Source organism: Paraglaciecola arctica (assembly GCF_018861065.1).
GTDB classification, from domain to species: domain Bacteria; phylum Pseudomonadota; class Gammaproteobacteria; order Enterobacterales; family Alteromonadaceae; genus Paraglaciecola; species Paraglaciecola arctica_B.
In genome coordinates this window covers 216,609-274,279 of the sequence record NZ_JAHKQO010000007.1, presented here as the reverse complement: position 1 = coordinate 274,279, position 57,671 = coordinate 216,609, and the positions used below count along the sequence as shown (strand labels likewise).

General features: G+C 40.6%; 54 protein-coding genes (1 of these 54 only partly in view). 28 read left to right on the top strand and 26 right to left on the bottom strand.

Features of this window, described 5'->3' with window-relative positions:
• Positions 1 to 1,537, bottom strand: partial view of a TonB-dependent receptor gene (locus KO534_RS03415; RefSeq protein ID WP_215927262.1) — the 5' end (the start) only. The gene continues 1,655 nt to the left of window position 1, outside the view; only the first 1,537 of its 3,192 coding nucleotides appear in the window; the start codon lies at positions 1,535 to 1,537; the stop codon falls past the left edge of the window.
• Between the two features lie 588 nt (positions 1,538 to 2,125).
• On the opposite strand from KO534_RS03415, the gene KO534_RS03410 reads away from it, so the two are divergent.
• Together KO534_RS03410 and KO534_RS03405 are read left to right on the top strand one after the other, a co-directional pair.
• Positions 2,126 to 2,902 (top strand): hypothetical protein, encoded by a 777-nt coding sequence (locus KO534_RS03410; RefSeq protein ID WP_215927260.1) that lies wholly within the window; start codon positions 2,126 to 2,128, stop codon positions 2,900 to 2,902.
• A gap of 246 nt (positions 2,903 to 3,148) precedes the next feature.
• Positions 3,149 to 7,435, top strand: a complete 4,287-nt coding sequence (locus tag KO534_RS03405; protein ID WP_215927258.1) for a hypothetical protein — start codon at positions 3,149 to 3,151, stop codon at positions 7,433 to 7,435.
• A gap of 143 nt (positions 7,436 to 7,578) precedes the next feature.
• Here KO534_RS03405 and KO534_RS03400 read toward each other — a convergent pair whose 3' ends face one another.
• Both KO534_RS03400 and KO534_RS03395 read right to left on the bottom strand, forming a co-directional pair.
• Positions 7,579 to 9,285 (bottom strand): ATP-binding protein, encoded by a 1,707-nt coding sequence (locus KO534_RS03400; protein ID WP_215927256.1) that lies wholly within the window; start codon positions 9,283 to 9,285, stop codon positions 7,579 to 7,581.
• A 465-nt stretch (positions 9,286 to 9,750) separates the two neighbouring features.
• Positions 9,751 to 9,918, bottom strand: coding sequence for a hypothetical protein (locus KO534_RS03395; protein ID WP_215927254.1), 168 nt, complete (start codon positions 9,916 to 9,918; stop codon positions 9,751 to 9,753).
• A gap of 82 nt (positions 9,919 to 10,000) precedes the next feature.
• Between KO534_RS03395 and KO534_RS03390 the strand changes: the two genes are divergently transcribed.
• The 5 genes from KO534_RS03390 to KO534_RS03370 all read left to right on the top strand — a co-directional run bounded on the left by KO534_RS03390 (position 10,001) and on the right by KO534_RS03370 (position 14,160).
• Positions 10,001 to 10,552, top strand: coding sequence for a GbsR/MarR family transcriptional regulator (locus KO534_RS03390; protein WP_215927252.1), 552 nt, complete (start codon positions 10,001 to 10,003; stop codon positions 10,550 to 10,552).
• Between the two features lie 58 nt (positions 10,553 to 10,610).
• Positions 10,611 to 11,990, top strand: a complete 1,380-nt coding sequence (locus KO534_RS03385; protein WP_215927250.1) for a cytochrome ubiquinol oxidase subunit I — start codon at positions 10,611 to 10,613, stop codon at positions 11,988 to 11,990.
• Positions 11,987 to 12,985 (top strand): cytochrome d ubiquinol oxidase subunit II, encoded by a 999-nt coding sequence (gene cydB, locus KO534_RS03380; RefSeq protein WP_215927248.1) that lies wholly within the window; start codon positions 11,987 to 11,989, stop codon positions 12,983 to 12,985. The genes KO534_RS03385 and cydB overlap by 4 nt, the downstream gene beginning before the upstream one ends.
• 143 nt (positions 12,986 to 13,128) lie before the next feature.
• The gene (locus KO534_RS03375; RefSeq protein WP_215927246.1) at positions 13,129 to 13,671 is read left to right on the top strand and encodes a hypothetical protein; all 543 of its coding nucleotides are present in this window, start codon (positions 13,129 to 13,131) and stop codon (positions 13,669 to 13,671) included.
• Between the two features lie 18 nt (positions 13,672 to 13,689).
• Positions 13,690 to 14,160, top strand: coding sequence for a RidA family protein (locus KO534_RS03370; RefSeq protein WP_215927244.1), 471 nt, complete (start codon positions 13,690 to 13,692; stop codon positions 14,158 to 14,160).
• 15 nt (positions 14,161 to 14,175) lie between these two features.
• Here the strand turns inward: KO534_RS03370 and KO534_RS03365 are convergent, their stop codons facing one another.
• Positions 14,176 to 14,622, bottom strand: a complete 447-nt coding sequence (locus tag KO534_RS03365; protein WP_215927243.1) for a hypothetical protein — start codon at positions 14,620 to 14,622, stop codon at positions 14,176 to 14,178.
• A 171-nt stretch (positions 14,623 to 14,793) separates the two neighbouring features.
• Between KO534_RS03365 and KO534_RS03360 the strand changes: the two genes are divergently transcribed.
• The 3 genes from KO534_RS03360 (at position 14,794) to KO534_RS03350 (ending at position 18,032) form a co-directional block, all read left to right on the top strand.
• A complete protein-coding gene (locus KO534_RS03360) occupies positions 14,794 to 15,339 on the top strand; it encodes a helix-turn-helix domain-containing protein (protein ID WP_215927241.1) in 546 nt (181 codons plus the stop codon).
• Positions 15,336 to 16,079 (top strand): phytanoyl-CoA dioxygenase family protein, encoded by a 744-nt coding sequence (locus KO534_RS03355; protein ID WP_215927239.1) that lies wholly within the window; start codon positions 15,336 to 15,338, stop codon positions 16,077 to 16,079. The genes KO534_RS03360 and KO534_RS03355 overlap by 4 nt, the downstream gene beginning before the upstream one ends.
• A 102-nt stretch (positions 16,080 to 16,181) precedes the next feature.
• Positions 16,182 to 18,032 carry a choice-of-anchor I family protein gene (locus KO534_RS03350; RefSeq protein ID WP_215927237.1) on the top strand — a complete coding sequence of 617 codons (1,851 nt, stop codon included), beginning with the start codon at positions 16,182 to 16,184 and terminating at the stop codon, positions 18,030 to 18,032.
• Between the two features lie 105 nt (positions 18,033 to 18,137).
• On the opposite strand, the gene KO534_RS03345 is transcribed toward KO534_RS03350, so the two are convergent.
• Positions 18,138 to 18,575 carry a DUF3010 family protein gene (locus KO534_RS03345; protein ID WP_215927235.1) on the bottom strand — a complete coding sequence of 146 codons (438 nt, stop codon included), beginning with the start codon at positions 18,573 to 18,575 and terminating at the stop codon, positions 18,138 to 18,140.
• 148 nt (positions 18,576 to 18,723) lie between these two features.
• On the opposite strand from KO534_RS03345, the gene KO534_RS03340 reads away from it, so the two are divergent.
• From KO534_RS03340 to KO534_RS03330, 3 genes are all read left to right on the top strand, one after another.
• Positions 18,724 to 19,383, top strand: coding sequence for a glutathione S-transferase family protein (locus tag KO534_RS03340; RefSeq protein WP_215927233.1), 660 nt, complete (start codon positions 18,724 to 18,726; stop codon positions 19,381 to 19,383).
• 79 nt (positions 19,384 to 19,462) lie between these two features.
• Positions 19,463 to 19,657 (top strand): CPXCG motif-containing cysteine-rich protein, encoded by a 195-nt coding sequence (locus KO534_RS03335; RefSeq protein ID WP_215927231.1) that lies wholly within the window; start codon positions 19,463 to 19,465, stop codon positions 19,655 to 19,657.
• A 175-nt stretch (positions 19,658 to 19,832) separates the two neighbouring features.
• Entirely contained in the window at positions 19,833 to 20,741 is a 909-nt protein-coding gene (locus KO534_RS03330; RefSeq protein WP_252731929.1) for a hypothetical protein, read from the top strand.
• 39 nt (positions 20,742 to 20,780) lie between these two features.
• Here the strand turns inward: KO534_RS03330 and KO534_RS03325 are convergent, their stop codons facing one another.
• From KO534_RS03325 to KO534_RS03290, 8 genes are all read right to left on the bottom strand, one after another.
• Positions 20,781 to 21,473, bottom strand: coding sequence for a FadR/GntR family transcriptional regulator (locus KO534_RS03325; RefSeq protein ID WP_354667901.1), 693 nt, complete (start codon positions 21,471 to 21,473; stop codon positions 20,781 to 20,783).
• An 84-nt stretch (positions 21,474 to 21,557) separates the two neighbouring features.
• Positions 21,558 to 22,229 (bottom strand): nickel pincer cofactor biosynthesis protein LarB, encoded by a 672-nt coding sequence (gene larB, locus KO534_RS03320; RefSeq protein ID WP_215927225.1) that lies wholly within the window; start codon positions 22,227 to 22,229, stop codon positions 21,558 to 21,560.
• Positions 22,222 to 23,022: a hypothetical protein gene (locus KO534_RS03315; protein WP_215927223.1), complete on the bottom strand. Its 801-nt coding sequence runs from the start codon at positions 23,020 to 23,022 to the stop codon at positions 22,222 to 22,224. Before KO534_RS03315 ends, larB begins: the two co-directional genes overlap by 8 nt.
• A gap of 27 nt (positions 23,023 to 23,049) precedes the next feature.
• Entirely contained in the window at positions 23,050 to 24,273 is a 1,224-nt protein-coding gene (locus KO534_RS03310) for a LarC family nickel insertion protein (protein WP_215927221.1), read from the bottom strand.
• A gap of 38 nt (positions 24,274 to 24,311) precedes the next feature.
• Positions 24,312 to 25,601 (bottom strand): lactate racemase domain-containing protein, encoded by a 1,290-nt coding sequence (locus KO534_RS03305; protein ID WP_215927218.1) that lies wholly within the window; start codon positions 25,599 to 25,601, stop codon positions 24,312 to 24,314.
• A complete protein-coding gene (locus KO534_RS03300) occupies positions 25,598 to 26,086 on the bottom strand; it encodes a gluconokinase (protein WP_215927216.1) in 489 nt (162 codons plus the stop codon). Before KO534_RS03300 ends, KO534_RS03305 begins: the two co-directional genes overlap by 4 nt.
• A gap of 43 nt (positions 26,087 to 26,129) precedes the next feature.
• A complete protein-coding gene (locus KO534_RS03295) occupies positions 26,130 to 27,596 on the bottom strand; it encodes a mannitol dehydrogenase family protein (protein WP_215927214.1) in 1,467 nt (488 codons plus the stop codon).
• A 264-nt stretch (positions 27,597 to 27,860) separates the two neighbouring features.
• A complete protein-coding gene (locus tag KO534_RS03290) occupies positions 27,861 to 29,258 on the bottom strand; it encodes a PhoH family protein (RefSeq protein ID WP_215927212.1) in 1,398 nt (465 codons plus the stop codon).
• A 234-nt stretch (positions 29,259 to 29,492) separates the two neighbouring features.
• Here KO534_RS03290 and rapA point away from each other — a divergent pair, with 234 nt between their 5' ends.
• Both rapA and KO534_RS03280 read left to right on the top strand, forming a co-directional pair.
• Positions 29,493 to 32,327, top strand: coding sequence for an RNA polymerase-associated protein RapA (gene rapA / locus KO534_RS03285; protein ID WP_215927210.1), 2,835 nt, complete (start codon positions 29,493 to 29,495; stop codon positions 32,325 to 32,327).
• 10 nt (positions 32,328 to 32,337) lie between these two features.
• On the top strand, positions 32,338 to 32,994 hold the full coding sequence (locus tag KO534_RS03280; RefSeq protein WP_215927208.1) for an RluA family pseudouridine synthase: 657 nt from the start codon (positions 32,338 to 32,340) through the stop codon (positions 32,992 to 32,994).
• Between the two features lie 8 nt (positions 32,995 to 33,002).
• Here KO534_RS03280 and KO534_RS03275 read toward each other — a convergent pair whose 3' ends face one another.
• Positions 33,003 to 33,572 (bottom strand): GNAT family N-acetyltransferase, encoded by a 570-nt coding sequence (locus KO534_RS03275; RefSeq protein WP_215927206.1) that lies wholly within the window; start codon positions 33,570 to 33,572, stop codon positions 33,003 to 33,005.
• A gap of 207 nt (positions 33,573 to 33,779) precedes the next feature.
• Here KO534_RS03275 and KO534_RS03270 point away from each other — a divergent pair, with 207 nt between their 5' ends.
• Positions 33,780 to 34,613 (top strand): DUF3530 family protein, encoded by an 834-nt coding sequence (locus KO534_RS03270; protein ID WP_252731928.1) that lies wholly within the window; start codon positions 33,780 to 33,782, stop codon positions 34,611 to 34,613.
• A 147-nt stretch (positions 34,614 to 34,760) separates the two neighbouring features.
• Positions 34,761 to 35,084: a hypothetical protein gene (locus tag KO534_RS03265; protein WP_354667900.1), complete on the top strand. Its 324-nt coding sequence runs from the start codon at positions 34,761 to 34,763 to the stop codon at positions 35,082 to 35,084.
• Here the strand turns inward: KO534_RS03265 and KO534_RS03260 are convergent.
• The 6 genes from KO534_RS03260 to rppH all read right to left on the bottom strand — a co-directional run bounded on the left by KO534_RS03260 (position 35,081) and on the right by rppH (position 42,334).
• Positions 35,081 to 36,346, bottom strand: coding sequence for an AmpG family muropeptide MFS transporter (locus KO534_RS03260; RefSeq protein WP_215927202.1), 1,266 nt, complete (start codon positions 36,344 to 36,346; stop codon positions 35,081 to 35,083). The genes KO534_RS03265 and KO534_RS03260 overlap by 4 nt on opposite strands.
• Positions 36,347 to 36,409: 63 nt before the next feature.
• Positions 36,410 to 37,363, bottom strand: a complete 954-nt coding sequence (locus KO534_RS03255; protein WP_215927200.1) for a GGDEF domain-containing protein — start codon at positions 37,361 to 37,363, stop codon at positions 36,410 to 36,412.
• A gap of 11 nt (positions 37,364 to 37,374) precedes the next feature.
• A complete protein-coding gene (locus tag KO534_RS03250) occupies positions 37,375 to 38,391 on the bottom strand; it encodes a response regulator (protein ID WP_215927198.1) in 1,017 nt (338 codons plus the stop codon).
• 41 nt (positions 38,392 to 38,432) lie between these two features.
• Positions 38,433 to 39,266, bottom strand: coding sequence for a thymidylate synthase (locus tag KO534_RS03245; RefSeq protein WP_215927196.1), 834 nt, complete (start codon positions 39,264 to 39,266; stop codon positions 38,433 to 38,435).
• A gap of 35 nt (positions 39,267 to 39,301) precedes the next feature.
• Positions 39,302 to 41,590, bottom strand: coding sequence for a phosphoenolpyruvate--protein phosphotransferase (ptsP, locus tag KO534_RS03240; RefSeq protein ID WP_215927194.1), 2,289 nt, complete (start codon positions 41,588 to 41,590; stop codon positions 39,302 to 39,304).
• A 213-nt stretch (positions 41,591 to 41,803) separates the two neighbouring features.
• Positions 41,804 to 42,334, bottom strand: a complete 531-nt coding sequence (gene rppH / locus KO534_RS03235) for an RNA pyrophosphohydrolase (RefSeq protein WP_215927192.1) — start codon at positions 42,332 to 42,334, stop codon at positions 41,804 to 41,806.
• Positions 42,335 to 42,437: 103 nt separating this feature from the next.
• On the opposite strand from rppH, the gene mutH reads away from it, so the two are divergent.
• Positions 42,438 to 43,133, top strand: coding sequence for a DNA mismatch repair endonuclease MutH (gene mutH, locus KO534_RS03230; RefSeq protein ID WP_215927190.1), 696 nt, complete (start codon positions 42,438 to 42,440; stop codon positions 43,131 to 43,133).
• An 82-nt stretch (positions 43,134 to 43,215) separates the two neighbouring features.
• Here the strand turns inward: mutH and KO534_RS03225 are convergent, their stop codons facing one another.
• From KO534_RS03225 to KO534_RS03215, 3 genes are all read right to left on the bottom strand, one after another.
• Positions 43,216 to 44,646: an aldehyde dehydrogenase family protein gene (locus KO534_RS03225; protein WP_215927187.1), complete on the bottom strand. Its 1,431-nt coding sequence runs from the start codon at positions 44,644 to 44,646 to the stop codon at positions 43,216 to 43,218.
• A 9-nt stretch (positions 44,647 to 44,655) separates the two neighbouring features.
• Positions 44,656 to 46,296, bottom strand: coding sequence for an acetolactate synthase large subunit (locus KO534_RS03220; RefSeq protein ID WP_215927185.1), 1,641 nt, complete (start codon positions 46,294 to 46,296; stop codon positions 44,656 to 44,658).
• A gap of 205 nt (positions 46,297 to 46,501) precedes the next feature.
• Entirely contained in the window at positions 46,502 to 47,536 is a 1,035-nt protein-coding gene (locus KO534_RS03215) for a CYTH domain-containing protein (protein ID WP_215927183.1), read from the bottom strand.
• A 196-nt stretch (positions 47,537 to 47,732) separates the two neighbouring features.
• On the opposite strand from KO534_RS03215, the gene KO534_RS03210 reads away from it, so the two are divergent.
• From KO534_RS03210 to rpoS, 9 genes are all read left to right on the top strand, one after another.
• On the top strand, positions 47,733 to 48,347 hold the full coding sequence (locus KO534_RS03210) for a TIGR04211 family SH3 domain-containing protein (protein WP_215927181.1): 615 nt from the start codon (positions 47,733 to 47,735) through the stop codon (positions 48,345 to 48,347).
• Positions 48,348 to 48,481: 134 nt separating this feature from the next.
• Positions 48,482 to 48,760 carry a cell division protein FtsB gene (ftsB, locus tag KO534_RS03205; protein ID WP_215927179.1) on the top strand — a complete coding sequence of 93 codons (279 nt, stop codon included), beginning with the start codon at positions 48,482 to 48,484 and terminating at the stop codon, positions 48,758 to 48,760.
• 5 nt (positions 48,761 to 48,765) lie between these two features.
• Positions 48,766 to 49,479, top strand: a complete 714-nt coding sequence (gene ispD, locus KO534_RS03200) for a 2-C-methyl-D-erythritol 4-phosphate cytidylyltransferase (protein WP_215927177.1) — start codon at positions 48,766 to 48,768, stop codon at positions 49,477 to 49,479.
• Between the two features lie 21 nt (positions 49,480 to 49,500).
• Positions 49,501 to 49,992, top strand: a complete 492-nt coding sequence (ispF, locus tag KO534_RS03195) for a 2-C-methyl-D-erythritol 2,4-cyclodiphosphate synthase (RefSeq protein ID WP_215927175.1) — start codon at positions 49,501 to 49,503, stop codon at positions 49,990 to 49,992.
• Positions 49,992 to 51,035, top strand: a complete 1,044-nt coding sequence (gene truD / locus KO534_RS03190; RefSeq protein ID WP_215927173.1) for a tRNA pseudouridine(13) synthase TruD — start codon at positions 49,992 to 49,994, stop codon at positions 51,033 to 51,035. Before ispF ends, truD begins: the two co-directional genes overlap by 1 nt.
• A gap of 56 nt (positions 51,036 to 51,091) precedes the next feature.
• Positions 51,092 to 51,730, top strand: coding sequence for a protein-L-isoaspartate(D-aspartate) O-methyltransferase (locus tag KO534_RS03185; RefSeq protein ID WP_215927171.1), 639 nt, complete (start codon positions 51,092 to 51,094; stop codon positions 51,728 to 51,730).
• Positions 51,727 to 52,671, top strand: a complete 945-nt coding sequence (locus KO534_RS03180; RefSeq protein WP_354667899.1) for a DUF368 domain-containing protein — start codon at positions 51,727 to 51,729, stop codon at positions 52,669 to 52,671. The genes KO534_RS03185 and KO534_RS03180 overlap by 4 nt, the downstream gene beginning before the upstream one ends.
• A complete protein-coding gene (locus tag KO534_RS03175) occupies positions 52,671 to 53,522 on the top strand; it encodes a peptidoglycan DD-metalloendopeptidase family protein (protein ID WP_215927169.1) in 852 nt (283 codons plus the stop codon). Before KO534_RS03180 ends, KO534_RS03175 begins: the two co-directional genes overlap by 1 nt.
• A 77-nt stretch (positions 53,523 to 53,599) precedes the next feature.
• Positions 53,600 to 54,583: an RNA polymerase sigma factor RpoS gene (gene rpoS, locus KO534_RS03170; RefSeq protein ID WP_215927167.1), complete on the top strand. Its 984-nt coding sequence runs from the start codon at positions 53,600 to 53,602 to the stop codon at positions 54,581 to 54,583.
• A 95-nt stretch (positions 54,584 to 54,678) separates the two neighbouring features.
• Here rpoS and tpx read toward each other — a convergent pair whose 3' ends face one another.
• Positions 54,679 to 55,173 carry a thiol peroxidase gene (tpx, locus tag KO534_RS03165; RefSeq protein WP_215927165.1) on the bottom strand — a complete coding sequence of 165 codons (495 nt, stop codon included), beginning with the start codon at positions 55,171 to 55,173 and terminating at the stop codon, positions 54,679 to 54,681.
• 214 nt (positions 55,174 to 55,387) lie between these two features.
• Between tpx and KO534_RS03160 the strand changes: the two genes are divergently transcribed.
• A complete protein-coding gene (locus tag KO534_RS03160; RefSeq protein WP_252731927.1) occupies positions 55,388 to 55,834 on the top strand; it encodes a hypothetical protein in 447 nt (148 codons plus the stop codon).
• On the opposite strand, the gene folA is transcribed toward KO534_RS03160, so the two are convergent.
• Together folA and cgtA are read right to left on the bottom strand one after the other, a co-directional pair.
• Complete coding sequence (folA, locus tag KO534_RS03155; protein WP_252731926.1) at positions 55,809 to 56,330, bottom strand: type 3 dihydrofolate reductase; 522 nt, start codon at positions 56,328 to 56,330, stop codon at positions 55,809 to 55,811. The genes KO534_RS03160 and folA overlap by 26 nt on opposite strands.
• 104 nt (positions 56,331 to 56,434) lie before the next feature.
• Entirely contained in the window at positions 56,435 to 57,592 is a 1,158-nt protein-coding gene (gene cgtA / locus KO534_RS03150; RefSeq protein WP_215927161.1) for an Obg family GTPase CgtA, read from the bottom strand.
• Positions 57,593 to 57,671 lie beyond the last annotated feature (79 nt).

Genomic DNA, 57,671 nt, shown 5'->3' with positions numbered 1-57,671 from the left:
AGGTTAAATAGCCGTCATCGAAGGTATATTTGGTATCCCAACGCAGTGCACTTTCGTCGCCATCGCTGTCTTCAATATGATCCATAGCAGAACGCCAGTAGTACGACGATTTATCTTGGAAAAAGTTTTCGTTACCTTCACGTCCATTACCCGCAGCCTGGCCATTCCAAGGTTCAAGAAAAGCAATACTTGGCGCATCACCAGAAAAATCTAGATACTGATTAGCATGGGTACCTAAGAATATAGTAAAGTCTGTGTCATCTGTTTTTGCATTAATATGCTGCACGTCAAATTCGTGGGACCAGGTATCATTTGGTCGCCATTTAAGATTCAAAGAGTAATCATCAACTACTGTTTGTTGATCTTTAATTCGACTAGAATTTTGCCATGTGTTCCCGAACTGTGGAACTGGATTCCCAGACCAGTCTGCCGCCTGCGGAACGCGGTCGTTATCGGCTCCATTTGAACGCCATCCACCTAATGAAGTATGCGTAAGGGTGCCAGACTGAAACGCCCCATTGTCATCGAATTCAAAAGCAGGAAAACCATCCAAAGGGAACGACTCATCTCGAATACTCACGCCATCATCTTCATACATATTGGTTTGAAAACTCATGGTTCGTTCTGCCCAAGCTAAGCTCGCATCAGAGCGTAAAAACTGCCCTGTAACCAACATAGTTCTATCTTGGCTTTCCCATTGGCCGACCAAAGTAAAACCTTGGCGCTCACGTTCTTGAATTTGCGTGTTCATATTGCCACCATTAGGCATATAAACAGTTGAGCCTTCTACAATATTGTCTCTCGGTAGAAATATTTCTGATTGCAGACCGTCAGAACGACTGGTCAACTTTGAGTAGGCAACATTAGTTAACAAACCAAATTTACCCTGTTCGGTGTTCCATGAATCACTGAATAAAAAAGATCCCGTTGGTGAGGTTTCATCCGCAAAATCTGTGTAAGTCGCGTCCACAGTAAAAGCGATTACGCGGCCATCTTGATCAAAAGGCTTACGGGTATTGAGGTTGACTGTCCCGCCGATCCCCCCTTCAATCATATCGGCAGATTGGTTCTTGTAAATCAACACAGAGCCCATCAACTCAGGTGGCACATCCTGAAAACTCAGCCCACGACTAGAGTTAGCACTAAAGGTATCGCGGCCATTAAACTCGCTGCGAGTTTGCGTCATCCCCCTAATAACCGCACCACTGCCTTCTATGCCAAAGTGGTCAGGATCGTTAGCGGCAGCAAAACGCTCTATCGATACGCCAGGAATACGCTGCATTGCTTCCAAAACACTTCTATCTGGCAAAGCGCCGATATCTTCTGCTGAAATACCGTCTAAAAAGGTATTCCCTTCGCGCTTAAGATCTTGGGCTTTAATCAAACTACCTCTTAGCCCTTTTACTTCAATTACTTCGACGCCTTCATCCTCAGACTGGGCATCATTTTGCTGTGCCATGGCGATTGTTGAACTGGCGCTTAACGCCAGCGCTAATGCGGTTGCAATACGATTTTTGTAAATTGTTTTAGTTTTCATGGTTACCCTCTAAGTGCATGGCCAGCTAAGTATTAATTTTGTGTTTGATGGACAAGCTAGCCGCAGGGAAAATAAAACAATGTTATCGTTAACACAACATACTGTTAACAAGGGTTTTTCATTTTAATGAATTGATGACTTTAATCTTTTTGCATAAAGAGCACTTTTTTTAGCATGTTTTTTATTGGAAATAAAAAATCACAAACACTTGTTTTAAAAGAATTAATTTACTCCAAAAGGGTAGAAAAAACACTCCACCCCAACAACTAATTATTGTCTAAATCACGGTTTTTACATAATGAATAATCGCTATTTGCAAATAACTAAACACTAAAAAAAGCAATTTGAATACTAAATATAGTTAATACACTTATTACATCATAAAAACTAAAGTTAAAAATGATACCGGTAACATCAATAAAAATTTGGATTATTGCCTGTAGAGCTTAACTAGTGCAGCCATACTCAAAACTGAAAGCTACCGATAAATTAACCTGATGTTGCATCCAATATCAAAACTAAGCTAGATATCCTTTTTATTTTATTTGTTACAATCAAGGTATCGATTTAAGAACTAGCGAGAATTTGATGAAAAAAGGTCTAGGAATTTTTACTTTAGTTATACTGCTAATTGTTGGCGCTGTTTGGTACTTTTTAAATGGAGCAGGCGACTTTATTCGTGCCCAAATAGAACAACAAGGAAGCCAATACCTTGGTACAGAGGTTTCAGTGGGCAAAGTAGATTTGGCTTTGACAGAAGGCAAGATGACCCTCAGCGCTTTAGCAATTGATAATCCAAAAGACTTCAGTAATCAAAATGCCTTCAGTGTCGATTCAATCACATTAGATTTAGGTGAAAGTATCAAAGAGCCCTATGTGGTGCAGAACATCAGCATCAATGCTCCACAAGTGTTGTACGAAGTAGATTCAGAGGGACAGGGCAATTTAGTGGTCATAAAGAATAACTTAGTCGCCAATTTACCTAAGACAAATAACCCAACTACAGAATCACAAGGGGTAAATCCGCTATTAATAGTGGAAAACGTCACCGTTAGTAATGTGCAACTCAAACTAAATTTTGAAGCTTTTTCTACTGGTGATTTAGACATTAAAACCAAAGCTTATGAGGTGACCTTACCTACCTTCAATGCGGGAGCCATAGGCCAACCCAATGGTATGCCAGCTGATCAAGTAGGGGCTGCAGTGGTCAATGCCATGCTAGATAATGTGATCGCAGCTGCTAAAGCGCAAGCTAAAAAACGTTTAGCAGAAGAAGCCAAGAAAAAAGTCAATGAAGAACTGGATAAACAAAAGGATAAGTTATTGGAAAAAGCCAATGATAAACTCAAAGACCTGTTAAATTAACGTAAGTTTGTTATGGCTTAACTTGAGATCTAATTCTAATACTGCTGTTTTGCATTAATGTTAGTGCAAAACAGCCTCTCCCAGTTACGTTTCTACAACTTAAAGTTCACTAGTTACTGCCTTTCTTCAGCCTCAATTACCTAATATTAACTTCCCCTCTTTTTTTACTGGCGCATTTTTTCTGGCAGTGACTATAGTTTTGTAAAGCCCAAAAACGCAAAGCAGATACCACACAGGGAGGTGAAGATGTCATCATTTAAAAAGCGCTATTCCAGTCTAATTATTTTTTCGGTTACTGTGTTGTTGGCCGTTAGTATTTCAAGTGCCATGTACTTTTTTAAAATCCAAAAAAATGAAGACTACCAAAATCGCTTACACTTTCGCGGACTCAATGAGGTGAGTAGAAGTTTTATTCAATCTGCTGAGCAACTCACCGAAATAGCAAAAGTATGTGAAGAGATAGACGCCTCGTCTTCTTCGTGTGAAGACTTACTCAAAAACCGAGTGGCGTTAGCTAATCGTTCCGCAAATTTAAAAACCTTAAAAATATCGAGCTCGACACAAATAGGCCAATCAGATTTTCAGGACCACAGAATCTTTTTCCATACAGACGGGAAAACATATATCAGAGTAAGAACAACCTCACCTCTTGCTACCCCTTCATCCTCTAAGATTGTCAATAGGCCCCCCAAAAACCACGCTAAAAACCCAGTAAAGATCGCTAAAAAAGGGGCCATAAATATTCTCGAAGTAGAGACAAAAAACTTTGTCCCAGCAAATATTGAGCGCTTTCCCTTAGTACTCATAACGAACGCAGCAGGCATAGTGATTGGCGCGAGCCAAATCAATAAAAAGGGGGTAGAAACCGCGGATTTACAATTTCAGGACATCAATAGCTTCTTTAAACAAATAGCCGCAAAACATACCCAGCGCGCAGAAAATAAAGACTACATTAACGATTTCAAACCCACTACTAGTGAAATATTGGATACCACAATTGGCGGAGTAGACTATCGAATATTTTTACAACCATCCAGTTTAACTGCGTTTAATACCAGCACCGATCAATTATATATATTAGGTTTGGTTCCAGCTGATGAGTTACGCCTAGCTAAGCTAAATGTTTCACCTAACACAGCGCTGTGGTTTGTTCTTATTTTAATCATATCTATCTCGCTGTTGCCGCTATTAAAATTACGTTTTGTTTCAGTGAAATATGCTTTTACTCGCAGCGATGTCAGCCAAATAGGATTAGGCTTGTTGGTGGCAGTTGGCATGTCGAGCATTGCTATCAATCACCAGTTATTTTATGGTTATTTAATGGCAGAAAAATCACACCAAGCCACACAACTCTATAAACAAATCACCGAAGAATTCCAAACCGAAATCGATACCCTAAAAAGTTGGGCGATCTTGAATAGCGATAAACTGAAAACATCCCATGCACTTGGCAAGTCGGCGCATGCATCAAACAACAAATGCCTTTTTGTTGAAACTAATCGTTTTGGTAAAGAAGGGGGATTTTCAAGTTGCCAAGATGACTCATTGGTTATCAAAAATACAGTGAATCCAGATATTTACGATTATATTATTGAAGGTGCGTTTATCCTCAACGAGGAAGGACGATTTCTGGAAAATGCGACCACCATATGGAAACAAAAGAACCTATTGGCCGGTCGAGATATTAGTCTCGCTCATAGACAATATTTCCGGAAAGCTAAAGATTGTGAGCTTTGGGGTGAAACAGACAATAGTCGAAAATGCAGTAAAGGCGTAATATTTGAGCGCATCAATAACGTTAGGGATGGAAGAAAAAACACCCAGTTTGCCGTACCTCTATTCGACCGAAAGCACCAAGAGAATAGACAAATATTAAGTTTTGGCACACGTTTACGGACTTTTTTTCACAGAGTGATGCCCAGAGACTATGGGTATTTAGTATTTGACCAATCAGGAACGGTACTGTTTCACAGCGACGAGCAACGAAGCCTCATTGAAAATGTTTTTGTAGAAACTGACAACAATAAACAACTTTATGCCTTTGTATCCAACCAAGATTATGATTCTGGCAAAAGCATGGATCCCATTACTTTCGATGCGGTTTATCGCGGTAAGTCACACCTATTTTCAGTAGGTGATTTATTTATCGATAAAAGCTATAAAAATGCACCATTAACACTAATCATATTTTTTGACCAAACGGGAGCAGAGTTAAATAATATGCTGTTGCTTTTTATGGCAGTAATGTTGTTTCTATTTCTGATTATTCCATTATTTGCGTACCTTCGATACACCAGCAGCCAACCATTTTGGGCCAGTCTTTTATACTTCAACCCGCGCCATGCCAATCGTTATCGCAGTTGGTTATTTTTGTTAATTGGAGGAAGTGCGTTTTGTTTTTTAATGATGGGAGTGGTATTCGACCTAACACTTAGGCTTGGCATTTGGCTACTGGTTGCGGTATTGACCCTAAAACTTATTACGCGGAGCCTTGATCCCCACAAGACGGTATTACGTGGCGCCTCTCCCAAGTTAACTCCATTTGTTGTTGTTGCGATTGCAATCATACTAATTGGAGTATATCTGGGCCCTATTTACCCAAATGATAACACTGTCAATTGGGTGTTTTTCCTGGTGGGTTTAGGCACGTTCTTAGGGGCATTATTTTTTTATTTTCGTATACCTTTAGCCGAATCTTACACCGACACGGTTTTTGACAAGGAGCGATATACCAAGACTTACCTGTGTTTTATCCTTGCTGTGGTTTTTCTTGTGGCGGCTGTTCCTGCAAGTCTAATTGTGAATAGCGCCAATGGGTATTTACTACAACATCAGGCAAGGTTACAAACCCAACATTTACAAATCGCAGAAAAAAACTATCAATCTCAATTAGCGGATTACAAATTAATCATTGGCGAAGCCGATAAAAACAATTTTAAAGGTAAAGATTGGTTAGCAGAAAATTCACTAAAACAAATGTTTCCTGCCTTTGGAAATTGGATAAATGCCGTGGATACAGACAACCAATGTTATACAGATAAAGTTATACAGAAGGTTTTTTCAAATATCGCCTTTGCTGATTCCTTGTTGGCTGAAATAACCCATCTAGCAAAACGCGTTACTTCTTCTCAAAAAGATACGTGTACAGAATTACAAAATCATGGGGTACTTCAAGCAAATAATACATCACAACAAATAACAGCTGATTCAAGCCACAACAATACTTTACAGTACCATCCTGATTTATTTATGTTGCTTGCAAGTGAGCGTAGTATTGTGTTTATTGTGATTTCAATTTTTCTGCAGTTATTTATTATACATCGCCTAATTACGTTAGTTTTGGTCAGGCGTTTATTTGGTGATCACTTAACCAATGATTTTAGAATTTCCTATCCGCGAGAACACTCAACAGCTGCCGAGAAATGGGAAATTCTCACTGCAAAACTCAAACAAACTGCTGCGGTTAGAATTTTGCTGTTACATTCCACGCGACAGCGCATTGTCCACGAAGTAAAAACAAGAGATGTCACTTTTTTCGAAAATACGGTATTTAACATTGCCGATTTACTCAATAAAGAACAGGGTAATTTTGAGATTTTACAGCGATTATCAAAGCATAGAAAACAAACACCAATGGTTTTGCTGCTTGAAGGTTATGAACTTTTAGCGTTTCTACCAGAACAAAGGCAACTAGCACTATCACTCACAGAATCCCTAATAAAAATGTCTAATGTACACCTTGTCATTATTGCCGACACGGCTCCTATTTTTCGATTAACTAAACAAGACGAGTATCCACATGCTAAAACCGAAACAGTTGCAAGTACCACAGAAGAATTAGGCTGGGCGATGTTGTTTGCAAACTTTTCTAAACACTATGACTGGACGCCAGGCAGGAAATACATGCCAAGAGCGGTCGGTGATGTACTGCATTTAATTGAGAACGAGTCAAATGGTTGGGCTGAATTGCGTGAGATTGAAGAAGCCTTTAAGGATTATCACCGTCTAGTTAAAATGCAAGATACACAAGCCCAATTAACTGCAGAAAATTTACAGCAATTTTGGAAACCATCACAAATTATTGGTTTTTTCGCAATGCATGGTGGGGCCTTGTATAGGATGAAGTGGGAGTTATGTACTAAGGACGAACGTTATTTGTTATTTCAGTTAGCATCGGGTTGTCATGTGAATCCATTAAATTCAGAAGTGCTAGAACATCTCATGAGACGTGGCTATATCTATAGAGATGCCGGATGGCACCTAGTTAACGATAGTTTCAAACGTTTTGTTCTGCATGCTGAAAGAGAAAGCGACGTGGCACAGTGGCAGGAAGATGCGAATACGGGGATTTGGTCAATGCTTAGGATCCCGGTATTTACCCTTGTATTGGTATTGTTAGTCGTCACTGTTTTTAGTAGCGGTCAAGCGATTGATTCAGCTCTAGGGATCTTGACGGCAATTTTGGGAATGATCCCTTTATTACTGCGCAATGCCTCACTTTTAAAAGGTAGTAATACCAATATTGGTGAATAACATAGGAGAAGTTGACTTGTTTGAATAATTTCCTAAAACAAAAACATTTATATGTTAGCTAGAGACCATAGGGGTCCAGTTTATGATGCCTTAGAGCCGCAGTGCAAAGTTATTTGCAGCGAGCAGTCCCAGTTCCGCAGGAATTAGCTTGGCTGGTACTTCGCCAACATAGCATACAAAGCTTCGGTATTTATCGGCTTGGAGAGATAATCATCCATACCTACTTCGAGACACTTTTCTTTTTCACTATTCATAGTGTTCGCTGTCAGCGCTATGATAGGAATGTGCCCTGATACTTCGTCAGCCCTAATGCGGCGAGTGGCTTCATAACCATCCATTTTCGGCATTTGGCAGTCCATAAATATCAAATCAAACTTTGTCGATTCAGGAGCGGCTAGAATGGACAAAGCCTCGAGCCCATCATTAGCTAGTTCTACGTTAATATCAAACTCATCCAAAACCGCTTTCATCACTTCTTGATTAATGAAATTATCTTCAACTACCAGTACCTGCAAATTATCAAAACTGCTCAACGTTTGGTTATCTTGGGGCGTTTTTTCTGAAATTGACGTTGGAACCGCTTCTTGAAGTTGAATAGTAAAATGGAAGGTGGATCCTTCTCCTACTTTACTTTGAGCTGATATGCTGCCCCCCATCAATTCACAAAGTTGTTTGCTAATAGCCAATCCTAATCCAGTGCCACCAAAGTTTCTGGTAGTCGACATATCAGCTTGAGAGAAGGAGTCAAAAAGGAAAGGCAGTGATTGTTCACTGATGCCAATGCCCGTATCATTAATTTCCACACTTAATTGCAAATGGTCGTCCACTGTTACCAACTCATAGTGAACCTTGATATGACCTGATTCTGTGAACTTGATCGCGTTGGATAACAGATTGTTGAGTATTTGGGTAATTCTATGGGGGTCGCCCACGACCTTTCTTTGCGGATAACTGTGGTTAGTTAATGCTAACTTCAAGCCCTTTTTATTAGCCAAAAATTGCTGGTCTGCAATCAATTCTGCAAAAAAACGCTCTAAATCGAAGGTAACTAATTCTATCGCCAATTCACCTGCTTCAATCTTTGAGAAATCTAACACGTCGTTAATAATAATAAGCAGAGAATCTGCGCTGCGTTTAGCTGAAGCAATGAAACCTTGCTGTTGTTCATCTAGTTTCGAGCGAGACACTAGATCAATCATGCCAATAACCCCATTCATTGGGGTACGAATTTCGTGACTCATAACCGCCAAGAACTCGCTCTTTGCTAATGTGGCGGCTTTGGCTTCTTGTTCATGTTGTATTGCAAGATCGCGCTCCTGTAAAAGCTCCATTTGTTTTTCTACCAACTTTTTTCGCGCCAGGTGGGCAAACCAACTGAGCAATGTACTCATTGCCATGGCAAAGAAAAAGTGCTGGAACAAGGCCATTTCAAGGGCAAAGTTGATAAAGCTCCAGCCTATCCAGTTAAACACAATAGAAGCTATCCAATGACTTCGATTAGATAACACTATGCCCGAGGCAATGATAGTGACGAAGATGTTGGTTGTGTGTTCTGGAGCGTGAGAAAACCACAAATGCAGTAGGCTATTGCTACTGGCCATGAACAACAGCAATAGAATAAAGCGGCTATGGTGCATCAATGAAATTCTGGATGAAGTAAGCCCAATCACCAAACTAACAGTTGCAGTTGTTAGAGCAACAAATAGCATTATCCACTTGAAAGAATCTTCTAAAAGAAATAGGTGCGCCAGAGTAAGAAAAGAATAAAGAACGACAAAAAAATAAGCGACAGGCTTAAGAAGCTCTATGGTTTCATTATTACTGTGGGTTTCAGTATTTTTCTGGATCAAAAGGGACAACCACTTCAACTGTTAATGTGAACTCAAGAAGAACGTCCGCTTACTGAATTAAGCCTATACTTAACTAGCATCCCTTTCAGGCTTATCTAGCAAAGTAACAACACGCTGATTCTATATGTGATACGCAACGCCATGACCAGAAAAGTATGACGAACATAACCCAGCTAGAATAGGCGTCTTTTTCCCAAAAATCTATAGTTGAAACCCTGTTGAAATCGAAAGCTTGCCATAAAATATACGTTTAGCAGGTATACTAAAATGATTGTGCTTAACAACTATTTTTTGCAACTTGCTATTTGCTCTCCCAAAACTGTGCCACAACCGCAAATATATTAATGACTTACCGTTAAAGGGCACGGGGTTATGCTCAGATCTGTTCTAAAATCTTGCATTACACCTTCCCACCCAGCATCAATCTATGACATGTGACTATCCTTACTTTAGTCTGAAGGAAAATCACCCATTTTTACCATTTTTCAATTGAGTATCTTTAGTTAATTCCTCTAGGAGTAACCAAAGTTGGCCACGATCAACCTCGATTATCGCTTGCAGTCCATGCCCCCACTTTTCTATTGAATACTTTGTAATATCGATCTGCACTTGCAGTGAAACTGCTGCGTACATTTTTATGCAACTTATGTATTGACTTGGATCAGTAAACATTCTAAAGTTTCAATAATTACTGAAACTTTAGAATGTTTAAAATATGAAAATGACACCAATGATAGAAACCTTCGTGATGCACTTCGGCGAAATGGGCAGTCGCTGGGGGTTCAATCGCACCGTTGGGCAAATGTATGCATTATTGGTCATCACTAAAGATCCTATCAGCGCCAATCAAATAGCTGAAGCTCTAAGTATTTCTCGCGGTAATGTCAGTATGGGGTTAAAGGAATTGCAGTCATGGCAATTGATTCAATTGCATCATAAGCCTGCAGACCGCAAAGACTATTTTCAGACTAACGGTAGTATTTGGGATATGGCTAATCGAGTATTTGAAGAGCGTCGTAAACGAGAAATGGATCCAACTCTTTCGTTGTTACGTGACATTTTACTTGATACACCAGCCAATGATGAAGAACAACATGCACAGCAAAAACTTCAAGAAGTACATGACTTACTTGAGGGCATCACCAAGTGGTCTAGCGAATTGCAACGCTTGAGTCCGGAAAAACTCGATACCCTAATGAAACTAGGTTCAGGTGTAGGCAAAGTGCTGGATATGAAACATAAGTTATTAAAACGCAGCAACGAATAAAATGCCCTTCAGACTACATACAATTCCCCACTTTTAAACTTTACAATTGAGGTGCCTTATGGCTGACGTCTTCTTGTTGTCTCGCCTGCAGTTTGCGGCCAATATTAGCTTCCATATCCTGTTTCCCAGTATCACAATCGCCCTAGGCTGGTTCCTATTTTATTTTAAATTACGTTTTAACCTCAGTGGTCATCCAGTGTGGATGCGTATTTACCGTTTTTGGGTCAAAGTGTTTGCGCTGACCTTTGCTTTAGGAGTCGTAAGCGGCATCACTATGTCGTTCCAATTTGGTACTAATTGGCCTGGCTATATGGAAACAGTGGGTAACATTGCAGGACCACTTCTGGGCTATGAAGTACTCACAGCTTTCTTTTTGGAAGCGACTTTTTTAGGTGTAATGTTATTTGGCATGCACCGAGTACCAACTTGGTTACACACCTTGGCGACCTTGTTGGTCGCTGTTGGCACTACCCTTTCAGCCTTTTGGATCATTGCACTTAATTCTTGGATGCAAACTCCTGCAGGTTTTGAAATGCAAGACGGCGTCGCCCACGCTTTAGATTGGTGGGCCATCATTTTTAACCCCTCTTTTCCTTATCGCTTGAGTCACGTGTTATTGGCCTCAGCGTTAACCGCTTCGTTTTTGATAGCAGGGGTATCTGCTTACCGGATTATTCGTGGAGACAATAAAAAAGCCCCTCGTTTGGCACTAAAAACGGCGGTTTTTGTTGCTGCCGTTTTAGTGCCTTTACAGATATTTGTAGGGGATTTACATGGTTTAAATACTCTAAAACACCAACCTCAAAAGGTGGCAGCAATGGAAGGCATATGGGAAACCCAAAAAGCAGTACCTATGTTGATGTTTGCCATTCCCGATGAAACAACCCGCAGCAATCACTACGAACTAGCGATACCTAATCTCGCTAGTGTCATTTTGACCCACGATGCTGAAGGCCAAGTACAAGGGTTAAATGACTTTATTGGCGAACACCCTCCCGTTAAACCCGTGTTTTATGGGTTCCGAATTATGGTAGGGATTGGGCTCTTAATGTTAGTCATCGCTTGGCTTTGTAGCTACCAATTAATCCGAAACCACCACTTAAATAAAGTCCAATTATACAGCCTAATCGCAATGAGTTTTTCTGGATGGGTCGCCACACTAGCGGGTTGGTACGTCACTGAAATTGGCCGTCAACCTTACTTAGTATCTGGCTTGCTCAAAACATCAGATGCAGTCACGAACATTGCCCCTGAAAACGTCATTTTTAGTTTTATTTTGTATTTATCAGTCTATGTTACGTTGCTCATCGCCTATTTACACACCTTATTTTTAATGGCGCGAAAGGCGGTTGAAATAGAAGAAATCCAACCTGAAGAAAGGCAGCATCAGAAACATTTTCGGCGACCTCATAACAGCACGGCGGGAGAATTATCATGATTAGTGACGCTAGCCTACCAGTCATTTTTGCAGGATTAATGGCCTTATCTGTAATAGTGTATGCCATTTTAGACGGCTATGATCTCGGAGTAGGCTTATTGCTCCCATTAAACAACGATCAGCAAGCAGATCAAATGATCGCCTCAATTGGCCCTTTTTGGGATGCCAACGAAACATGGTTAGTCTTGGCTGTGGGATTATTATTAATTGCCTTTCCATCAGCGCATAATGTCATATTAAAAGCGCTGTATATTCCAGCGTCCATCATGTTGGTAGGTCTGATCTTAAGAGGTGTCGCATTTGATTTTCGGGCTAAGGTGGCACAAGTCAATAAACACCGCTGGAATCAAATTTTCAAATTGGGCTCCTTTATCGCATCGACCTGTCAGGGTTATATGTTAGGCAATTTTGTCATGGGGTTTGAAACTTCTGTCACGGCTTATTTGTTTTCTATTTTAAGTGCTTTAGGAGTAACTTGTGCCTATGCCTTAATAGGCAGCACCTGGTTAATTTTAAAAACCACAGACGAGTTACAATTACTTGCCATAAAATGGGCCAAACTTGCTGGGAAAGTCAGCTTTATCGGCATATTGGCGGTTTGTATCGTCAACCCACTAATCAATCAATTTGTATTTGAACGCTGGACCAGTGCGCCTTTCGCTTATTTTATGGCGTTGGTACCTTTTGTTTGTTTCACCTTGTTTTACATTGGCAATTTAGTGTTGAAGCAGTTACCCCTCAAAGATGACACTGGTTGCTGGTTACCCTTTCTTATGACAGTAGTGATTTATGTGTTTTGTTTTTGTGGTTTAGCTTTTAGTTTTTATCCTTACGTAGTACCCGGTGAGTTAACTATTTGGCAAGCAGCCAGCGCTCCTGAGTCTTTGCGTTTTATATTATATGGGGCGTTAATCGTTATCCCTTGTATATTGGCATATACAGTATTTTCGTATCGAGTGTTTTGGGGAAAAGTACAGGACTTAAAATACTACTAGAAAAAACCTCTTAATGAATTCGAAAGCAGATACCACTATTATGCGATTAAAATAGTTAAAAACGCATTTTCGCCTAGATTTTTCATTAGCTTTAGGTAGATGATATGGCTTAAGGAATTCATCGTATTAGGAAGTAGGCTGTTATGGAGAATATCATTGCTTGGTTTTTCAGGACCACCCACATTCGATTGGTAATCATCATGTGTGTGATTTATTTAATATTTCCATTGTATTTATTGCCCAACATTATCAATACGGGAAGTGTTGGGCCGCTGGACTTACTATTTTGGTATGACCACGATACGCTTTATCAGATGTTAAGCAACTATGGTGAGTCGGTCCGCAGTCGATATATGATTGGATTGTTAACAGCAGACGTAGCCTACCCTATTTATTATGGCACTTTGTTAGCGTTGATTTTTGCTTTGGTGTTTAAAAAGCTGACCATCCCATTTTCTAAAAAAATTATTCTTGTACCTTATGTTGCGGTACTTTTTGACCTAACTGAAAATTCGCTTTTAGTGTATTTACTCAATTCTTTTCCCATTAAACACATTGAAATTGCAAATTTGGCCGGGTACATCACCGCTATTAAGTGGAGTGCCTTTGGGGTTATAGCAACCACTATAATCTATTTAGTGATTTACGGGATACAATCTAGAAAACGTAAAAGTCACATAGGTTAACACTGCAAAGGATCCATAATGAAACATCTTAACTCACAATTATTCTTCTATTTAATTATCATCATGATAAGTCTTTTGGTTCCGCAGCAATCCTTAGCGGAACAAATCGAATATTTTTCATCACAGCGCAACATAGAGAAAAATTACCCTTTTTCAAATGCCGTTAGGGTAGGAAACTTGTTATTTTTATCAGGTGAAATAGGCACCCTACCCAACTCCAGCAAACTAATTGCAGGTGGCATTAAAAGCGAAACCAAACAAACCATGGATAACATTCAAGGGAGTTTGGCGAAACATAACTTAACAATGAACGACTTAGTAAAATGCACTGTAATGTTGGCAGATATAAAGGACTGGCCGGCCTTTAATCACGTCTATAAAGACTATTTTCAAAAACATTTTCCTGCTCGCAGTGCTTTTGCAACAAAGGGTTTAGCCTTGAACGCGCGGGTTGAAGTGGAATGTATTGCAGCGTTTAGCAAAAATTAGCGTTTGTTAAAATCGTTACGGTTGTTCGATTATTTCACCTTTAACATTAACGAGATATCTCCAACCGTCGTTCGATATCCTCAAGCTTATTTCTTGCCCCATGTAGATATATGGCGTAGTTGAGCTCATAACACTCAACTCGCTCTCATACTTTTGCTTTTGACTCACAGACAAAGAATAGCCGGTAGATTCAACGTCTGATTTAATTGATATCTCTAGGGTCCGTATGTCTTGTATGCCTATTTCAATTTTCGCCTCTTCATTAGGCTTAACTATCAATGAAGGCTGATGAATCAACTCGCTACGTTTTATCAATTCATCTATCTCAATGTCTGCAACATCACCTTTTGGAAGTTGATATATTTCTACCTGATAGCTGATCATCTCTTCGGCGAATATAGGTGATACTAATTGAGTAATTAGCATACTTAAATAAAACAGATTTTTAGTCAGAAAGTTCATCTTTTGTTCCTTTAATTTTAGAAACTCAAAGCATAATGTTTTTTAGCCCCATAGAAAGCTTGGTACTTAATATTCACAATATTCACCATAGTGAATATCCAGCTGCACCTGTTCATAAACGCAAATTTCGTGAATAATTTACTCAATGAAACATCACTATGATTGGATACTATGGAAATAGGAGAGTTTATTCGTAATGCAAGGAAGTCTAGTGACTGGACTCAAGCATTTGCTGCTCGAGAGATTGGAATTCAGCAATCGTATTTGTCCAAGATAGAAAATAATCAATTAATTCCATCACAGGATGTTTTGGCAAAAATCCAATTAGCGTACAATTTGTCAGATTCTAGCTTCGCCCCATTTATAAAAAAGACAGAGCCACAACTAGTATTCAAAAAACGTTATATTTTTACTTTTCTTGTTGGTTTTTTCCTTTTAAGCAGCGGCTTTTTAGAATTGTTCTTTCGTCAAACATACTACACCTACCAAGCAGTCAGTTTACATAAATCCGATGTTGTTACTTTCCACGTTACAGATCAATACCTAGGCGAGAGTTACAGCGAGGTATTTGCTCAAATTCCTTACCAGTACTCCTTAATTGGAGCGCGCAATATTCCCCGCTCAGAAAACAATTGGCTAAAAGCGCTAGGCTCTTTTATATTGATGTTTTCAGTATGCGCCTTAGCAAGAGACTACTGGTTATATATAAAAAAATGACATTAAATTCATTAGGAGCAACCTATAGACAATGCGGAGTGGTAAAACTCGATGGCTTGCTTGCTCCTTCAAAATTGGGCGCAGTTAAACTGGTGGCGGAGCAGTTTCATCGCTTATGGTGCGCAGATAATTATGAATTTTATACCACTAAAGCCATCAATAGTTCCGGCCTAACTTCGGGTCAATACTTGACCGAAAAACAGCGGTTATTATTATTTAAATTAGTATCTCATCGTCAGCTAGTAAGTGCAGTCAAACAAGTTATCCCGCAACCACTTTTTGTGGGCACACAACTTTTTTTCGACCCTGTTAATCCTAAACAGCCTAACTACTGGCATCGTGATCCTCAATATGATTTATCCATTGAAGATCAAAAGTTGGCACTTGAGGGACCAGAACCTTTACATGTAAGAATTCCTCTGACCGCAGACCCTGGTATTGAAGTTATTCCAGGCTCTCATAAAACCTGGGATAGTGACGAAGAGTTACAAGTCAGATTGGAACTCAACGGTCATAAGAATTCTGAAAACCTGCCTAACGGGATAGAGATTCCACTGCAGTTAGGAGATATCCTGATATTTTCTGCCAATATGATTCATCGTGGTTTATACGGCAATAACAGGCTTGTACTAGATCTGCTATATTGCCAGCGTGATACACAACTGACTAAATTTATTCAAGTTACCCATCAACCCACAGCCCAAATGTTGCCCTATTTAGACAGAGATTTGTTTCTATAAACAACAACTGAATGTCATAAAGCTGTCATTTCTCTATCACATTAGTGTCATCGTACTTTCATATCCTGCTTGTAATCAAAACAGCATATAAAGGAAAAAGTGATGCAAATAGTTAAATGTTCTAAGTATTCGGCCCTCGCATTAGCAATGAGCTTGTCTCTAACGGGTTGTTTCTTGGAAGGTGATGACGGTGAGCCAGGTGCAGTTGGCTCTCAAGGTGAAGCAGGTGCACCAGGTTCTGACGGCACCAATGGTACTGATGGTCAAGACGCCAATGCGGGCATAAGCCTGAGTATAGTTGGTCGAATTCAGCTTAACCCCAGCGACCCTGAAGGTGCTGCGGAAATTGTTCAGTTTCATTCCGCTACTAACACGATTTACGCAATTAATAGTGCTGCAGACCAACCCACAATCGAAATTATTGATGCTTCATCTTTAACCTCTGATGCCCTATCTAATCCTTTAACGAATGAAAATCTCACATCAACGGCATTAGTACTGCCTACTGAGCAAAACGGCGTAGCGTTAGATGGCCCTACTAGTGTTGCGGTTTCAGGAGATTGGATGGCTGTAGCCGTACCCGCGGCAGATAAAGCCACGAACGGCATGGTGATGTTTTACAACGGGATGAATGCTGCAACGCCAGTTTTTGTAAAAGCGGTAGAAGTGGGTAATTTACCGGATATGGTCACTTTTACACCGGATGCCAGCAAAGTATTAACCGCGAACGAAGGTGAGCCCAGCGGCGACTACAATATCGACCCAGAAGGTTCGATATCAATCATTACTATCAGCAATGGCGCGCCAAGTGACACATCAACCACTATTAGTTTCACAGACTATAACGGTAAACAAGCAGAGCTTGAAGCTCAAGGAATGCACTTTCCTAATCCTTCAGGTCGCACAATTAATGGCGCATTAATCAACACCACAGTAGCCCAAGACTTAGAGCCTGAATATATTACGACCACTAATGACGTTGCCTACGTGACGTTGCAAGAAAACAACGGTTTAGCCATAGTTGATTTGACTGATAACAGTATTAAAGTCGTTGGGCTTGGCTTTAAAAATTGGAGCGACTATCAGTTAGATGGCATGGAAGATGGAACCGTCAGTTTTGGGCAATATGACGACCTATACGGTGTATATATGCCTGATACTATCGCGTCGTATCAATGGAAAGGGGCTAATTTTCTATTAACCGCGAATGAAGGTGATGCGCGAGAGTACTTTTTTGATACTTTAGATGCGAATGGCGATCAGGATGAAGCCTTATGCGATGCAGCAGGAGGACAGGACTTCGACGAAGATGATGGCTGTTTGTCTTATACAGATGAAACCCAAGGTCGCCGTCTTGATTATGCGCCAGGTTCTAACTTAGACACCATAGCCGGTGATGATCCAGAAGACTTCGATTTTACAGCTTATCCTTTAGGACGCTTAACTGTCACGGCTGAATTAGGTGACAGTGACAATAACGACGAATATGAAGCGCTTTATGCTTACGGTGCACGTTCATTTACTATTTGGGACAGCAACGGTTTAGTCGTGTTTGATTCAGGGGATGATTTTGAGCGTATCAGCGCTTCGATTCATGGCAATGCATTTAATAACAATAACGACGAAAATGAAGGTGACTCTCGGTCCGCAAACAAAGGTCCTGAACCTGAAGCGTTAACAGTTGGCCAAGTCGGTGACAAAACCTACGCGTTTATTGGTATGGAACGTTTAGGTGGGATATTTGTTTATGATGTGACAAATCCATACGACGCGACATTTGTTGATTATGTGATCAATCGAGACCTTACCGAAGGCGGCGATTTAATCGGTGACAGCGCGCCAGAAGGTATGGTGTTTGTTGATGCATCTGAGAGCCCAACCGGTGATGCTTTAGTGATTATTGGTAATGAAGTTAGCGGCACTGTTTCGGTGTGGCAAATTGCTGAAAACTAAACCTATTCTCTAAGTTAATATAGAGTCAAGATTGTTAAGTGTTAAAACACGGCGTTATTTAAAAATAACGCCGTGTTTATATTCAATCCCAAAAACCAGTGAGCTTTAAAGTGCGTATTTATCTTTCATTAAATAGGCGTAGGCAGTATTAAAAGCCACTTCTTGAAACATCTTTAAACCTGTTTCGGCCATAGGTACTAACACCGGATTACGCTTTAGGGATTCTTTAATTTCGGTAGGTGTTAAGACTACTACTTCTACGTCATTCAACAGCTCTAATGCAGCTTCTAATTTAAAACCTATCGCTCCACCAGCAAATTTGCCTTTCATCGGTCGCTGACGAATAACAATTTCGTCAACTTGGTAATCTTGTACTAATTGCCCGAAAGTTTTTTGAAAATAACGTAAATCTTTGGCCGTTGCATTTTTGGGCAGGGTTAATTTTCGCGCTCGGCAATCCGGAATTTGAAACACTTCATCAGCCAAAGATAACAAACATACATTGGCATCATTGCCACTCAACTCAACACCAATTACTCGCATAACACTCTACTCTCAAAATTTAATGTGGGTATTATAACTTAATTCCAAAAAATCAGTGATAGCTATCCATCAATAAAACCATGTTGAGTGTAATACTCAGTTATACCAAGATACATCAGCCCTAAATATTTAATACACAGGAATAAAAATGCTAACTCTAATTGGTTTTGACGTCAGTAACTATTTCAATATGGTCAAATTGGCACTCGCTATCAAAGGAATTGAGTATAAAACTGACATACTTTATCCGAATCAAACAGATGAATATTTGAGTAAGAGTCCAATGGGAAAAGTCCCTGCCTTAGCAACAGAACAGGGCGTGTTGACTGAAACCAATGTAATCCTCGAATATTTGGATGAAGCTTACCCAGACAAACCTTTATACCCAGGCGACGCCTTTGAAAAAGCCAAAATCAGAGAATTAGTAAAAATGGCAGAGTTATATTTAGAACTGCCTGCTCGGCGCTGCCACTTGGAAGCCTTTTTTGGTCAAAAAGTCGACGAGCTTACAAAAAAAGAAGTGAAGCGTGCCTTGTGCAAGGGAATAGAAGGAATAGCGCGTTGTGCTCAATTCAAGCCGTATTTGGCCGGTGAACAATTAACAGCTGCAGACATAGTATTTCTTTACAGCGCAGACTTAGCTGCAGCGGTTGCAGGCAAGTTGTTTGCGATAGATTTATTTGAAATGGCACCAGGCGCTAAACAACTTATGGAAAAATTAAATCAAAGGGAAGATGTCATAAAAATTGCTGAAGATAGAAAAGTTGCGAATATCGCATTCCAAAAATATATCGCTAGCCTTAGTTAAAGGATTCAGCAAGGGACCATTATTGAGCTACTATTGTATTAGCTAGTAATTGAATCATAGCTTTTTTAAGGAAGAAAAGATGAGCTTAATCTCCACTGCAGAATTTAGTTGTCCTTATTGTATGGTCACCAATCATATTGAAATTGATGAAGATAACGATTTAAATCAACAACAAATTATCGACTGCCGGATTTGTTGCTCGCCAATTGAGATAGTGGTTACGACTGGCATTCACGATAAGTTTAACGTTATTGCCACAACTGATAGTGAATAACCCCAAAGGTGGATTGATTGCCTAAATCCATCCACCTCATAGCCACTTCACTTCAGGAAAATTGTTGTTTAAGCCGAGTTGGTGCTAATCTAGCACTGTATATTTTGGTAAAAATAACTTGGTAATTATGATTCGGATACCTAGTAATTCTTTTAAAATCCTGCCCTTAATATTTTTGACGGTTCATCTTTCAGGACTTGCACAGCAATTAAGCTTTAAAAAGTCTAAGCACAATAATCAGCAAGTATTCAATTACACTTGGTCTGATAATCTAGAGCAGAATAGAGAGCTCACCTTTACTTTACCAACCCGTCAACTGAACCGCCAAAATCACAAAAAATTTATACCAGAACTAGCCCAGCAATATGTCTACATAGAACTACATAAAGCCGCTCGTAAGATCGATCCAAGAGAAGCTCGGGTACAAATACAGCGCCGTGGCAATGATATTAGTATTGAAGTCACTAGCCGCTCTGACAAACTTTTAACTAGGTGGCAAAGGTCCATGGGTCAAAGTAAAGAAAAAGCCTTGGATCAATACCTTCAAGATAACTATTACAGTCGCTTCTATTCTCACTTGGGACAAGAGGCCATTAAACCTGATCACTTGCGCTATATCAAAGAAAACCAAGGGGCTTTACTACCTATTGCACAAGCAGTATACGACAAGCTTCCTAGCAATAGTGAAACCCGTGTATACGTTAATTTAGTACTCAGCTGGGTACAGAGTATTCCCTACAATGAATTGGAAAATCGAGTGACTTCTAATGGAGCGGGTTATTTACCACCACTTGCAGTGGTGGCCAATAACCATGGTGACTGCGACAGCAAAACAGTTTTAATGGCAAGTTTGATACGTTCGCTTTTACCTGAGGTTAAAATGTCGATGATATTTTTACCTAAGCATGCCTTGTTAGGAGTCGTTCTGCCTTTTAGAAACAACGAACAAACTCTAAATATAGATGGCTTGGACTATTTATTAATGGAACCAACTGGCCCAGCTAAAATCCCATTAGGGGAAGTAGCCAACAGTAGCGCACGTGATCTAGCGGGAAATATGTACAGCCTGGAGCAAATTTTATAATCAATTTTAACTGTAAAAACAGTAGGTTTTTAGGCTATTTTACTCAGTATTTTTTTCAAAATGCCCCGCTGCATTTGCAGTAGCGTTATCTAGGTGATTTTTCATAGCTTGCCTTGCCATTTCTGGATTTCTTTGTGCTAACGCCTTAGCGATATGTTTATGGTCTTCTATCGAAGGATGTACACCTTCTTCTCTTATTTTTTTTAAGAACGCATCACTTAAGACCGATTGATTTCTCAGGTCCCACAACCACTTCACACAATGGTACATAGCACTGTTTTGTGATGCTTCAGCTATCAGCATATGAAATTCACCATCAGCTTTTTCAGAAGCATCAGGTTGTTTCTCTTCTTCTTGCATTGCTTCTATAATCTGATTTAAGCGCTGAATTTGTTCATCGGTAATTCTTTGCGCCGCTAATGCACATATTTCAGGCTCTAGCGCGCCGCGCATCTCCAATATTTCAAATGGTCCAATTCCTGAATCCGTGAGTTTCAATGCCGGCAAATTAGGCTTGTCTGACACATAAATACCGGATCCGGTGCGGATTTCGATAATGCCGGAGATTTCAAGGGCAATCATAGCTTCACGTATAGTAGGGCGGCTCACACCTAACTTTTCTGCTAACGCTCTCTCAGCAGGAAATCGATCACCGGGTTGATACACACCCTTTTCGATCAAAGCTCGCAATTGCTCAGCAATTTTAATGTACAATCTTTGTGTTGTGATCACTTGGAATTGCTCCAACCCCTTCATTCTATTTTCCCCTACTGTTACTGACACAAACAAAATTAGGTGTATTTAAATTAATTGGCGTCATGATAAATGGTTATCAATTACAAATTGCTTCATGATTTTAATCGCCGCATTGGCTGCGCCAAAACCGTTATCAATGTTGACGGTTAATATTCCTGGCGAGCATGACGCTAAAGCGCTATCGAGAGCGGTTTTCCCCCCAGTTGAAACACCGTATCCAACTGAAGTCGGTACTGCAATAACGGGAGCACTAACAAGGCCCGCAAGTACGCTAAATAACGCCCCTTCCATTCCAGCCAAAGCAATAATAATTTTGTGCCTTCTGATATCGTCTATTTTATCTAATAAACGCCACAACCCCGCCACCCCAAGGTCGGCATAAATGGGGGAATCAAAGCCGTTAAAGACTAAGGTGCGTTGTGCCTCTTTTGCGACCTGCATGTCTGAAGTGCCCGCCGTTACTATGCAAATTCCAGAATGTAATTGTGTATGGGGAGTGTAATTTAGGATCGCGGTTTGCGAAGATTCATCATAATCAAGTTGTTGACCGAGGGCTTCAGGTAGAGCCAACCTTTGAGTTGGTGCTAAGCGAGTTAGCAATACAGTCGTGTTGTTTTTTACATTAAACTCAATGATATTACATAGGTCTTCGGAATTTTTATTCTCACAAAATACCGCTTCTGCGACCGCGGTGCGTGATTGTCTGTTTTTGTCCCATACAAAGTTAGACATGGGCAACACCATTTATAAAGGCAGAACCTTTCTGGTAAGTTCTAATACCTGAAAATATGCGCCCATCTTGTTCACACATATGACTTAATACATTTGATAGATCATCAAAAAGACGAGTCTCAGGTAGCTTATCTATCTCGACAAAGGTGCCTTGATGAGTAATTCTGCAACGGATATTTTTTTGCAGCGGTATCAGTAGTCGTGTTTTTTCTTCAATCTTGTTAATAAAACCCAGATCATCTGCGTTAATTTTTATACCCGTTTCAACACGGCTTGCGAGACAGGGTTGTGCGGGCAAGGCATGTAATTCGGCCAGACCAAAGTGCTCAGCAATTGAGTATATGGCAGCTTTATCTATGCCCACCTCGACATAAGGGTGTTTCACGCTTAGTTCTTTGGCCGCTTCTAACCCTGGTCGATAATCGCTTAGATCATCCAAGTTAGTACCTGAAAAAATCACACCTTGGTTGCATTCAGAAATTCTGGTGTACAAATTACTTTTACAAAAATAACAGCGATTAAGCGGATTATTTATGTAGTTGGGATCAGCAAATTCTCGAGCATTAACAATCTGTAAATCCCATTGATAACGCTTTGCATGTTGTTTCACTCGTTGCAATGCTGCATCTGGCACAGCTGGAGAGAAGGCATGCACAATTTTTACTTTTGCGTTGGAAAAACGATTCGCAATGTAAGCCAATATCATGCTGTCGATACCACCACTTACCGCGATAGAAAAACTCTCAAATTGGTTAAAGTATGCAACAAGCTTTTTAACTTTGGTGGGTGTCATAATGAGTACCTAATGATAGTTCGCTAGCTAAAACGGCTCTATCTTGTTTTGTTTAATGCGACGCTTTTGTAACGTAGCGATTGAGCTTAATTGGTCATGCTCAATCTTAAGGGTTTGACTGCCATCTGGGCGCGTGACACTTTTATAATTATCACCGTCAACTTCTAACAAGTCTCTTTTCAGAAAACGTCTTGTTTCAAAACGATAACGTAAACCAATAGTGGTTGTTTCGAGAAAACAATATTCGATAACATTTTGATAATGCTCAGGGCTAGCTAAAATACGAACGACTTCTACCGCCCTATTTTTTTTGCCTCTAGCGGTTTGCACTACCACATCTACCACACCTTGGTAGGCTCTCAATAAATCCACTGATAATGCCAACTCTTCTGAAGTCATATCGTCCACGTCAAACTCAATCAGCACCACAGTACCTTGTTGTTCACTTGCAGTAGTTTGTTTATCAAATAACAGACCACGGAGAATATTTGGCATACCGGAAAAGACTTTGCTGCCCAAGCCATAACCAGTTGCCTGCAACACACCTTGTTGAGGTTGCGTTATTAATTCGTTATTCCACAAATAACGTAAAATTGCAGCCCCAGTTGGAGTAATACGCTCTCCTTGAATGCCGTCATCAAAAAAATCAAATCCTATCAAAATTTCGGAAGTGGCTGGTGCAGGTACAGGAATAAGCCCATGTTGGGTTTGCACTAAACCTCCACCTAGGGGTAATTTTGAAATACTCCAAGAACTAAGTGAAAGCGCAACTAAAATGCTAGCACTAGCGACAACGTCCATCAAAGAATCCCAATCGGCTAATTCATGAAAATGCACTTCGTCTAAGGTTGTGCCATGAATTTTCGCCTCTGCCTTTGCTACTATGGTCAATAACTCGATCGCCACTCGAATCACCTCTGGGTCTAGCGCACTTTTTTGCAGATACTCGCAAAGATACTTATAGGTTGTGTGATGATGTGAGTCTTTAGCGTGAGAGTGAGGATGAGAGTCAGCATCAGTTTTCTCAGCGGAGTGTGGTTGCAACTGAAAACGTAAACCACTTATACCTGAGTTAATACCCTTAGATAGAACAGCGGAACCTTGTTCTGGCGGCAACACAGTTGCAACTGACTTGAGTACATCGGCTTGCAATCCCTCAAAGGTATCTAAGATTGCAGCGATAAACATATCACCCGCAATACCACCTACTATATCAAGATGGATATGTAATTTTTTAGGATGAAAAACCATATATAGTTACCGCTGGATGTTAGTTTAAAGCTATGAACTTATTGATGTTCAAAATTTTGTTTAGTGGCCCATAATCCTAACGCTGGATTACTGACGTAAAATATTTCTTCACCATCTTCAAGGGTATTCCAACCGTTGACCATCTTTTCAATGGGATAACGCTCAAGCATGTCTTTGTAGTGACAGTATTGATAATTAACTGATTCAATTTCTTGTTGGGTAACCCCATCATCAGGGCAATAAGTCACTTTAAAACGATTATCTGCCGTACCATGAATCAAATGTGCTGCAGCCGACAAATTGTTCTCTAGTTCGGCATTGTGATTGACTGCCGCTAAAGTTTCATCTGTGGTTTTATAACCGTACTTTCGTATTAGTTGATCAATTTCAATATCTTCTCCAAAACGATGTAGCCCAGGTGCCAATATTATCAATTCACCGTCATCGGCCATCGCCATGCGGGTTCGATAGATAGCTTTGTTTCCTAACCAAGTAGTTTTAAATTCAGCGGGCTCCAAGAATACTATGGCTTTTTGAATGGGTTTATCTAATAGGTTTAAGTTTAACTGCTGACTTAACTTACAGGCTTCTTCATAGGTTTCATCTTGGTTACCACAAAAAACGCCCTGCAGCGCTAATGTGCCATTTTTTTTGCCCAATACAGTGAGGATAAACTCTATAGGTAGGTGGCGAAGATAGCTGTCAAACCCTTCGTTTAAGGCTTTGCGAACAGGGGTGTAGGTGCGCCCCATAATGCGCTCCATACCATAAACCGCACCTAAGTAGTGGGATTTATGAATAGTATCTGAGCCACCTGTACCCACCAATACATTTTTGGTGTAGTTAGCCATACCAATAACCTCGTGAGGCACAATTTGCCCAACAGAGATAATAAGATCCCATTTTTCGTCGAGTAACAGTTTATTGACCGCCACTTCCATTGAACAATCAAGTTTACCTTCGGATAACTCGGATATTCTAGCGGCGGATATCTCACCTAGCTTAACCACATCACTGCGCCAAAAATGTGGAAGAAACAACTCTTTAGGAATTTCAGTGCCAAACATGGCATCAATTTCTTTTTCCGACATAGGCTCGTGAGTACCTAGGGCCGGTAAAAAATAGATTTCTGCATGGTCTTTCAGTTGCTGATACAGATAAGAACTAATAAAGCCTGCTTTTGAGTAAAATCTCGTAATATCAGGAGGAAGAATCAAAATACGCTTAGCATGAGTTGCTTTTTGCGCAATAAAATCATCGATAATTTTCGTCAAGTCATCATCAGAATACGTGTGCTGGGTGTCAACACAATGAATTGGATAAGTCATAAATTAACGTCCTCTAAAATTTGAGCCAGCATGGCATCTAAAGGCTGTGCAATTGATACACATATGGCTTCCACAGGAGTCTCCAATGTTTGCAGTTGGCTATCCAGCAAAGTATCTGGCATGAAGTGCGCTTCTCTGCTGGTTAATCGAGAATGTAGTAACGCTTTATCGCCTTCTAAATAGATATATTTGACGATCCCAGCAGAGGTTGTTGAAGACAAGCAATCTCGATAAACCTGTTTCAATGCAGAACACGCCAATACAGCTCCACCAGATGATTCCCATGATTTAATGTTATCTGCTAACAATGTTAACCATGGCTTTCGGTCTGCATCTGTTAATGGAATACCACTTTCCATTTTTTTTACGTTCTCAGGAAAATGAAAATCATCGGCATCATAAAAAGGTAATGACAATTTTTCCGCTAACAATCGCCCTACTGTGGATTTACCACAGCCACTTACCCCCATTACAATAAATATCATTCAAATATCCTCATCATTCATGCCGTTACTTGCAGCGAAAATTTTATTTTAGTGTGACCGCAATATCGGCATACGCATCTTGTACATGGGAAATAAAACTAAGGTTTTTCCTCAAAGAGTCTGGCAGTAACCCATTGATACCTAAAAACATATTGACATCTTCACTGCTATTGCCTTGAAACTTATTCACAGCATCAATTAATTCTGTTGCTCTTGGATCATGTAGCCGTTGATTTTTGGCAACACTGACTCGTATAAAGTGTATCCACGCGGCCACCACCCTAGACAACATTTTAAAACTTCTATTGTGTGCAATATTATTCTGGATTGGCGCTAAGGTACGCACCGGAATTTTTATTGAGCCATCACAAGCTATTTGACTGAGTAAATGTTTAATTTTAGGGTTTTCAAATCGCGCCAAAATAGCCCGAGAATACTGGTGTAAATCGAGACCTAAAGGTGCTTCAATTGTGGGAATGACCTCATCATCAACCAGAGCGACTAGAAACGCCTTAACATTTTTATCGGAGACTGCTTGATACACAGTTTCATAACCCATTAGTAGACCCATATAAGCAAGTGCCGAATGTAGCCCATTTAAGATTCTGAGTTTAGCATTTTCAAAAGACTCAACATTATCAGTAAAAACCACACCTACTTTTTCCCATTCGGGCCGCACCATACCCGGGCAGTCTTCGATTACCCACTGAGAAAACATTTCTCGTTGCACCGGTGCTTCATCAATATAACCCAGTTTATTTTTAATCAGCTCAACAGTAGAGGATTCGGTTTTAGGTGTAATACTGTCTACCATGGTATTCGGAAACTGGATTTGGTGATCTATCCAACCCGCCAAATCGCCAGAGATTTTTGTGGCAAATTGGATCACTGCAGATTTTAACTTTCGGCCGTTTTCAGGCAAATTATCACAGGCAATGACGTTAAAAGGCTGAATACCTTTTTCAAAACGTAACCTAAGTGCCGCTACTATCAACCCAATAGTCGATTTAGGTTGTTCCAGTGCACCTAAATCACTGATAATTTCTGGTAAGTTTTCGTCTAATACGCCTTCCGCGTTCAAACAGTAACCTTTCTCTGTGACAGTAAGGGTAACAATCTTAGTTGTTTCATCGGCCATACGCTCTATAACAGCGGCTGCCTGTGTTCTAACCACTAATACTTGTTTAATGGCGGCTACTACTTGATAGCTATCTTTTACATCTAAAATTGCAGTAGTGTACAAACAATCTTGTTTATTTAGCTGTTGTTGTAATCTTTGATTATTAAAGCTAACCGCACATATTCCCCAATCGCCTCCACCTTGCAGATTTAATAATTGCTCGGTGTACATCGCTTGATGAGATCGATGAAAAGCTCCCAAACCTAAATGCACAATACCCATATTTACTTTTTCTCGCTGGTACGAAGGGTAGATAACATCCGAAGCATGATTAACACAATCCTTCGATTGCAAACACGTTTGACTTAACTGTCTGAGTTCTTGGCGCATATACTGCCTGCTATTCACGAATTTATAAAAGGAGCTTTGAGAGTTGCTCAGTGATGACACAGGATGGTACAACCCCAGAGACAAAAGTGTCAAGTGGCCTTACCAATTTGAAGAAAAGTTATTGAGGATTCAACACCTAAATATGATGTTAACTGAACTCAGAATGACTTACGTTTTGTTATTCTGAGTTCAGTAGGATGTCCATATCACCCCATAGTCGTTTGACTGAAAAAATGGAATGACGCAACCGACATTAGCCGAGCCTTAGAGCTGTTCTTCAGCAAATTCAGCTAGTCGACTGCGTACCACTCCGTCTAGATTGATTGTTGCGCTACCAGAGAAGTTTTTGAATTTCTCAACGATGTAGGTTAAACCCGACGTGACAGCACTTAAGTAATTACTGTCTATTTGCGCCAAATTGCCACTACAAATTAACTTAGTGCCCTCGCCGCAGCGAGTAATGATAGTTTTTAGTTGCGACGCCGTGAGATTTTGCGACTCGTCGAGGATGACTATGGCATTTTGAATGCTGCGACCACGCATAAAATTGACTGATTTAAACTGAATATTGGCTTTCTCCATGATGTAACTCATGGATCCTTTCGCATTTTCGTCATTTTTATGTAGCACTTCTAAACTATCAGTAATTGCAGCAAGCCAGGGTGCCATCTTTTCCTCTTCCGTACCGGGTAAAAAACCAATAGATTCAGCTATTTCTGGGGTACTTCTAGTGACGATAATTTTATCGTACATGTTTCTTTCTACGACCATTTCAAGTGCCGCAGCCAATGCCAAAAGAGTCTTACCACTGCCCGCAGGCCCAGTTAATATGACTAAATCAATATGTGGATCAAGTAACGAATGTAATCCGATCGCTTGCCCAATATTTTTTGGGGTAATACCCCAAGCTTTGCGCCCCATAAGACGTTCATAACCAAGGTCTAACACCTCCAAATGTTCGCTAGTGACCGATTCGACTAACCCAGCAAAGTGTTGACTTTCATCTAACAAATATTCATTTACATAAGCTTCTGGTAACACCTTACGCTCAATAGTGTGAATAGTGTCTCGGCCTTCTGTACGACTATCGACAGACTTCACTTCATCCCAAAAGTCTCCGGCAAACTGATGGAAGCCTTTCGACAAGTATTTGATATCGGTGACCATCTGATCGGTTCGGTAGTCTTCAACATGGGCTAATCCTGCTCCCTTAGCTTTTAGTCGCATGTTGATATCTTTGGTGACCAGTACTACCTGTTTTGAATGTTGTGTTTTTTGTAAATACAAGGCGCTATTGATAATGCGGTTATCGTTTTCATTGCTAGTGAACACTTGCTGCGAGACAGGCATACCATGATCGACAAAAATAGAAAGACTACCAGTAGGTGCTGAGTCTCCCGCCCCCATCCCTTGCATTGACACACCCTGCATTAACTCTTCCGGTGTGGCTTCATGAAGTAAATCCTCCATTGCACGGATAGACACTCGGGCATCCCTAGCCACATCTTTTTTACTATCTTTAATATAATCCAGCTCTTCAAGCACAGTCATAGGAACTACGACGTCATTTTCTTTAAAGGACAAAAAGGCTAGTGGTTCATGGAGGAGAATATTGGTATCTAAAACGTAAATCTTTGAACTTAGTTCTTTTTTTCTTGGCATCCGGCGCTCCTGAAGGACTTAGATAAAGTGCCTGTCAGTTAAATCATGCTGTCGCGCTAGTAGTAAACACTTGTGCTCAAACAAACTTAACTACAGGTTTACCGACCCACAATAAAACACTTTCTCCAGACAATCATCTACTTTTAGACTGTGAGAGGTTAATTTTTTGCTACAATGCGCGCCCCTCGTGAGGCGAGCTTCAAAAGTAGCAATTCAATAAGTAAGGATTAGACCATGGCTAAGCAACAAAATTTTGCCTTAGGGCAACGTTGGCTCAGTGACACCGAGACTGATTTAGGTCTTGGTACTATTGTACAAATTGAATCACGCACAGTTACGGTGCTGTTTCCTGCTACAGGCGAAACTCGTGTTTATGCCGCGCAAACGGCTCCATTGACTAGAATTGAATTTTTGGTGGGCGACAATGTAAAAAGTCACGAAGGTTGGGAGTTATTGGTTGAGCAAGTTCAACAAAATGACGGTCAACTTATTTATATTGGACATCGAATTGATAATAGCGAAGCGGTTACCTTAAAAGAAACCTTCATTGATCACCATTTTCAGCTGAATCAGCCTGAACAGCGATTATTAAATGGTCAGTTTGACGACCCCAAATGGTTTGAGTTGCGTGAGCAGTGTTTATCTCATCAATTTGAACATAACACCTCCTCTTTACTAGGCTTCGTTGGCGCCCGTGTCGATCTTATTCCTCATCAATTACACATTGCATCAGAAGTGGGTCGACGTCATGCTCCTAGAGTATTATTAGCTGATGAAGTTGGTCTAGGTAAAACCATTGAAGCGGCGCTTATTATCCACCAGCAGCTACTAACAGCTAGAGCCCAACGAGTATTAATTGTGGTTCCCTCTAGTTTGGTACACCAGTGGTTAGTTGAAATGTTGCGTCGTGTAAACTTAGCCTTTTCTGTATTCGATGAAGAGCGATGCGAAGCCATGTCTGACGACTCTGGCAATCCGTTTGAAGCAGAACAGCTGATCATATGTAGTCTAGATTTTTTAACCCACAATAGTCGTTATTACCAACAAGCATTAGAAGCTCAGTGGGATTTAATGGTGGTAGATGAGGCGCACCACCTAATTTGGTCTGAGGGGCAGCCGTCGCAGCAATACCAAGTCATAGAGGGTTTAGCGAATGTGACTAAAGGTGTGTTACTGCTCACAGCCACTCCTGACCAACTTGGCCACGAAAGTCACTTTGCTAGGCTTAGACTGCTCGATCCCGCGCGTTTTCATGACTATCACAGCTTCGTGTCTGAAGAAAAACAATATAGTCAACTAGCCGACGCTATTGGTCCCTTGCTTAGCGGTGCAAAACTTAGCGATGACAATATTCAAGCTATCGGCCAATTTGCAGCACCTGAGATGTTAGAGGATATCAATAGGTCTGGAATCAGCGCTAAAACCAAACTACTGCATACGTTATTGGATCAGCATGGCACTGGACGTTTGTTATTTAGAAACAGTCGAGCGGGTGTCAGTGGGTTTCCAACTAGAAAGTTATTTGAATACTCTTTGCAGCAACCAATTGAATATTCTTTGTTACTAGCTGAAGACCCTAACAACTTGCAATTACAGTTGACCCCAGAAAGACATCCAGATGTCGTTAATACTTGGGTTAATTTTGATCCTAGAGTTGAGTGGTTTATTAACCAATTAAAATCACTAAAAGGTGAAAAAGTGCTAACCATTTGTGCCAATGCCAGCACCGCTTTGCAACTGTCAGAAGCTTTACGTATCAAAGCGGGTACCCGTTCCACTGTTTTCCATGAAGGAATGGGAATAGTTGAACGCGACAGAGCTGCCAATTATTTTGCTCAGTCTGAAGAAGGAGCTCAAGTGTTGATTTGCAGTGAAATTGGCAGCGAAGGCCGTAATTTCCAGTTTGCTCATCATTTAATTTTGTTCGATTTACCTTTAGTACCTGATCTTCTAGAACAACGAATTGGCCGCCTTGACCGAATCGGACAAAAACACGATGTGTGTATTCATGTACCGTACTTTGATATGTCGGCTCAACAAGTGTTGCTCGATTGGTATCATCAAGGGTTGGGAGCTTTCGAACATACCTGCCCGACTGGTATGACTGTTTACGAAGAAACCCAAGAGTTGTTGCATGCCTGTATTCAAGATCCCAACGATATCCCAAAATCACAACAGCTAATCAACCAAACGGCGAGTTTACACCGGCAACTTAAACAAAAACTGGAGCATGGCAGAGATAAATTACTTGAACTTAATTCATCTGGTAAAGGCCGCATTGATGGCCTATTAGACGAAATTCTGCAAGCCGAGCAATCTCCCAAATTAGAACTATTTATGACTCGGTTATTTGATGCTATTGGCTTATTACAAGAAGACCATGGTGAGAGTTGTTATTTGTTGCGCCCTACAGAAACAATGATTAGTCCTCTTCCTGGATTGGACGAAGAAGGCATGACTGTTACCTACGAGCGCACCACAGCAACACTTTTAGAACATGTCACTTTCTTAAGTTGGGATCATCCAATGATTCATCATGCTATGGATATGTTGACCACAGATATTATCGGCAAAAGTTCCGTTGCTTTTTGTAGCAATAAAAGCAAACCCGCTGGCGCTTATTGGTTAGAATGCCTTTTTGTACTTTCAGCAAAAGCGGCTCACGGCCTTCAACTGTCGCGTTTTTTACCACCCACTCCAATAAAAATATGCGTTGATGCCAATCTAACTTTGGTGAACAGCCAATTTATTCAGTTAGAACCGGTATTACCCAAAATGGGGAATCAGTTAATCAGCGCCTTAAAATCGCAATTAGAAAAGTGCTTGGACACCGCCCAACAGCATGCTGAACAACAATCACAAATAGTGAAAACTAAACGAATAGACCAGATGCAAGAAATGTTAGTTACAGAGCACGACAGACTGCAACGCTTACAAAAAGTGAACCCTTCTATTCGTGATGAAGAGATTGAACACATTGCGAACCAAATCAATAGTCTAAAAAATATCATGAGCGACGCGAAGTTAAACCTCGAAGCGGTCAGGTTAATTGTAAACAACCCTAAATAGGTACTATCGGATGGCCCTTCTTAACTATACCCCCCCAACCAATCCGTATTTGCAAATCATTACACAAGATGACGATATTTTAGTGCTCAATAAACCTAGTGGCCTATTAAGTGTTCCAGGAAAGGCTAAAGAACATGCAGATAGTTTACAAACCCGCGTACAAAGAGTATTCCCTTGTGCAACTGTGGTTCATCGCTTAGACATGGCAACGTCAGGATTAATGGTAATGGCATTAAATAAGCCAGCCCATAGGCATATTTCCAAACAGTTTGAGCTACGTGAAACATGCAAAACCTATCAAGCTATTGTATTTGGAAAAGTGCAGCAAGATGCAGGAGAGATAAATTTACCTCTTATTTGTGATTGGCCAAACCGTCCAAAACAAATGGTAGACCATGAACGCGGTAAAAAGGCACTCACACATTGGCAAGTACTTGAACGAAACAATCACACAACCAGAGTGGAGCTAAAGCCAGTTACTGGCCGCTCACACCAACTAAGAGTGCACATGTTAAGTATGCAGCATCCTATTATAGGTGACCGACTATATGCCCATGAAGAAGCATTAAGTATGGCAAGTAGGCTAAACTTACACGCAATGCGCCTGAGTTTTCGCCATCCAGCCAACGAACAACTGTTACATTTTGAGTCACCGGTGCCGTTTTAATGGACTAACTACACACTTTCTTTCCGATGTTCATGGCGTAATATTCCAAACATATCCATGTCATGAAAATCATGATTCCAGTAACATTTTCCTCGTAACTTACCTTCGAAATGAAACCCTAAACGTTTTACTAATTGTTGTGACGGTTTATTGGTTGGCAAAATAAGTGCTTCTACACGATGCACGTAAAAATGAAAACTGTCTGCAAAGATAAAATCCAAAATACTCGCGACTGCTTCAGAAGCCAATCCCTTTCCCCAATAATCTTTAGATAACTCGTAGCCCACAACGGCACTATGATCAAATTCGTTCCAATTGGTATAGCCACACGTACCAATACATTTTCCGCTGGATTTATCGCGTATTGCCCATCTAATTCCAGTATTACTGGCAAACCTTGCATCAAAATATGCGATCAATTGGTCGGCTTCTTCAATGGTTTTAAAGCGTTCTACATCATAGTGCTCAACAGTTTTGGGATCTGAAAAAATAGCGAATATAGTGTCGCGATCCTCTACTGTGAGCTTATTGAGTAACAATCGCTGAGTCTCAATGATTGGAAATTTCAGAATGGTCACCAAACCTGTATTTTAAAAATGACTGTGCGTTCATTATTAACTAAATTATGTCGAGTGCAAAACTAAAGAACTACTTATGTCTTTCCGATAACCTAGTTGGGTTACTTAATCAGAGTTATTATCGTTATTAAATTTCTGCTTTTATTTATTCTAGTCACGTTGTGCTTCCAAAGTTATGGAGCCCCAGATAAACAATTACTAAGAAGATTGGATATTCAGCGTGGATTATTTTCTGACACTTACCAAAGCTTTGAAATAAATGATCAGCCGGTCATATATGTATTGCGAGAAAATTCCACAGCCATTACTCGTGGAGTAGCGGTTATGATTGCAGACACAGGCGTCCCCATCACAAGCCAAGAAGGGTTTTCACCATTAGCTAAGGAACTCAACAAAATTGGCTGGGTCACTATTTTACTTCCCGCTCCAGACGCTGGATTTACCCCAACAATAATAGATGTAGAACAGGAGCCTAATCCAGTCGAGAATGAGGACATAGCGGCTGGGACCGAGCCCGTTTCCGCAACCGAATCTCAAGAGCTAAGCCCCACCGAAACAGCAGAGAATTTGGATATCAGTCAATCAGCGGTATCCGCGATCGACAATGTCGCTTTTATAAAACACGAACAACAATTGGTTGCACTTTTGCAAGCTGTTATTGAAAAAGCCAAAGAATACCCCGGTTTCTTGTTGGTCATCAGCAAAGGAACAAGTGCGGCGTGGTTAAGTAAAATTTACGCAGAAAAAACCGTTGAAAACCCCGATGCATTTGTTGCTATTAGCCCTTTTTGGCCTGATAGAAAACACAATCAACGCCTACCAATTTGGATTGCTAACACTACAATGCCAGTATTGGATCTGTTTAGTGGCGGAGACAATGGATGGGCACAAATGACGGTGGCAGAACGCCAAATAGCAGCAGTCAAAGCGCTAAAACTGCAGTATCGACAAAGAAAATTGTTGGGTTTCAATACCTCTGCGCATCATAGCGGCTACGTTAGTAAAGAAATTTATGGTTGGGTAAGCCGTATGGGCTGGTAACCAACCTTAATCGATGCGCCTCCCTATCACCTCATCAAATGAAGCGAGTTTTAAGAATCCTTTCTATTGTCTGTAAAAATAAAAATTCTAGCTATACTTGATCACAATTGTCGCCATCATATTACACAGGTTAAGTTAGTGCCTACAGTGAGCCATTTTGTACATCGTAAGTCCAAACAACTGGCATATTATGTCCGTGGATTTTTACAACACAAGATCCCCTATTCTGAGTTAGATTTGTTTTTTTGGGATACTATGGAGGAGTGGGCACAAATTAAAAAAGGAAAAAATCTACCTTACGAAAACACTGAACAAGTGTTTTGGCATTTATTACATCAAGTACACTACTGGCCTAAAAAGGCGCTCACTGAAGATCTCTATTTAAGAGGTGAACTAGAAACCTGTTTATGCTGCCTAGAAAGTGATGGTGATTATCCAATGCCCCTAGACTGCATCGGTATAAGACCCTAGACCACCTGCTCTTTGTCTGCCTCTTCACCTTGTTTACTATTCCAAGGTGCGATTTTAAGCAACATCAACATACCCGGTATAGCGCAAACAAAACAAATAATAAAAAACTGTGTGTAACCTACAGACTCTATTATGAAACCAGTGGTCGCACTAACAAAAGTACGGGGGATAACCGCGATACTAGAAAATAATGCAAATTGTGTAGCCGTGAAGTTTTTATTGGTAGACTTTGCCATATAGGCAATAAGCGCAACGGAACCTAAGCCAACACCTAAGTATTCAAAGCCGCTAGCAATAGCTAGCATAAGATGATTGTATCCAATGACGGAAAGTAATACATACCCCAAGATGGAAACCAATTGAAATACACCAAAAATCCATAAACTTCGATTGATACCCAACTTAACCATCGCTAAGCCCCCCAGAACTGTTCCAACGGTAGCACCAATTGTTTTAGATATTTTTGCGATTGAACCAATTTCTACTGTTGAAAACCCCATGTCCATAAAAAATGGCGTTTCTAAGGCAGTAGCCATACTGTCGCCTAGTTTGTACAAAACCAAAAACAGCAACACCCAAACAGCTTGCTGCCAACCATCTCGTTGAAAAAACTCCTTAAAAGGCTCAACAACCGCAATACGCATTGTTTGTGGTTCGTCTCCGGGTTTAGATGACTCTTTGATCAAAAGAGTAGTGATTAAGCCAACTAACATAAACACCGCAATACTCAAATGGGCCACTGACCAAGGGAAAAAACCTGCTAAGATCATCGCCAATGAACCAGGTATAAATGACGACAATCTATAGGCTTGCGCATAAAAAGCGTTACCTGCGCCTAGTTCATCGTCTGGTAATATTTCTCGCCGATAAGCATCAATCACAATATCTTGGCTGGCGCTAAAAAAAGAAATCGCCGAAACAATCAGTATAATCTGACTGAGCTGAGTAGCTGGATTAAACAAAGATAAAGCACTCATCAATGCAATTAACATGATTTGTGTTACAAACATCCACCCCCGACGTCGTCCAAAAAACGGCAACACAAATCGGTCCATCACTGGTGACCACAAAAACTTCCACGTATACGGAAACAATACTAGATTGATTAGCCCAATGGTTGATAAATCAACTTCAGCGGAACGCAGCCAAGCCGGTACAAATTGAATAAGTAAATAAAGAGGTAAGCCAGAAGAAAATCCTGTCGTAATGCATATTAACATGCGCTTATTCAAGATCGCTTCTTTGAGGGTTTTGTTAGACATTAAGACACGCTGTTGTTATTAGTTTTATTTAAGACGCTTGCGACTTGCAGACATGATATAGATTTATACAGCAAGAACGACCCGGTTCCTACCTGACTCTTTTGCCTGATACAAAGCTTTGTCGGCTGAGTCTAACCATTGAGTACTGTCGCTATGAGTTTTTGTAAAAGCGGCAATACCAATACTGATTGTAAATGTAATATCAATTTCATCATATTTCACTGTGCATTTCTCAACCAAGCGGCGAATACGTTCCGAAACGAACTCAACATTAGCAATAGGTGTATCTGGCAAAAGAATCACAAATTCTTCCCCACCGTAGCGGCCAGCTATATCGGTTTCGCGGATCGCTTTTGTAATAATATCAGCTAAAGCCTTTATCACTTCATCGCCAGCAGGATGACCGTAAGTATCATTAACTTTCTTAAAATGATCTATATCTAACATAATAAGTGTTGATGGATTATCACTGCGAATACTTCTTTTATATTCCATAACAAACTGTTCTTCCCAGAAACGTCTATTATACAGTCCCGTTAAGCCATCTACTCTGCCAAGTTCTTCAAGCTGACTATTAAGAGACTGCATATCCAATCGAGTGACGGCTTCGTCGGTGACATCATATATCACCAGACACACCTGCTCTACTTCTCCAGTCAACGAAGCTAATGGAAAGATCGTAATATTCTGGTACATAAAATCTGCTTGCGAGGTGATAGGCCGATTACAGTCAAAATGAAATAAATAAGGCCGTTGTTCCCAAATAATAAACACTGGGCTTTTTAAAGAAAACGCTGGTGCGGCCTTACTAGTAAACCACTGTTGATCAATTTCAGGGAAAAATTCGAATAGATTTTTGTCTTGGATCATCCCAGGCACTATGCTGCTGTGGTTCTCCATGAACTGATTCCACACTTGTACATTAAAATTTTTATCTAAAACCACGATCCCTACCTCAATCGAACCAAGGAGATCATGTTTCCAATGCATTTCTTCCAGACTACTGTCTACCGCCATAAAATCAGACCTTAATTTTGATATGTGACAAGTTTATCGAATACTAAGTCGATAGATTTGTTGGGAAATAACAACAATAAATCAAAGCTTATGTCCTGACTCTTGATCGAATACGCAATTTCAATAGCCAACATATCTTCTTTTCTATGGGTGGTGTTTTTTAAAATATCATCCAAATCGCAGTGTCTACCCAAAATGATGGGATGGTTATGACTAAATACCGAATGTAGCTGTTCAGACAACGCTCTTAAGCAGGCGCCTATTAATATGTTTGAAACATCCATCAGCGCTTCTAGCTCTAAAGAACTGCTGTTGTTATTACCTGAATATTTCAACAACTTCACCATATTACCAAAGTTGGAATCGTTGAAAATCACCAAGGCTTCCCCGTTAATACCTGCACTTATAAAGCCTTGTGAAACGGCAGATACACTCTCGTTGCGTTGAATGTCAGCTATCGCCATATGAAGTTCAGTATTGGTGATCAAATTTACATTTGGGATAGGCAAATCAATAAACTCACCTAGCAACTTAGCCAGGCTTTCTCCTGCTTGTCCCATAGCGACATTGGCCATTTCGCGGTAAGCATCTAACTTTTCTACTATAGAGTTTTCAGCTGCGGGTTCAACATCTGTAACGCGCTTGTTAGCTGAAGCCTCTCCAGTATATAAACCAAATTGAATCAGAATTTCTGCCAACTTTGCGTTGTCAGTTGGCTTACGGATAAATTCAAGGGCACCTAACGCTAACATTCGCTTGCGTGCCTCGGGTTGTACGTCTCCAGAAACCACTATCACCATAGTGGGTAAATCTTCATCTTTGATTGCTTGCATGGTCTGATAACCATCCATTACAGGCATGTTTAAATCCAAAAACATCACGTCCGCTTTTCCTGCTCTGATCAACTCCAATGCTTCTTGCCCGTGTTCGGCAAAGCTTATTTCGACATCCCAGCCGTCAGGAATAGATCTTTGCATTTGTTTACGTGCAAAACTTGAATCATCACAAATAAGTACAGGAGTAGTCATATGAAAATTGTCACCTGATTGTGGTCTACCTAACGCCCAATTTATATGGCAATTGGCGCTTTGATGTGGTCATGTGCCTGATAGTCTTGTAATTCGAAATCTTTGATTTCAAAAGCAAAGATATCGCTAATACTAGGATTGATTTTCATTTTCGGCAAGGGGTAAGGTTGCCGAGTGAGTTGTAATTTTGCTTGTTCCAAATGATTCAAATATAAATGTGCGTCACCTAAGGTATGAATAAAGTCTCCCACCTCTAAATCGCAAACTTGCGCTAACATCATAGTCAACAAGGCATAACTGGCAATATTAAAGGGAACGCCCAAAAATATGTCGCCACTACGTTGATATAACTGACAAGATAACTTCCCTTCCAACACATAAAACTGGAACATGGTGTGACAAGGTGGTAACGCTTGCCTGCCTTGCTCTGCGTTTTCTTTGGGAGAAAAACTAGTATCGGGCAAAACAGCTGGATTCCAAGCGCTAACTATTAATCGCCGTGAATCAGGATTATTTTTGATTTGTTCTACTAACTCGCTAATTTGATCAATAACCTGACCGTCTGCACCTTCCCAACTACGCCACTGTTTTCCGTATACGGGTCCTAATTCACCATCATCTGTGGCCCATTCATCCCAAATTTTCACATTATTTTCGGTTAGGTAAGCGATATTTGTTTCGCCTTTCAAAAACCATAATAGTTCATGAATGATGGAGCGTAAGTGGCACTTTTTAGTGGTAACCAAAGGAAAGCCGGCACTTAGATCGAAGCGCATTTGATAACCAAATACGCTTAATGTTCCGGTTCCAGTGCGGTCTTCTTTTTTTACACCTGTGTCCAATACATGTTGCATTAGCTGTAAATATTGTTGCATTCTGCTTAATCTCTTAATAGGTTAAAATTTATTATTTATATACCGGCGCGCATCAAACCGCCCAACCCAACTGATTCAAGATAAAGGTTTATTTCTTCACGTACATCTTTAGGATTATTTAAGGTCAGTACCTTAGCCAACAATTGTTCGGCACTGCCGCGGTGAATATTGCGAATAATCCATTTTACTTTAAGTAGATTATGATTATTCATACTAAGTTTTCTGTAGCCCATTGCCAACAACAACACGACCCCACCCGGTTCCCCAGCCAATTCACCACATACAGTGACAGGTACTTGTAATAGGTCAGAATGTTTCGCAATAGTATGTAGAGCACTTAGCACCGCTGGGTGGTAACTGTCATATAAATCAGCTACCCGTGCATTATTGCGATCTACAGCTAACAGGTATTGCGTTAGATCGTTACTGCCAACTGAGAAGAAATCTACAATTTTGGAAAGTTGCGGTAATTGGTAGAGAACTGCTGGCACTTCCAACATCACCCCGATTTTAGGCATGTGAAGCGTTTGTTCCTGCTCTTGGGCTTCTTCTTCAACTTCATGGAATGCTTGTCGAATAAGACGTTTTGCCTCACTTACTTCACTTACGGAGGTGATCATGGGCAACATGATACCTAAATTCTCCAAACCGATACTGGCTCGGAGCATTGCTCTAATTTGAACTAATAAGATTTCCGGATGATCTAAGGTTAGACGGATCCCACGCCAGCCAAGAAAAGGGTTTTCTTCTGATATAGGAAAATACGGTAAAGGTTTGTCTCCCCCTACATCTAAGGTACGCATGGTAAAAGGTTTATTAGGTTCGGCTTCAAGTAAGCCTCGGTAAAGTTCTACCTGTTCTTGTTCAGTCGGAAATCGTTCTCGCATCATAAAAGGGATTTCGGTGCGGAACAGCCCCACTCCATCTGAGAAGGGATTATCATTTGCTTCGGCTTCCAGTGATAATCCGGAATTAGTAAACAAGCGTATTTCACAATTATCGGTGGTAATAGCCGGTAATGAATCTTCAGAATGTATACGCTCAGATAATAATTGCTCTTCGAGCAATAACTGCTCGAACTCTCGTCTTATAGTGGTATTCGGTGAAACAATCACGTCACCAGTGTAACCGTCGAGTAAAATTTCTTTATCGTGCAGCAAAGCAATAGGTATATTGCTCAGGCCCATAACAGCAGGCACTCCCATGGCTCGAGCCATAATAGCTGCGTGGGAGTTATTTGAACCACGCATAGAAACGATGGCTACGAGCTTTTCTTTAGGAAACTCAGCTAACATCACGGCAGTGACTTCTTCAGCAATTAAGATGGCATGCTCAGGGATTTCGCGCTTTTCGTTTTTGACCGCAGTAAATCCCAAGATATTGGCCAGCACCCTATTGCCCATATCTTCAACATCTACAGCGCGTTCGCGCATGTACGGGTCATTCATAGCTTGAAATTGACGAATATAGTTCTCGACAACCATTTTCAAAGATGTGGCCGCATCCCACCCGGATTTAATCTCTTTTTCTACGTCCCTACCCAAACTATTGGCATCGAGTAAGTGATAATACAGCTGAAAAATCGCGCGTACATCGTCAGGCACTTCACCTTGCATACGCTCTGACAACACTGCCATATCTGCTTGAGTTTGTTTTACTGCATGTCGGTAGTTCTGCACTTGTACTTCATGATCTTCACTGCGCTTAGGTACATGACTGTGAATGCTGACCATCATGTTTTGTAGATAACCCACACCACTTGCTAATCCAGATGAACCAGGCACACCTTTTAAAGATTTTTGCCAGTCTTTGGGGATATTTTCTTGTAATAAGTTAATTGACCCACGGGCTTTTGCATTAGCGATTTCAACAGCCAATTGCATCGCTAGTGTTACCAAAAAGGCTTCTTCGTTTTCACTAAAGCGTCTCTTGCGTTTTTGCTGTAGCGTCAACACCCCCAAAACTTTACGCTGATGGATGATTGGGGCACCTAAAAAAGCATGGTAATTGTCTTCTTGAACTTCAGGATAGAACTTAAAGCGAGGATGTCTTTGCGCATCACTTATATTGAGAGGTTCTTCACGCTGTCCAATTAGGCCAACTAGCCCCTCTGAAAAACCAACTGATACTTGACCAACAGCAGCCTTTGCTAAGCCTTTAGTCGCCACCAACATAAAGTGTTGCTGCTCATAGTCAGCTAAATAAATACTACATGAGTCAACTTTTAACGCTTCTATTAACCTATTTGCCAAACAACTCAAGGCATCATCAAATACGGGAATTTGATTCACTTCTTGAACGATACGTTTAAGCGTAGTTAGCATAAAACTTGTTTATCTCTCATGAATATCTGGTTAATTAGGATCTGGTGACCATTCAAATGTCGCCAAGATTTCCTTAAAATATACTTTATCAAGGCGAAACCTATGAAGTTTGGCCGTCCAAATAAACGGGTTTTAACGCCGACTGAGTGCGTTTTGAGGAAAACCCTTGGGACTGGACCATCCATTCCCTTACAAATGAATGGTCAATAATTTCTAAGCCTTTCTGCGCCGTTTTGACTTTTGATAGCCACCTTGGTTTTGCACTACCGAATCTGGCATTGCTGTTGCTGAAAACTCCTTCATCACGCGACGGTAAACGTCCCGTTTGAAAGAAACAACATTGCGAACTGGGTACCAAAAGCTGACCCAGCGCCAGTCGTCAAATTCAGGATGGCCTGATTGTAATAAGTCCACATCCTCTTCTTTACAGACAAGTTGCAGTAAAAACCATTTCTGCTTTTGTCCGATACAAACAGGATTGCTTCCTTGCCTAACCAACCGTTTAGGCAATTTGTAACGCAACCAATTTTTGGTGACCCCCAGAATTTTTACATGTTCCGGCTTTAACCCTACTTCTTCATGGAGTTCGCGATACATTGTTTGTTCAGCAGTTTCACCTTCATCGATTCCGCCTTGCGGAAACTGCCAAGAATGTTGCCCATAACGTCTAGCCCAAAAAACCTGGCCTAACGTATTGCAAATCACTATACCAACATTGGCGCGGAATCCTTCGGCATCAATCACTTAGACTCCCGAGAACTCAATTCTTTTAATGTCATGCATTCTTCCATAAACTACCGTGCATTCAAAGGAATAAAAAAAGTATTCAATAAGTAAAAGTATCCAAATGAAACTATTTAGCATGCCAAATACCGAACCTAAATCTAAGCTAGAGTTAATGCAAAGAGCGTCAGCGTTAGCAGGACTCACCTTAGGAGAAGTAGCAGAGTTGGCTCACGTAAAAGTCCCCAATAACTTCAAGCGTGAGAAAGGCTGGACGGGGCAACTGCTGGAGCTGTGCCTCGGAGCAAGTGCTGGCTCTAAATCCCAACAAGATTTTGCCGGTTTAGGTGTAGAATTAAAAACGATTCCCATTGACGAGCAGGGCAAACCTTTAGAAACGACTTACGTTTGTTTTGCACCTCTTACAGACATTGCGGGTATAGAATGGCAAACCAGCAGCGTTAAAAATAAGATCCAACAAGTACTTTGGGTTCCTATAGATGGAAGGCGAGAAGTTCCGCCACAAGATAGATGTATCGCGACGCCATTTTTGTGGTCACCGGACAAAGAACAAGATCAACAGTTGCAAACTGACTGGGAAGAATTAATGGAAATGATCGCCCTTGGTCACATAGAAAAAATAACGGCTAGGCACGGACAATACTTGCAATTAAGACCAAAGGCCGCCAATGGCAATGTTTTAACCAAAGCAGTAGGGAACAATGGACAGATTATTGAAACCAGACCAAGAGGGTTTTATTTAAGAAAAGAGTTCACTGGAAAAATTCTTCAGGCTTTTTTCAATAACGAGTCACATTAGCGATAAGAATGAAGATAAAAATCAATCATCCAGACTTATCGCCAATCAATGTTGCACGAATGAGTTACCTTAGTGAGCTTAGTTAGCTTGGAGTTCTTAACACCATGAGTCTAATCTCAGTCATATCTTCCATGGCAAAGGTGATCCCTTCACGACCAAGACCTGATTCTTTCACACCACCATAAGGCATATTATCCACGCGCCAACTAGGTACGTCACCAATCACCACACCACCCACGTCTAATTCATCCCATGCTTTATGGGCTTTATAGATATCACGTGTGAATACACCGGCTTGTAAGCCAAACTGACTGTTGTTTACCTCGATTAGCGCTTCATCAAAATCACTGAATGAGCTTAATACTGATACTGGGCCAAACGCCTCTTCGGTGTTGATAGCGGCATCAGCGGGTACGTTTTCAAGCAAGGTCGCTTGCAACATATTTCCGTCACGTATACCGCCACATAATAAATTAGCACCGGCAGCGACCGCTTCTTGAATCCAAGTGTCTAAACGTGATGCTTCAGATTCAGAAATCATCGGGCCGATAAAGGTATCTTCTTTTAATGGATCACCATGTACTAGGTTAGCGACTCGATCGGTATAACGTTTTTTGAAATCGTCATAAATAGATTCATGTACAATTACCCGCTGCACGCTGATACAACTTTGCCCTGATTGGTAATAAGCACCAAATACGATACGTTCGATGGCATCATCTAGATCAGAGTCGTGGTCAACCACACAAGCAGCGTTGCCACCTAATTCTAAGATCACTGGCTTTTTACCGGCTTTTGCTTTTAAGTCCCAACCTACCTGCGGTGAGCCAGTAAAACTAAGCAACTTAAATCTGTCGTCAGTAGTGAATAAATCAGCACCATCTCGACTACAAGGCAAGATTGAAAACGCACCTTTAGGTAAATCAGTTTCTGCTAAAATTTCACCAATGATTATCGCACCCAATGGCGTACGACTAGCAGGCTTAAGTACAAATGCACAACCTGTAGCAAGGGCCGGTGCAATTTTATGAGCCGCCAAATTTAACGGGAAGTTAAAGGGCGAAATAAACGAACAAGGCCCAATCGGGACACGTTTGTATATGCCTGTATAACCTTTGGCACGTGGAGTAATTTCAAGGTTTATTACCTCTCCATGCATACGCACAGATTCCTCTGCGGCAATACGAAAGGTATCAATTAGGCGCGTAACTTCACCGCGCGCATCTTTAATGGGCTTACCTGCTTCAATACATAACGCATGGGCAAGTTCATCAAAACGCTCTTCAAATCGTTTTACACAATGGTTGATAATATTTTGACGCTCATAAGGTGCCATTTTATTCAGTAAAGGCTGACTGGCCTCTGCTGCTGCAATGGCTTGGTCGATGACTTTAGCATCGGCCATTGCCGCATGGGTTGCTACTTCGTTGGTGTATTTATTGGTGATTTCCAAATCTTGATTGGCAAAAACAGCTTCATTGGCCAAATAATAGGGATAGGCTTTCTCTAACATATTTGCTCCTTAAACGGCTTCACTTCGAATGCGAAGAGTTTGATTAAGTGTTTCATCATTTAATGTGTAATCAACAGGTACATCAATTAAATGGACGCCAGGTTCGGCTAAACATTTTTTAACTTGTGGTAACAAACCAGCAGCTGAATCAACTCTCCAGCCGAAACCTCCATAACTTTCTACATATTTGACAAAGTCAGGGTTGCCGTAATCCAAACCAAAGTTCTCAAACTCCATATTGGCTTGTTTCCACTTAATCATACCGTAGGCATCATCACGTAAGATGATTACTACTATATGTAACTTGAGGCGCACTGCGGTTTCTAATTCTTGGCTATTCATCATAAAACCACCATCACCACACACGGTAATAACTGGCTTAGTTGGGTTGACCATTTTCGCTGCCATTGCAGACGGTAGGCCCGCCCCCATTGTGGCCAATGCGTTATCTAACAATAACGTGTTAGGCAAAGCAGCTGGATAGTTTCGTGCAAACCAAATTTTATATACGCCGTTATCTAACGTCACTATGCCGTCATTGGGCATAGCTTCGCGTATATCTCGAACAAAACGCTCGGGCAATATAGGAAAACGATCATCATTTTCGCTTTCAGCTTTATGCTCTAAGTAAGCATTATGAGCTTTTCTAAAGAAACTAAAGTCCCAGTTGGGTTGTGAGTTAATTTGTTCTTTAAGCTGCCAAATAGTGTTAGCAATATCACCTACTACTTCTAACTGTGGGAAATAAACCGGATCAACTGCTGCTGGCTCGAAGTTAATGTGAATAACCTGACGACCACCATGTTTCATAAAAAATGGTGGTTTTTCTACAACATCATGACCAACATTTATGATTAGGTCGGCACTATCAATAACACGATGAACAAAGTCCCCGGCTGACAACGCGGTGTTCCCCATAAACAAGTCGTCACTTTCATCTAATACACCTTTGCCCATTTGTGTCGTCACATAGGGAATACCCGTTTTATCAACTAACTCTTTCAGCATTTTAGAGGTTAATTTACGGTTTGCTGCCGCACCAATTAACAATAACGGGGACTTAGCCGCTTCAATCATTTCAACTGCTTTATAAATTGCTTTATACTCAGCAATTGGGCGCCGACTGATACTTGGCGTAAGCAAGTGTGCATTAGTTTCTTCAGCAGCGATATCTTCAGGTAATTCAATGTGTGTCGCGCCTGGGCGTTCGTCATGAGCTAGTCTGAAGGCCTCACGAATAGCAGAAGGGATACGATCTCCGCTCACCAACTGAGTGGTGTATTTAGTAATTGGACGCATCATGTCTACGGCATCAATAACTTGAAACCGCCCCTGTTTACTAGTTTTCACTGGCTTTTGTCCAGTGATCATCATCATTGGCATCGCACCTAGTTGTGCATAAGCCGCAGGGGTAACCAAATTAGTAGCTCCAGGCCCAAGTGTGGATAAACACACGCCCACTTTGCCAGTTAATCGACCATAAGTTGCCGCCATGAACCCTGCACCTTGCTCATGTCGAGTTAAAATTAATTTAATTGGTGACTCTCGTAGGGATTCCAATAAATCTAGGTTTTCTTCCCCTGGGATCCCAAATATATACTCGACACCTTCTGCTTCAAGGGCTTTGACAAATAAATCTGACGCTTTCATGGACGCTCCTAATCAAGACTGTAGGGTTAACAAAAAAAGGGCAGGACCTTAGTTTGTCTCTGGTGACATAATCCGCATGTTAGTAGTACTGGTAAAGTATAAAAAATCGATTAGTTAAATCATTTTTTTATATGGAACAAAACTTTACGATTATTTCATCGTTTAAAATAAGCCGTCACTAAGACTTTCACTTAATTTATTTTACTTACTCCTCAACTTTGGAGGCCCAAGGCTGTTCTACTAGATATTGCACAATATCTAACTGTAGTTGAGTTGTTAGGGCATCAGTCAGTATCTTATTAGTTGCATCTTTGTTCTTTCGCTGCATCACTAACAGCCAATCACTGTGCAACTTTTTTACTTTGGTGAGGATAGTATCTAAATGTTCACAAGGAAAATGCTGGGTAAATTTAATTAAACTGTTACTTAGTTCATCAAGTACCAGAGTGATATCGTTCGCTAATTGCTCGCTATATTGGCGTTGTACTTCAACACTAAGCGTTTGAAAAAACTGTAACTTTTCAGCCAACACAAGGGAAAACTCTTGGGCTGATTTTGGCGCGTTGTCTAAAGGTCGTTGTTGATTTTTCCTGAGAGTATTAGCGGGAAAACCATCCAGCAGTCTATATCCTCGAGCGGCTTTGCTTTGCGTACCTATAGAAGTTGGCATCAATGCAACAATAGATTCAGCTAAATCAAAAAGAATCTTGGTATCACCTTGTTTGAGTTCCAGTTCAATTTCACAAATTGGAACACTCTTGCCGCCTGACCTTACTTCGCCTAAATCCCAAACTAACTCTACAACGTCACCTTGTGAATATTCCAGCAAGTATACACTTCGCTGAAAATGGGTGGTGAACAGCGTTTCTAATCCAGCCTGTATATCCTCAACTTCAATACTTTTTGGCCAAGCTGACAGAGGAAACAATCGAAGATCAGGGATTTTAACACTTTGCTGTTTTGATTCGTCTAAATCCACATTGTATTCAGGACGTTGATGCAAGCCACCGATAGAATTCCCTGCGGTTTTTAGGGTTTGTTCATATTTTTGATTAAAGCCCCTTATTCTCAAACCTATATCGTTTTGGCGCAACTTTCTATCGGGTGTATCAAAATAGTGATTCGTTAATACTAGGGTTTGTTGGGTGACGCTAGCATCGAGCTGCGGTAGTAATTTTTTTTCTATAATCTCACCAGCATATTGGTTGGTGAGTAACTTAAGTTCAATTTCGTATTCCATAAAACCTTTTGGGCGGATAAATGTCTGTCTCTGAGTGATGGACTTACCTTAGCGGTTCAAATCCCACTATACAATATAAGAAGTGTCGCAAAAGCGCATCAGTGCTTTAACTGTATTGCTCTAAAAGCAAATAGGCCCTTGCCTTTCTTTTAGCCAAGCAATACCATTTACAGCATATTTTTAGGAGTACGTTTTTTTGATTATACGCAAACAAATAGTTTTACTTTTTTTATTCATTACTTGTAGTTTTTTAAGTGCACAGACACTGGCTCAGGAGCCGAATGATAGCGAAGGTGAAATTCGTTTTATTTCAGATGATTTGTTTACTTATCTGCATGCAGGCCCAGGGCGAAATTTCAGAATTTTGGGCTCAGTAGTAGCGGGGACCCGGGTAACTTTATTGCAAGAAGACACAGAGAAAAATTTTGTGGAAATAATCGATGACAAACAACGAACGGGTTGGGTTGATGCTGAGTTTATTAGTGTCAGCAGCAGTGTTAGAGAATTGGTTCCAGGTCTTCAACAACAAGTACAGAGTGCTGAGCAAACTATCCAACAACAACGCCAAAGTAATGACCTGCTTAATCAGCAAATTGCCGATCTCACATCGCAAAATAGTAACTTAAAGAAAAAGTTAAGTGATGCTGAAAAAGAAAATTTAAAAATTACCCAAACTCTTGCCGATTATGACCAAACTGCACAAATGGAATGGTTTACCCGAGGCGGAATTGTTGCGGTTATCAGTTTACTGTTAGGAATTGTTCTTACCTATTTACCGAAGAAGAGACGCAGAAATGACAATTGGATGTAGAATCTAGTTTTTAAAACAAGTGAGCCGTAACAAGCTCAAAGTATAGCAGGACTGCGCAGAGATTGGATACCACTAGTCCTCTCTTTAAAAGCTATACCTAATAAGGCGATGACGATGAATTGGAGGCAAAAACGATGAAATGGGTGGTGGCGCTATTGTTCACACTATTTTGTTTACTCCAATATCGTCTGTGGTTTGGTAAAAATAGCATTCCAGACTTTATCATTTTGAAAAAAGAAGTGGCCTTACAAGTTACTCAAAACGCTAATTTAAGGCAACGAAATAGCTTATTAAAAGCGGATATTCATGACTTAAAAATTGGTTTGGAAGCGGCGGAAGAACGTGCAAGAAATGAGTTAGGCCTGATAAAACAAGGCGAAACATTTTATCGTATTTTGCCTTCAGTCGATTAGTTTCTATGCCTTCACTTCCCCAATACTCTGCTGTAGTGCCCGCTGCAGGCATAGGCAAACGTATGCAAGCAGAATGCCCGAAACAATATTTGCAGATTGCCGGAAAAACTATCATTGAACATACTCTGACTAATTTGTTAGCCCATGAGCAAATTAAACAAGTAGTGGTAGTGCTCAATGCAAACGACATGTCCTTCGCGCAATTACCCATTGCAAATCATACTAACATTAAAACTGTTATGGGAGGTCAAGAACGCAGTGATTCTGTATTAGCTGGGCTTAATTATCTATCTGAAGATGAAGACTGGGTGTTGGTACATGACGCTGCAAGACCTTGCTTAGCCAAGTCTGACTTAACCGCGCTATTGCAGTTAGCAAACCAAGGCAATGTCGGAGGGATATTAGCCTCTCCAGTACGCGATACCATGAAACGTTCAGTAGGTCTTAAAACAAACCAACAGAATGTTGTCAAATATACGGAGTCCCGCGAAAATTTATGGCACGCATTAACTCCGCAATTTTTTAATTGTGGCACATTGCGCAAAGCCTTAACTGAAGCAAGAAATAAAAACGTCGAGATCACGGATGAAGCATCTGCCATCGAATATCTAGGCGAAAAAGTGATATTAGTTGCAGGGCAAGCCTCAAATATCAAAATAACCCAACCCGAAGATTTGTTATTGGCAGAATTTTATCTGGCTCAACAACAAGCAAAATAACGAAAGGAAGTTGAGTGAAGTATGAGTATAAGAATTGGCCACGGTTATGATGTGCACAAATTTGGAGGAGCGGGTCCTATCGTTATCGCTGGGGTTTCAATTGATCACGTGATGGGTTTACTTGCCCACTCTGATGGCGATGTAGTCCTACATGCCCTATGTGATGCTTTGTTAGGTGCGTTAGCGTTAGGAGACATTGGTAAACATTTTCCAGATACCGATCCGCAACTAGCTGGAGTCGACAGCCGCGAGTTACTTCGACATGTCTACAAGCTTGTGACAGAAAAACACTATCGGCTCGGAAACTTAGATCTCACTATTGTCGCTCAAGCGCCGAAAATGGCACCCCATATTGAATCAATGCGCGCAAATATTGCTGCAGACTTACAAGCTGATGTTAATCAGGTAAATGTGAAGGCGACTACTACAGAAAAATTAGGTTTTGCTGGTCGTAAAGAAGGTATTGCAGCTTATGCAGTAGTGTTATTAACTCAAGTTTCAGACATTGACTGATGCAAATAGATCACTGGCAACACCAATACCCAAAACTCGGTATTTCGGCACAATTAAAATCCACCCCTGAAGACTTTCAAGTGACCGAAATTTTAGGTTATGAACCCATTGGTGAAGGAGAGCACATCTACTTATGGGTGCGTAAAACCGGATTAAACACCGCATATTTAGCAGAGCAAATTGCCAAATTCACTCAATTACCATTGAGGGCAGTTACTTATGCAGGACGCAAAGACAAACACGCGCAAACAGAACAATGGTTTAGTGTGCACTTTCCAGGCAAAGGAGAGTTTGACTGGGCGACATTTAATGAGCCTGGAGCTGAAATACTAAAATCGATACGCCACAATAAAAAACTCCGAACCGGGGTTTTAAAAGGCAATCGATTTAACATCATGCTTAGACAACTATCTAAAACTTCTGGCATCGATGCACGACTACAACAGATACAACGCAGCGGCGTGCCTAATTATTATGGTTCACAACGATTTGGAAGCACACAACATGACCCCAGAGGAGGTAATTTAGTTTTAGCTGATAAGATGCTCAACGGCGAAGCCATTCGTAATAGAAACAAACGTTCAATGGCTATTTCTGCGCTTCGCTCTTGGTTATTTAATGAAGTATTACATCGCAGATTGCAAAATGATTGCTTTAGTCAGGCATTGGCTGGTGATGTGATGCAATTAGCCGGTAGTCAAAGTTTTTTCTGTGCGACTCATATAGACCATAGTATCAAGCAAAGAATAGCTCAGAGAGATATATACTTGTCAGCGCCGTTATGGGGACAAGGACAATTAGCAAGCCAAGGTGCAGCGCTACAGTTTGAAAATGAATTTGCACAACAACACCTCAGTATTACCAATACACTGGAGGAGTTAGGATTAAAGCAAGAAAGAAGGGCCATTAACTTATTTCCAAATGATCTTGAATGGTCAATAACAAATGATACATTAAACCTAAGTTTCTCACTTCCAGCAGGTACCTTTGCGACTTCAGTTCTGCGAGAATTACTTGATGTGCAAGAAAACTCCCTTGTTTAAGTACCAGATACGGATCATACAGTTTTGCAGCAAATAATAATAAGAATAGGCATTAAATGAGAATAACATCACGCAAAGGTGAAAGCCTTGCTCAACTTTTACATAATGAAGGCATTAGCAATACTAAAGTGTTGACCGCTATAGCTAAAATCCCTAGAGAGCTGTTTCTGCCCGACGCCCTAAAACACAAAGCCTATCAAAATACAGCTTTACCTATAGGTCAAGGGCAAACTATATCTCAACCTTACATAGTGGCTCGTATGACAGAGTTATTATTGGAATCAGATAACCAAGCACAAACTGTTTTGGAAATAGGAACGGGTTCTGGCTATCAAACAGCCATACTGGCGCAATTATTCGCTAGTGTTTATTCGGTAGAAAGAATTAAGACATTACAATTTCAAGCGAAGCGTCGTATGAATCAATTGGACTTGCATAACGTTAAAATGAAACATGGTGATGGCTGGTTAGGCTGGAACAGTAAAGGTCCTTACGATGCAATCATAGTCACCGCTGCAGCTCGCTCAATGCCAGAAGAGTTATTGCAGCAGCTCAACGAAGGTGGCCGTTTGATTATTCCTGTTGGTGAGGCAAGTCAACAGTTACATTGTATTACCAAACGAAATGATGAATTTGAATCAAAAATTATTGAAGCGGTCAGATTTGTGCCTTTGGTGGCCGGAGATATTATTTGAAAACCTCTAAAACCATGTCCAGTTATCTAAGCATTGCCGCTAAAGGTATTTTAATGGGTGCGGCAGATTCAGTGCCTGGTGTATCCGGTGGCACCATAGCGTTTATGACTGGCATTTATGAAGAACTCATATTTTCACTTAAACAATGTGGTGTTAGCGCCCTGAAAAAATTGTTCCAAGAAGGCATAAAGGCTACTTGGCAACATATTAATGGAGGGTTTTTGCTGGCGTTATTTGGTGGCGTTATTATCAGTATTCTAACCTTGTCACGTGTGGTTTTATATCTTCTGAATACCCACCCAATTTTATTATGGTCTTTCTTTTTTGGATTAATATTGGCAGCAGTATGGTCAGTCGTTCGACATATAGAAAAATGGGATATTGGTGTTATTACTACTTTCGTAGTGGGTACCGCAGCTGCATATTTTGTTACTACTATTAGCCCAACTACCATAGAAACATCGGGGTTTGTGGTTTTTCTATCTGGAATGATTGCTATCTGCGCCATGATTTTACCGGGAATTTCTGGCAGTTTTATATTACTACTATTGGGTATGTATGCCCCAATGTTGACGGCAGTCAAAGAGTTACAGTTAGCGACTTTATGTATATTTGCCGCAGGTTGTGCGGCTGGTTTATTAAGTTTTTCTCATGTACTAAGTTGGATGTTTAAACATTTTAAGGTCATGACATTGGCACTATTAGGTGGATTTATGTTGGGTTCGTTAAACAAAGTTTGGCCCTGGAAACAAACAATCGAATCAGTCATTGACCGCCACGGAAAAGAAATCCCACTGGTTCAACACAATATCTTGCCGCACTCATTTGAATCACTGCATTCACAGCCTGCGTATATGTGGTATGCCATTGCATTGATGTTAATTGGAATACTAATGGTGATTGTGCTCGAAAAAATGGGACAAAAGCCAGCAGATCATTAATGGAAACCAGCAAGCAAGACAGACTGTTATTTAACAAAAGCTCGATAATTATCGGGACGTTGCTTTGCTGCTTAATCAACGTAAGTTGTTCAAATCGTAGTCGACCCGCTCCAGTTTCTGAGCTGTACCAAGGCAAAACCTTTCGAGACTTTGAACCACAAGCTTACTCAGCTAAAACTTACCGAGTCAAACCGGGTGAAACCTTATATTCAATTGCTTGGTATTCAGGTAACGACTATCGAGATCTAGCAAGAATAAACAAGATCTCTGCTCCTTACCAAATTCAACCGGGGCAAATTTTGACTCTTGTTGAATTGCCAAAGTCAATACCACTAAAGTCGAAGACCAATACTGGTCAGACTTCAAAAATAATTGTAAATCAATCTGTTGACCCTCCTAAAAAGCAGGCGTATGGTGAAAGTGAACACAATGTAAACAAGGATCCAATTGGATCTGCTACCGGTCAATTTCCTGATCGAGTTAAAAGTTGGCATTGGCCTACATCTGAACGAGTTTCACGTGGTTTTTCGGCCAAAGAGCAAGGCAACAAAGGTTTAGATTTTTCAGGAAAACTTGGGATGCCAATTTTGGCAGCCGCCGATGGAAAAGTAGTATACACGGGCGATGCATTACGTGGATTTGGAAAACTAGTCATTATCAAGCATTCTGATGCCTATTTAACGGCCTATGCTCACAATGACAAGATGTTAGTAAAAGAACAGCAGTGGGTTACGGCAGGCCAAAAAATTGCCACTATGGGTAGTAGTGGGACCGATAAGGTTAAGCTTCATTTTGAAGTTAGATACAAAGGAAAATCAATTAATCCTTTGCGCTTTCTACCAAACAGATAATAACAATAAATAAGAATAAATAAGAATAAATATTTGAGGAGAAGTTAAAAAAACACCACCGTTGAGGAGTGATCATTATGGGTCAAGATAAAACAGTTTTAGTGGAAGTAGATGCTTTCAGCGATATTGAAGATGCCGTAGAAAGAGAACTTGCCAAGGCTGAAAAAAAAGCCGAAGAACAGTTAGAAGACATTTTAGCCAATTCAGAAGACAAACCTAAAAACCTCGATGCAACCCAATTGTATTTAGGCGAAATTGGATTTTCCCCACTATTATCCGCAGAAGAAGAAGTCTACTTTTCACGAAGAGCCCTAAAAGGCGACGAAGCATCACGAAAACGTATGATCGTCAGCAATTTGCGTTTAGTTGTTAAAATAGCCAGACGTTATAATAATCGAGGTTTGGCATTACTTGATTTGATAGAAGAAGGAAATTTAGGCCTGATTAGAGCGGTCGAGAAATTTGATCCAGAGCGAGGATTTAGATTTTCAACCTATGCCACTTGGTGGATCAGACAAACCATAGAACGCGCCATAATGAACCAGACTCGCACAATTCGCTTGCCTATTCATGTAGTGAAAGAGTTAAATGTTTACCTACGTGCAGCCAGAGAGTTGGCACAAAAACTTGATCATGAACCTACCGCAGATGAAATTGCTGAATCACTAGATAAACCAGTTCACGACGTCACTAAAATGTTGCGATTAAATGAGAGGATCACCTCGGTAGACACCCCTATTGGTGGAGAAAATGACAAGGTTTTGTTAGATGTTATAGCTGATGATAGAGGCCATGGGCCTGAAGAAGATCTGCAAGATTCAGATATAAAACTAAATATTATTAGATGGTTAGAAGACTTAAATCCTAAACAGCGAGAAGTATTGGCAAGACGGTTTGGATTATTAGGTTATGAACCATCAACCTTAGAAAATGTAGGTATTGAAATTGGTCTGACGCGAGAAAGAGTACGCCAAATTCAAGTTGAAGCCTTGCGCCGACTCAGAGATATGCTGGGCCACAAAGGATTAGACCTAGAGGCTTTGTTTAATAAGCTTACTTAAACACGACTTTAGTTTTCTTGTCAAACTTCAAGACTTTACACATAAAAAGCCTCATTTCGAGGCTTTTTAAATTACAAAATTCACTTTCTAAATAACTACAATATACCAATGGCCGCAGCGTAATCTGGCTCTTGAGTAGTCTCAGCAACTTGTTCAGTGTGGATAACTGTACCCTTTTCATCAATCACCACTATGCTACGAGATAATAACCCTGCCAAAGGGCCGTCGCTAAAGTTGACACCATAATCCTTGCCAAAACTGCCTCTGAAACTGGAACCAGTAGCGACATTTTTTATTCCTTCTGCACCACAAAACCTTGCGGCTGCAAAAGGTAAGTCTGCAGACACGCATAATACTTTTGTATTACTTAGGTCGCTGGCTTTTTGATTAAAGGTCCGGACTGAAGTGGCGCATACTCCAGTGTCAACAGATGGAAAAATATTCAGGATAAGTTTTGAACCAGCATAGTCTGCTAATGTTGTTTCTGATAAATCAGTTTCTACTAACGTAAAGTCTGGAGCTTGAGTTCCAACTTTAGGTAACTCTCCTACTGTATTAAAGGCGTTGCCTTGCAATGTTACTGTAGCCATGTTTTATTCCTAAGATATCGAAGTAATAAGAAGGGTTATTGTAGCTGAAAAATACTCAACACATAATCACATAAACTTCGTGAGATAGTATTTACCAAAGTATCATTAATTTAAATTTTAAAAGACGCAATCCATGAACTCTAATTTACGATTAATCCTCTCAGCTATAATTTCCTTTAGTTTTTACTTTGTGTGGTCTTACTGGGCAAACAGTATGGCTACCGATAATCAGGCTTTGGTATTTAGATCTGCATTAGTACAAGGCACACTAAGCGCGACTATAACCATTTTGTTTACTTTTATATTGGAAAAATCGGTTGCTAAATTCGGCGAAAGTTACTTATCCCTAGTATTTGTTGTTCCCATTATCTGTACAGTACATTCCAAAACCTCTCAAAATATCGCTATTTTTAAGACCTTTAAAAATGCCCTAGACAATTCAGCCAAATACCTTAACAACAATGTTGTGCCTGGAACATTGTTGGCGCCACTGTTGCCTATTTCGATACAATCTAGCATTGCTATCGTTGTGAATTGGATCAACCAACCCCCCAACTTGTGGCTAACCGTTGCACCAAGCATTTTAATTACTGCTATTTACGGGTATGTGTACACTTTCACTTTATTATCGAAACCTAAACAGCCTGTTTTACAAGAGTAACAAAACGGTAGGCATAAGGGTTTAATGGTTCAGCTTGATGGGATTCATTTGCTAGTTCTTGCCATGCGTAGTCATTAGTATAGTTAGGAAAGTATGTGTCACCCTCTACATCCAAATCTATTTCGGTTAAATATAATCTATGGCAAAAGGCTAGAAAATGCTGATAAATAGTGCCTCCTCCAATGATCATCACTTCTGGAGACTCTATTTTCTGTTCATCGCAATAATTAGCTGCCACCTCAATCGCTTGTTCGCAACTATTGACTACTGTTGCATCGGACAACTCAAAATTGACATCAGAACTAATGACTATGTTCAGTCGCCCAGGCAAAGCTCTACCGATTGAAGCATAAGTTTTGCGGCCCATAATAATGGGTTTACCTAAGGTCACTTTCTTAAAATGTTTTAAATCTGCAGGCAAGTGCCAAGGCATAGCATTGTCAGCACCAATAACTCTATTATTAGCCATAGCCGCAATCATTGAAATTTGCATCATACGGGTGAGTTCTTTTTTAAGAATGGGATATGTGTGCAGTATATAAGAATTACAGCAAGCCAGAAATACGTTTCTGGCTCGTTTGTATTTTATTGAGAATTAACCTAACCCTTAGTATAAATAACTTCTACGCCAGAGTCGTCATCATCATCGTCGTCGAAGTCGTCATCATCATAGGCATCTTCTATGGTATCTTTATGGTAAGTATCCCATTTGAAACCTGTTTCTTCCTCAACCTCAGCTTCTTCCTCTTCAGGCATCTCTTCAATAAAGTCCATGGTTTTCATACACAATGCTTGCGTCCCAACTTTTTGGTATGCAGAAATTTGGAAATACTCGCCTTGCCATTCAAGCGCTTGTGCTATCTTTTCACATAATTCATCGACTTCGTCTTCAAGCAACAAATCGACTTTATTAAACACTAACCAACGTGGTTTAGCGGCTAACTTAGGGTTGTATTTTTCAAGCTCAGCAACGATTGCCTTAGCATTTTCGACTGGGTCCGAGCCGTCTGCGGGCATCAAATCGACCAAATGTAATAACACACGGCAGCGCTCTAAGTGTTTTAAAAATTGAATCCCTAAACCCGCCCCCTCAGCTGCACCTTCAATCAAACCGGGAATATCTGCAATAACAAAACTGCGCATTGAGTCCAAACGTACCACACCTAGGTTAGGTACGAGAGTCGTAAAGGGATAATCAGCCACTTTAGGTTTAGCGGCAGAAACACTACGGATAAAGGTAGATTTACCGGCGTTAGGCATTCCAAGTAAACCCACATCGGCAAGCAGCATCAGTTCTAGTTTTAGATTTCTGACTTCACCAGGAGTACCATCAGTTTTTTGTCTTGGCGCGCGATTAGTACTGGTTTTGAAACGTGCATTACCTAAACCATGATAACCACCTTGAGCCACCTTCATGCGCTGTTTATGTTTGGTCAAATCACCCAACACTTCACCGGTATCGCTATCAGTTGCTCGGGTTCCAACTGGCACTTTTATCTCTAAGTCTGCGCCACCTCTGCCAGTACAATTAGCGCTCTGACCTTTCTTACCATGTTCAGCACGGTGAAATCTTTCAAAACGGTAATCAATCAAAGTGTTTAAGTTTTCATCTGCGACCAAATAGACACTACCGCCATCACCACCATCGCCGCCATCAGGACCGCCATCAGGTACGTATTTTTCACGGCGAAAACCGACTACGCCATTACCGCCATTACCTGCATCAACACGGATATCAGCTTCATCTACAAATTTCATTACTCAATGACACCTTGATTGTTACTTATTTGAATCCAGTATAGTCTGTTGCATTCTTAATTGGATTCACTTTTTAGCT

What these genes read in the sequence shown, in the direction of transcription:
- KO534_RS03410 (WP_215927260.1), top strand. Translation starts at nt 2,126, where the DNA reads ATGAAAAAAGGTCTAGGAATTTTTACTTTAGTTATACTGCTAATTGTT.
- KO534_RS03405 (WP_215927258.1), top strand. Translation starts at nt 3,149, where the DNA reads ATGTCATCATTTAAAAAGCGCTATTCCAGTCTAATTATTTTTTCGGTT.
- KO534_RS03395 (WP_215927254.1), bottom strand. Translation starts at nt 9,918, where the DNA reads ATGTACGCAGCAGTTTCACTGCAAGTGCAGATCGATATTACAAAGTAT.
- KO534_RS03390 (WP_215927252.1), top strand. Translation starts at nt 10,001, where the DNA reads ATGAAAATGACACCAATGATAGAAACCTTCGTGATGCACTTCGGCGAA.
- KO534_RS03385 (WP_215927250.1), top strand. Translation starts at nt 10,611, where the DNA reads ATGGCTGACGTCTTCTTGTTGTCTCGCCTGCAGTTTGCGGCCAATATT.
- cydB (WP_215927248.1), top strand. Translation starts at nt 11,987, where the DNA reads ATGATTAGTGACGCTAGCCTACCAGTCATTTTTGCAGGATTAATGGCC.
- KO534_RS03375 (WP_215927246.1), top strand. Translation starts at nt 13,129, where the DNA reads ATGGAGAATATCATTGCTTGGTTTTTCAGGACCACCCACATTCGATTG.
- KO534_RS03370 (WP_215927244.1), top strand. Translation starts at nt 13,690, where the DNA reads ATGAAACATCTTAACTCACAATTATTCTTCTATTTAATTATCATCATG.
- KO534_RS03365 (WP_215927243.1), bottom strand. Translation starts at nt 14,622, where the DNA reads ATGAACTTTCTGACTAAAAATCTGTTTTATTTAAGTATGCTAATTACT.
- KO534_RS03360 (WP_215927241.1), top strand. Translation starts at nt 14,794, where the DNA reads ATGGAAATAGGAGAGTTTATTCGTAATGCAAGGAAGTCTAGTGACTGG.
- KO534_RS03355 (WP_215927239.1), top strand. Translation starts at nt 15,336, where the DNA reads ATGACATTAAATTCATTAGGAGCAACCTATAGACAATGCGGAGTGGTA.
- KO534_RS03350 (WP_215927237.1), top strand. Translation starts at nt 16,182, where the DNA reads ATGCAAATAGTTAAATGTTCTAAGTATTCGGCCCTCGCATTAGCAATG.
- KO534_RS03345 (WP_215927235.1), bottom strand. Translation starts at nt 18,575, where the DNA reads ATGCGAGTAATTGGTGTTGAGTTGAGTGGCAATGATGCCAATGTATGT.
- KO534_RS03340 (WP_215927233.1), top strand. Translation starts at nt 18,724, where the DNA reads ATGCTAACTCTAATTGGTTTTGACGTCAGTAACTATTTCAATATGGTC.
- KO534_RS03335 (WP_215927231.1), top strand. Translation starts at nt 19,463, where the DNA reads ATGAGCTTAATCTCCACTGCAGAATTTAGTTGTCCTTATTGTATGGTC.
- larB (WP_215927225.1), bottom strand. Translation starts at nt 22,229, where the DNA reads ATGTCTAACTTTGTATGGGACAAAAACAGACAATCACGCACCGCGGTC.
- KO534_RS03315 (WP_215927223.1), bottom strand. Translation starts at nt 23,022, where the DNA reads ATGACACCCACCAAAGTTAAAAAGCTTGTTGCATACTTTAACCAATTT.
- KO534_RS03310 (WP_215927221.1), bottom strand. Translation starts at nt 24,273, where the DNA reads ATGGTTTTTCATCCTAAAAAATTACATATCCATCTTGATATAGTAGGT.
- KO534_RS03305 (WP_215927218.1), bottom strand. Translation starts at nt 25,601, where the DNA reads ATGACTTATCCAATTCATTGTGTTGACACCCAGCACACGTATTCTGAT.
- KO534_RS03300 (WP_215927216.1), bottom strand. Translation starts at nt 26,086, where the DNA reads ATGATATTTATTGTAATGGGGGTAAGTGGCTGTGGTAAATCCACAGTA.
- KO534_RS03295 (WP_215927214.1), bottom strand. Translation starts at nt 27,596, where the DNA reads ATGCGCCAAGAACTCAGACAGTTAAGTCAAACGTGTTTGCAATCGAAG.
- KO534_RS03290 (WP_215927212.1), bottom strand. Translation starts at nt 29,258, where the DNA reads ATGCCAAGAAAAAAAGAACTAAGTTCAAAGATTTACGTTTTAGATACC.
- rapA (WP_215927210.1), top strand. Translation starts at nt 29,493, where the DNA reads ATGGCTAAGCAACAAAATTTTGCCTTAGGGCAACGTTGGCTCAGTGAC.
- KO534_RS03280 (WP_215927208.1), top strand. Translation starts at nt 32,338, where the DNA reads ATGGCCCTTCTTAACTATACCCCCCCAACCAATCCGTATTTGCAAATC.
- KO534_RS03260 (WP_215927202.1), bottom strand. Translation starts at nt 36,346, where the DNA reads ATGTCTAACAAAACCCTCAAAGAAGCGATCTTGAATAAGCGCATGTTA.
- KO534_RS03255 (WP_215927200.1), bottom strand. Translation starts at nt 37,363, where the DNA reads ATGGCGGTAGACAGTAGTCTGGAAGAAATGCATTGGAAACATGATCTC.
- KO534_RS03250 (WP_215927198.1), bottom strand. Translation starts at nt 38,391, where the DNA reads ATGACTACTCCTGTACTTATTTGTGATGATTCAAGTTTTGCACGTAAA.
- KO534_RS03245 (WP_215927196.1), bottom strand. Translation starts at nt 39,266, where the DNA reads ATGCAACAATATTTACAGCTAATGCAACATGTATTGGACACAGGTGTA.
- ptsP (WP_215927194.1), bottom strand. Translation starts at nt 41,590, where the DNA reads ATGCTAACTACGCTTAAACGTATCGTTCAAGAAGTGAATCAAATTCCC.
- mutH (WP_215927190.1), top strand. Translation starts at nt 42,438, where the DNA reads ATGAAACTATTTAGCATGCCAAATACCGAACCTAAATCTAAGCTAGAG.
- KO534_RS03225 (WP_215927187.1), bottom strand. Translation starts at nt 44,646, where the DNA reads ATGTTAGAGAAAGCCTATCCCTATTATTTGGCCAATGAAGCTGTTTTT.
- KO534_RS03220 (WP_215927185.1), bottom strand. Translation starts at nt 46,296, where the DNA reads ATGAAAGCGTCAGATTTATTTGTCAAAGCCCTTGAAGCAGAAGGTGTC.
- KO534_RS03215 (WP_215927183.1), bottom strand. Translation starts at nt 47,536, where the DNA reads ATGGAATACGAAATTGAACTTAAGTTACTCACCAACCAATATGCTGGT.
- ftsB (WP_215927179.1), top strand. Translation starts at nt 48,482, where the DNA reads ATGAAATGGGTGGTGGCGCTATTGTTCACACTATTTTGTTTACTCCAA.
- ispD (WP_215927177.1), top strand. Translation starts at nt 48,766, where the DNA reads ATGCCTTCACTTCCCCAATACTCTGCTGTAGTGCCCGCTGCAGGCATA.
- ispF (WP_215927175.1), top strand. Translation starts at nt 49,501, where the DNA reads ATGAGTATAAGAATTGGCCACGGTTATGATGTGCACAAATTTGGAGGA.
- truD (WP_215927173.1), top strand. Translation starts at nt 49,992, where the DNA reads ATGCAAATAGATCACTGGCAACACCAATACCCAAAACTCGGTATTTCG.
- KO534_RS03185 (WP_215927171.1), top strand. Translation starts at nt 51,092, where the DNA reads ATGAGAATAACATCACGCAAAGGTGAAAGCCTTGCTCAACTTTTACAT.
- KO534_RS03175 (WP_215927169.1), top strand. Translation starts at nt 52,671, where the DNA reads ATGGAAACCAGCAAGCAAGACAGACTGTTATTTAACAAAAGCTCGATA.
- rpoS (WP_215927167.1), top strand. Translation starts at nt 53,600, where the DNA reads ATGGGTCAAGATAAAACAGTTTTAGTGGAAGTAGATGCTTTCAGCGAT.
- tpx (WP_215927165.1), bottom strand. Translation starts at nt 55,173, where the DNA reads ATGGCTACAGTAACATTGCAAGGCAACGCCTTTAATACAGTAGGAGAG.
- KO534_RS03160 (WP_252731927.1), top strand. Translation starts at nt 55,388, where the DNA reads ATGGCTACCGATAATCAGGCTTTGGTATTTAGATCTGCATTAGTACAA.
- folA (WP_252731926.1), bottom strand. Translation starts at nt 56,330, where the DNA reads ATGATGCAAATTTCAATGATTGCGGCTATGGCTAATAATAGAGTTATT.
- cgtA (WP_215927161.1), bottom strand. Translation starts at nt 57,592, where the DNA reads ATGAAATTTGTAGATGAAGCTGATATCCGTGTTGATGCAGGTAATGGC.